At 69.0% G+C, this 55580-nt stretch carries 52 protein-coding genes and 1 tRNA gene (1 of these 53 running past the window's edge); 18 read left to right on the plus strand and 35 right to left on the minus strand.

Features of this window, described 5'->3' with window-relative positions; genetic code table 11:
* From IT40_RS30455 to IT40_RS10975, 5 genes are all read right to left on the minus strand, one after another.
* On the minus strand, positions 1–139 hold a 139-nt coding region (locus IT40_RS30455; RefSeq protein ID WP_157034072.1), incomplete at its 3' end, for a hypothetical protein.
* Between the two features lie 126 nt (positions 140–265).
* Positions 266–931: a D-lyxose/D-mannose family sugar isomerase gene (locus IT40_RS10960; protein WP_036754560.1), complete on the minus strand. Its 666-nt coding sequence runs from the start codon at positions 929–931 to the stop codon at positions 266–268.
* A gap of 10 nt (positions 932–941) precedes the next feature.
* Positions 942–1388: a methyltransferase family protein gene (locus IT40_RS10965; protein WP_036754563.1), complete on the minus strand. Its 447-nt coding sequence runs from the start codon at positions 1386–1388 to the stop codon at positions 942–944.
* A complete protein-coding gene (locus tag IT40_RS10970) occupies positions 1385–3532 on the minus strand; it encodes a malate synthase G (protein WP_036754565.1) in 2148 nt (715 codons plus the stop codon). Before IT40_RS10970 ends, IT40_RS10965 begins: the two co-directional genes overlap by 4 nt.
* Before the next feature lie 171 nt (positions 3533–3703).
* Complete coding sequence (locus tag IT40_RS10975; RefSeq protein WP_036754567.1) at positions 3704–4384, minus strand: hypothetical protein; 681 nt, start codon at positions 4382–4384, stop codon at positions 3704–3706.
* A 149-nt stretch (positions 4385–4533) separates the two neighbouring features.
* Here IT40_RS10975 and pepN point away from each other — a divergent pair, with 149 nt between their 5' ends.
* Positions 4534–7077 (plus strand): aminopeptidase N, encoded by a 2544-nt coding sequence (gene pepN / locus IT40_RS10980; protein WP_036754568.1) that lies wholly within the window; start codon positions 4534–4536, stop codon positions 7075–7077.
* A gap of 71 nt (positions 7078–7148) precedes the next feature.
* Positions 7149–8036 carry a 1-acyl-sn-glycerol-3-phosphate acyltransferase gene (locus IT40_RS10985; protein WP_370362682.1) on the plus strand — a complete coding sequence of 296 codons (888 nt, stop codon included), beginning with the start codon at positions 7149–7151 and terminating at the stop codon, positions 8034–8036.
* A gap of 152 nt (positions 8037–8188) precedes the next feature.
* Here the strand turns inward: IT40_RS10985 and proB are convergent, their stop codons facing one another.
* Positions 8189–9301, minus strand: a complete 1113-nt coding sequence (proB, locus tag IT40_RS10990) for a glutamate 5-kinase (RefSeq protein WP_036754570.1) — start codon at positions 9299–9301, stop codon at positions 8189–8191.
* On the minus strand, positions 9289–10320 hold the full coding sequence (gene obgE / locus IT40_RS10995) for a GTPase ObgE (RefSeq protein ID WP_036754571.1): 1032 nt from the start codon (positions 10318–10320) through the stop codon (positions 9289–9291). The genes proB and obgE overlap by 13 nt, the downstream gene beginning before the upstream one ends.
* Before the next feature lie 123 nt (positions 10321–10443).
* Between obgE and IT40_RS11000 the strand changes: the two genes are divergently transcribed.
* The 4 genes from IT40_RS11000 to eno all read left to right on the plus strand — a co-directional run bounded on the left by IT40_RS11000 (position 10444) and on the right by eno (position 14421).
* Positions 10444–10782, plus strand: coding sequence for a DMT family transporter (locus IT40_RS11000; RefSeq protein ID WP_072463524.1), 339 nt, complete (start codon positions 10444–10446; stop codon positions 10780–10782).
* 63 nt (positions 10783–10845) lie between these two features.
* Positions 10846–12261: a protein adenylyltransferase SelO gene (locus IT40_RS11005; RefSeq protein WP_036754573.1), complete on the plus strand. Its 1416-nt coding sequence runs from the start codon at positions 10846–10848 to the stop codon at positions 12259–12261.
* A gap of 18 nt (positions 12262–12279) precedes the next feature.
* Positions 12280–13077, plus strand: a complete 798-nt coding sequence (locus tag IT40_RS11010) for an endonuclease/exonuclease/phosphatase family protein (RefSeq protein WP_036754585.1) — start codon at positions 12280–12282, stop codon at positions 13075–13077.
* A gap of 66 nt (positions 13078–13143) precedes the next feature.
* Positions 13144–14421 (plus strand): phosphopyruvate hydratase, encoded by a 1278-nt coding sequence (gene eno / locus IT40_RS11015; protein ID WP_036754596.1) that lies wholly within the window; start codon positions 13144–13146, stop codon positions 14419–14421.
* Between the two features lie 50 nt (positions 14422–14471).
* On the opposite strand, the gene IT40_RS11020 is transcribed toward eno, so the two are convergent.
* The 3 genes from IT40_RS11020 to cysS are packed head-to-tail and all read right to left on the minus strand — an operon-like array spanning position 14472 to position 18330.
* On the minus strand, positions 14472–15290 hold the full coding sequence (locus IT40_RS11020) for a squalene/phytoene synthase family protein (protein ID WP_036754599.1): 819 nt from the start codon (positions 15288–15290) through the stop codon (positions 14472–14474).
* The gene (cimA, locus tag IT40_RS11025; protein WP_036754603.1) at positions 15287–16909 is read right to left on the minus strand and encodes a citramalate synthase; all 1623 of its coding nucleotides are present in this window, start codon (positions 16907–16909) and stop codon (positions 15287–15289) included. Before cimA ends, IT40_RS11020 begins: the two co-directional genes overlap by 4 nt.
* A gap of 32 nt (positions 16910–16941) precedes the next feature.
* A complete protein-coding gene (cysS, locus tag IT40_RS11030) occupies positions 16942–18330 on the minus strand; it encodes a cysteine--tRNA ligase (RefSeq protein ID WP_036754607.1) in 1389 nt (462 codons plus the stop codon).
* A 155-nt stretch (positions 18331–18485) separates the two neighbouring features.
* Here cysS and IT40_RS11035 point away from each other — a divergent pair, with 155 nt between their 5' ends.
* Positions 18486–18827: an MmcQ/YjbR family DNA-binding protein gene (locus tag IT40_RS11035; protein ID WP_036754610.1), complete on the plus strand. Its 342-nt coding sequence runs from the start codon at positions 18486–18488 to the stop codon at positions 18825–18827.
* A 97-nt stretch (positions 18828–18924) separates the two neighbouring features.
* On the opposite strand, the gene IT40_RS11040 is transcribed toward IT40_RS11035, so the two are convergent.
* The 7 genes from IT40_RS11040 to IT40_RS11070 all read right to left on the minus strand — a co-directional run bounded on the left by IT40_RS11040 (position 18925) and on the right by IT40_RS11070 (position 24718).
* Entirely contained in the window at positions 18925–19371 is a 447-nt protein-coding gene (locus tag IT40_RS11040) for a pore-forming ESAT-6 family protein (RefSeq protein WP_036754774.1), read from the minus strand.
* Between the two features lie 96 nt (positions 19372–19467).
* Positions 19468–20565 (minus strand): ABC transporter ATP-binding protein, encoded by a 1098-nt coding sequence (locus IT40_RS11045; RefSeq protein WP_116171178.1) that lies wholly within the window; start codon positions 20563–20565, stop codon positions 19468–19470.
* A 65-nt stretch (positions 20566–20630) separates the two neighbouring features.
* Positions 20631–21437, minus strand: a complete 807-nt coding sequence (locus IT40_RS11050) for an ABC transporter permease (protein ID WP_036754613.1) — start codon at positions 21435–21437, stop codon at positions 20631–20633.
* Entirely contained in the window at positions 21434–22303 is an 870-nt protein-coding gene (locus IT40_RS11055; protein ID WP_036754616.1) for an ABC transporter permease, read from the minus strand. The genes IT40_RS11050 and IT40_RS11055 overlap by 4 nt, the downstream gene beginning before the upstream one ends.
* Before the next feature lie 93 nt (positions 22304–22396).
* A complete protein-coding gene (locus IT40_RS11060) occupies positions 22397–22819 on the minus strand; it encodes a secondary thiamine-phosphate synthase enzyme YjbQ (RefSeq protein WP_036754619.1) in 423 nt (140 codons plus the stop codon).
* The gene (locus IT40_RS11065) at positions 22816–23247 is read right to left on the minus strand and encodes a hypothetical protein (RefSeq protein WP_036754622.1); all 432 of its coding nucleotides are present in this window, start codon (positions 23245–23247) and stop codon (positions 22816–22818) included. The genes IT40_RS11060 and IT40_RS11065 overlap by 4 nt, the downstream gene beginning before the upstream one ends.
* A 31-nt stretch (positions 23248–23278) precedes the next feature.
* A complete protein-coding gene (locus IT40_RS11070) occupies positions 23279–24718 on the minus strand; it encodes a DNA recombination protein RmuC (RefSeq protein ID WP_240540432.1) in 1440 nt (479 codons plus the stop codon).
* Positions 24719–24885: 167 nt separating this feature from the next.
* Here IT40_RS11070 and IT40_RS11075 point away from each other — a divergent pair, with 167 nt between their 5' ends.
* Positions 24886–25434: an NADPH-dependent FMN reductase gene (locus tag IT40_RS11075; RefSeq protein ID WP_036754628.1), complete on the plus strand. Its 549-nt coding sequence runs from the start codon at positions 24886–24888 to the stop codon at positions 25432–25434.
* A gap of 57 nt (positions 25435–25491) precedes the next feature.
* Here IT40_RS11075 and rpoD read toward each other — a convergent pair whose 3' ends face one another.
* From rpoD to IT40_RS11090, 3 genes are all read right to left on the minus strand, one after another.
* Positions 25492–27474: an RNA polymerase sigma factor RpoD gene (rpoD, locus tag IT40_RS11080; protein ID WP_036754631.1), complete on the minus strand. Its 1983-nt coding sequence runs from the start codon at positions 27472–27474 to the stop codon at positions 25492–25494.
* A gap of 141 nt (positions 27475–27615) precedes the next feature.
* Positions 27616–29559 (minus strand): DNA primase, encoded by a 1944-nt coding sequence (dnaG, locus tag IT40_RS11085; RefSeq protein ID WP_036754633.1) that lies wholly within the window; start codon positions 29557–29559, stop codon positions 27616–27618.
* A 39-nt stretch (positions 29560–29598) separates the two neighbouring features.
* On the minus strand, positions 29599–30183 hold the full coding sequence (locus IT40_RS11090) for a TetR/AcrR family transcriptional regulator (RefSeq protein WP_036754636.1): 585 nt from the start codon (positions 30181–30183) through the stop codon (positions 29599–29601).
* 80 nt (positions 30184–30263) lie between these two features.
* On the opposite strand from IT40_RS11090, the gene IT40_RS11095 reads away from it, so the two are divergent.
* Positions 30264–30620: a hypothetical protein gene (locus IT40_RS11095; RefSeq protein ID WP_243700213.1), complete on the plus strand. Its 357-nt coding sequence runs from the start codon at positions 30264–30266 to the stop codon at positions 30618–30620.
* A gap of 10 nt (positions 30621–30630) precedes the next feature.
* Positions 30631–31794, plus strand: coding sequence for an alpha-hydroxy acid oxidase (locus IT40_RS11100; protein WP_036754639.1), 1164 nt, complete (start codon positions 30631–30633; stop codon positions 31792–31794).
* Between the two features lie 35 nt (positions 31795–31829).
* On the opposite strand, the gene IT40_RS11105 is transcribed toward IT40_RS11100, so the two are convergent.
* Complete coding sequence (locus tag IT40_RS11105) at positions 31830–32831, minus strand: acyltransferase family protein (protein ID WP_036754642.1); 1002 nt, start codon at positions 32829–32831, stop codon at positions 31830–31832.
* A 183-nt stretch (positions 32832–33014) separates the two neighbouring features.
* On the opposite strand from IT40_RS11105, the gene IT40_RS11110 reads away from it, so the two are divergent.
* The 3 genes from IT40_RS11110 to gluQRS all read left to right on the plus strand — a co-directional run bounded on the left by IT40_RS11110 (position 33015) and on the right by gluQRS (position 35944).
* Positions 33015–33644 carry a 50S ribosomal protein L25/general stress protein Ctc gene (locus IT40_RS11110; RefSeq protein WP_036754782.1) on the plus strand — a complete coding sequence of 210 codons (630 nt, stop codon included), beginning with the start codon at positions 33015–33017 and terminating at the stop codon, positions 33642–33644.
* 117 nt (positions 33645–33761) lie between these two features.
* A complete protein-coding gene (trmFO, locus tag IT40_RS11115) occupies positions 33762–35102 on the plus strand; it encodes a methylenetetrahydrofolate--tRNA-(uracil(54)-C(5))-methyltransferase (FADH(2)-oxidizing) TrmFO (protein WP_036754645.1) in 1341 nt (446 codons plus the stop codon).
* Positions 35081–35944 (plus strand): tRNA glutamyl-Q(34) synthetase GluQRS, encoded by an 864-nt coding sequence (gene gluQRS, locus IT40_RS11120; protein ID WP_036754647.1) that lies wholly within the window; start codon positions 35081–35083, stop codon positions 35942–35944. The genes trmFO and gluQRS overlap by 22 nt, the downstream gene beginning before the upstream one ends.
* Here gluQRS and hisI read toward each other — a convergent pair.
* Positions 35933–36292, minus strand: coding sequence for a phosphoribosyl-AMP cyclohydrolase (gene hisI / locus IT40_RS11125; protein ID WP_036754785.1), 360 nt, complete (start codon positions 36290–36292; stop codon positions 35933–35935). The two genes, gluQRS and hisI, sit on opposite strands and share 12 nt — an antisense overlap.
* 60 nt (positions 36293–36352) lie before the next feature.
* Between hisI and IT40_RS11130 the strand changes: the two genes are divergently transcribed.
* The gene (locus IT40_RS11130) at positions 36353–36787 is read left to right on the plus strand and encodes an iron-sulfur cluster assembly scaffold protein (RefSeq protein WP_036754650.1); all 435 of its coding nucleotides are present in this window, start codon (positions 36353–36355) and stop codon (positions 36785–36787) included.
* Between the two features lie 327 nt (positions 36788–37114).
* Here the strand turns inward: IT40_RS11130 and recG are convergent, their stop codons facing one another.
* The 4 genes from recG to sciP all read right to left on the minus strand — a co-directional run bounded on the left by recG (position 37115) and on the right by sciP (position 42707).
* Complete coding sequence (gene recG, locus IT40_RS11135; protein WP_036754653.1) at positions 37115–39226, minus strand: ATP-dependent DNA helicase RecG; 2112 nt, start codon at positions 39224–39226, stop codon at positions 37115–37117.
* Positions 39202–41499 carry an NAD-dependent DNA ligase LigA gene (gene ligA, locus IT40_RS11140; protein ID WP_084197044.1) on the minus strand — a complete coding sequence of 766 codons (2298 nt, stop codon included), beginning with the start codon at positions 41497–41499 and terminating at the stop codon, positions 39202–39204. Before ligA ends, recG begins: the two co-directional genes overlap by 25 nt.
* Before the next feature lie 123 nt (positions 41500–41622).
* Positions 41623–42339, minus strand: coding sequence for a response regulator transcription factor CtrA (gene ctrA, locus IT40_RS11145; protein WP_036754655.1), 717 nt, complete (start codon positions 42337–42339; stop codon positions 41623–41625).
* 92 nt (positions 42340–42431) lie between these two features.
* On the minus strand, positions 42432–42707 hold the full coding sequence (gene sciP, locus IT40_RS11150) for a CtrA inhibitor SciP (protein WP_036754658.1): 276 nt from the start codon (positions 42705–42707) through the stop codon (positions 42432–42434).
* A gap of 163 nt (positions 42708–42870) precedes the next feature.
* Between sciP and mnmA the strand changes: the two genes are divergently transcribed.
* The gene (gene mnmA, locus IT40_RS11155) at positions 42871–44040 is read left to right on the plus strand and encodes a tRNA 2-thiouridine(34) synthase MnmA (RefSeq protein WP_036754660.1); all 1170 of its coding nucleotides are present in this window, start codon (positions 42871–42873) and stop codon (positions 44038–44040) included.
* A 2-nt stretch (positions 44041–44042) separates the two neighbouring features.
* Here the strand turns inward: mnmA and IT40_RS11160 are convergent, their stop codons facing one another.
* Positions 44043–44450: a SufE family protein gene (locus IT40_RS11160; protein ID WP_036754663.1), complete on the minus strand. Its 408-nt coding sequence runs from the start codon at positions 44448–44450 to the stop codon at positions 44043–44045.
* A gap of 128 nt (positions 44451–44578) precedes the next feature.
* On the opposite strand from IT40_RS11160, the gene IT40_RS11165 reads away from it, so the two are divergent.
* Positions 44579–45094, plus strand: a complete 516-nt coding sequence (locus tag IT40_RS11165) for a hypothetical protein (protein ID WP_036754666.1) — start codon at positions 44579–44581, stop codon at positions 45092–45094.
* 301 nt (positions 45095–45395) lie between these two features.
* On the opposite strand, the gene IT40_RS11170 is transcribed toward IT40_RS11165, so the two are convergent.
* The 6 genes from IT40_RS11170 to IT40_RS11195 form a co-directional block, all read right to left on the minus strand.
* Positions 45396–45941: a GNAT family N-acetyltransferase gene (locus IT40_RS11170; protein ID WP_036754676.1), complete on the minus strand. Its 546-nt coding sequence runs from the start codon at positions 45939–45941 to the stop codon at positions 45396–45398.
* A gap of 110 nt (positions 45942–46051) precedes the next feature.
* The gene (gene rpmA, locus IT40_RS11175; protein WP_036754679.1) at positions 46052–46324 is read right to left on the minus strand and encodes a 50S ribosomal protein L27; all 273 of its coding nucleotides are present in this window, start codon (positions 46322–46324) and stop codon (positions 46052–46054) included.
* 19 nt (positions 46325–46343) lie between these two features.
* Complete coding sequence (rplU, locus tag IT40_RS11180) at positions 46344–46766, minus strand: 50S ribosomal protein L21 (RefSeq protein WP_036754682.1); 423 nt, start codon at positions 46764–46766, stop codon at positions 46344–46346.
* Between the two features lie 191 nt (positions 46767–46957).
* Positions 46958–48019 (minus strand): CaiB/BaiF CoA transferase family protein, encoded by a 1062-nt coding sequence (locus IT40_RS11185; protein ID WP_036754685.1) that lies wholly within the window; start codon positions 48017–48019, stop codon positions 46958–46960.
* 18 nt (positions 48020–48037) lie between these two features.
* Positions 48038–48113: transfer RNA gene (locus IT40_RS11190), tRNA-Val, on the minus strand.
* A 48-nt stretch (positions 48114–48161) separates the two neighbouring features.
* Positions 48162–49028, minus strand: a complete 867-nt coding sequence (locus IT40_RS11195) for an NAD(P)-dependent oxidoreductase (protein WP_036754690.1) — start codon at positions 49026–49028, stop codon at positions 48162–48164.
* A 129-nt stretch (positions 49029–49157) separates the two neighbouring features.
* On the opposite strand from IT40_RS11195, the gene IT40_RS11200 reads away from it, so the two are divergent.
* A complete protein-coding gene (locus IT40_RS11200; RefSeq protein WP_036754693.1) occupies positions 49158–51614 on the plus strand; it encodes a penicillin acylase family protein in 2457 nt (818 codons plus the stop codon).
* Between the two features lie 63 nt (positions 51615–51677).
* Complete coding sequence (locus IT40_RS11205; RefSeq protein ID WP_036754696.1) at positions 51678–52625, plus strand: nucleoside hydrolase; 948 nt, start codon at positions 51678–51680, stop codon at positions 52623–52625.
* A gap of 30 nt (positions 52626–52655) precedes the next feature.
* On the opposite strand, the gene IT40_RS30015 is transcribed toward IT40_RS11205, so the two are convergent.
* The gene (locus tag IT40_RS30015) at positions 52656–53624 is read right to left on the minus strand and encodes an OmpH/Skp family outer membrane protein (protein WP_084197046.1); all 969 of its coding nucleotides are present in this window, start codon (positions 53622–53624) and stop codon (positions 52656–52658) included.
* Positions 53624–55580, minus strand: the 3' portion of a protein-coding gene (gene bamA / locus IT40_RS11215) for an outer membrane protein assembly factor BamA (protein ID WP_036754698.1). It continues 377 nt past the right edge of the window; 1957 of the gene's 2334 nt are visible here — the last part of the coding sequence; its start codon lies beyond the right edge, outside the window — the gene reads right to left on this strand; it ends in the stop codon at positions 53624–53626. Before bamA ends, IT40_RS30015 begins: the two co-directional genes overlap by 1 nt.

Raw genomic sequence — 55580 nt, forward strand, 5'->3', positions numbered from 1 at the left:
CCGAAAACCCCGCACGAACCCCCGCGCCCGTCTCGACATGCACGTCATGCCCCAGCTTGCGCAGATGCCCCGCAGAGGACGGAGTGATGGCGACCCGAGCCTCCCCCTCAAAAATCTCCTTCAATCCGCCGATCTTCACCAGGCCACCTCCCCTGTTAGCGACTTTCAGCGTCCCCCATAGCAGAGCGCAACAATCTTTCACAAGAGAGTGAGGCGCCGCACATTCCACGAATGTGACCCTGCGTCAGAAACACCATCGCGGAGTTCAGTAGTCGCTGACCAGCAGGTGAACCGGGCGCTCGTCCTCGTGGACGGTGGCGAAACGCCCGATGGGCGCGGCGAAGATATTGTCGGTCAGGTCGTCGTTCACGGTCGAGACCTCGCCGATCAGCACCGGCCCGCCCTCGGCCCAGAACTCGTGCCAGTCGCCCGGACGCAGCGTCACGGATTCGCCCGGCGCCAGCCGCAGCACACCGCCCGGCGCGATCTCGCGCGCGATGCCGTCGCAATCGACCCGGCAGGGCGCATTGCGGTCCATGCGGCCCTGCGCGTCCGACCCGCAAAGCCGGATGGCCAGCGTCGCGCCACAGCGGTTGATGATGTCCTCGGTCTTGATGGCATGGCTATGCATCGGGCTGATCTGGTTTTCCTGCGAGATCAGCAGCTTTTCGGCATAGACCATACCCCTGCCCGCCTGCAGCTCGGCAAGCCGGCCGTTCCTGAGCGTGAACAGGAACAGGCCCAGCCGATCGAAATCGCCCTGGCCGTAATCGGTGATGTCCCAGCCCAGCCGGCCGTCGCGAATCGCCGGCGTGGCGCGGGCGCGAAACTCCTCGGGGCTCCAATGGGCGAATGGCGGCAGGTGGAAGCCTGCCTTGCCGATCAGCTCGGCCGCCTCGGCCATGATGCGGTTGATGCGCGAGCGTTCCACGATGCCCTCCCTAGATCCAGCGCCTGACCTGCATCCTATAGCGGTCATAGGCGGGACCGAAAGCGGCGGCGATGACGGCTTCCTCGCGCAGGATGAAGCGGCGCTGCAGGAACAGGGCGAAGGCCGGCACCGTGACCAGCCCCGCCGGCGCGGCCAGCGCCAGCATCAGCCCGGCCAGCAGAATCAGGTCGGCCAGATAGATCGGATTGCGCGAAAAGCGGAACGGGCCGCCCGTCACCAGCGCCTCGGGCCGGCGGCCGGGCATGACGGTGGTGCGCGCCCGCCACATGGTCAGCGCCGCCCAGAGCATCAGCCCCAGCCCCGCCGCGACCAGCACCAGGCCCAGCCCGCGCAGCGCCGGCGGCAGGCCCAGCGGCACCAGCCGACCCAGCGCCGCCCCGGCCGATGCGAACAGCACCAGCCAGACCGGCGGCAGGCCGGCCAGCCGCGCGATCATGCCGCGCGGCTCGTCTGTTCGGCCTTGGCCTGCAGGCGGCGGGCGTGCAGCACCGGCTCGGTATAGCCCGAGGGCTGCATGCGGCCCAAAAAGACCAGGTCGCAGGCCGCCTGGAAGGCCACGCCGTCAAAGCCCGGCGCCATCGGCGCATAGGCCGGGTCGTCCGCGTTCTGGCGGTCCACCACCGCGGCCATCTTGCGGAAGGCGTCCATGACCTGCCGGTCGGTGACGATGCCGTGATGCAGCCAGTTCGCCAGCGACTGGGCCGAGATGCGCAGCGTGGCGCGGTCCTCCATCAGGCCGACGTCGTTGATGTCGGGCACCTTCGAGCAGCCCACGCCCTGGTCGATCCAGCGCACGACATAGCCCAGGATGCCCTGGCAGTTGTTCTCCAGCTCGCGGGCGATCTCGGCCTCGCTGTAGTTGCGGCCGCCGGCCAGCGGGATGGTCAGCAGGTCGTCGAGCCGCAGGGGCCGGCGCGCCGCGGCGATCTGGGCCTGGCGGGCAAAGACGTCGACCTTGTGGTAATGCGTCGCATGCAGGGTCGCGGCGGTCGGGCTGGGCACCCAGGCGGTGTTGGCACCGGCCATGGGATGGGCGATCTTCTGCTCCAGCATCTCGGCCATGCGGTCGGGGATCGCCCACATGCCCTTGCCGATCTGCGCCTTGCCGGCCAGCCCGCAGGCCAGGCCGATGTCGACGTTGCGATCCTCGTAGGCCGAGATCCAGGGCTGCGCCTTCATCTCGCCCTTGGCCAGCATCGCGCCCGCCTCCATCGAGGTGTGGATCTCGTCCCCGGTGCGGTCGAGGAAGCCGGTATTGATGAAGGCCACGCGATGCTTCGCGGCGCGGATGCATTCCTTGAGGTTGGCCGAGGTGCGGCGCTCCTCGTCCATGATGCCCAGCTTGACGGTATGGCGCGGCAGGCCCAGCACATCCTCGACGAAATCGAAGATCTCGCAGGCGAAGGCGACCTCCTCGGGGCCGTGCATCTTGGGCTTGACCACATAGATCGACTGCGTGACCGAGTTCTTCGGCCCCTCGCGGTCCAGGTCGCGCTTGGCGCAAAGCGTCGTGACCATGGCGTCCAGCAGGCCCTCGAAGACCTCGCCGCCGTCGCGGTCCAGCACGGCGGGGGTGGTCATCAGGTGGCCGACATTCCTGACCAGCATCAGGGCGCGGCCCTTGGCGGTGACTTCCGAACCGTCGGGCGCGGTGAAGGTCACGTCGGGATTGAGGCGCCGGGTAAAGGTCTTGCCGCCCTTCTCGACCTCTTCGGCCAGGGTGCCGTCCATCAGGCCCAGCCAGTTGGCATAGGCCAGCGCCTTGTCCTCGCCATCGACGCAGGCGACGGAATCCTCGCAATCCATGATCGCCGACAGCGCCGATTCGATCACGATGTCCGAGATGCCCGCCTTGTCCTGCGCGCCGACCGGGGTCGAGGCGTCGATGACGATGCGGATCAAGAGCCCGTGGTTCTTCAGGAAGATGTCGGTCGGAGTGGCGCCGTCGCCGCGATGGCCGGCGAACTTGGCCGGCTCGCGCAGCGCCGGGACCAGCGCGCCGTCCGTGACCGACAGCGCCTCGATCCCCGCCCAGGAGCCCTCGGCCAAGGGCGCGGCGGTGTCGAGGAAATCGCGGCCCCAGGCGATGACACGGGCGCCGCGGGCGGCGTCATAGCCCTTGCCCTGCGGCAGGTCGCCCAGGGCATCGGTGCCGTAAAGCGCATCATAGAGGCTGCCCCAGCGGGCATTGGCGGCGTTCAGCGCATAGCGCGCATTGGTGATCGGCACCACCAGTTGCGGCCCGGCCACGCTGGAGAATTCCGGGTCGGTCTCGGGCGTCTCGATCTGGAAATCCTCGCCCTCGGGGACCAGGTAGCCGATCTCGGCCAGGAAATCGCGATAGGCGCCGGCGTCCTTGGGTTCGGCGCGATGGGCGATATGCCAGGCGTCGATGGCCGATTGCAGCTCCTCGCGCCGCTCCAGCAGCGCCCGGTTGCGCGGCCCGAAATCGTGGAGCAGGGCCGAAAGCCCCTCCCAGAACCGGCGCGGCTCGACGCCGCTGCCGGGCAGCGCACGCTCGTTGATGAAGGCGGCAAGCGTCTCGTCCACCCGCAATCCTGCCTTTTCCACGCGACCCATCGCACTTCCCCTTGCTTCAATTGTCCGGCTGGCTTTGGTGTGCCGTGGTATGCCAAACGGCGCGGGGTTTCAACCGGCCCGACCTTCAATGATCCCGCAATTCTGCCTTGCGTAAAAATTGAAAGCCGCCGTCCGAGTGACCGGACGGCGGCACGCACCCGCATGGGACGATCAGTTCGCCGGCGGCGTGGTGGTGGTGGTTTCGCCGGCCGGCGGCGTCACCGGGGCCGCCGGCTCTTCGACGGTGATGGCGTCGTCCAGCGCCTCGCCGGCATCCTGCATCGCCTCGCCCGCAGCCTCGGCGGCATTGTCGGCGGCTTCCTGCGCGGCGGTCGCGGCCTCGCCCGCGGCTTCCGCGGCGTCCTGGGCAGCGTCTCCGGCGGCGGCAGCGGCATCATCGGCCGCCTCGCCCATCGCCTCGCCCGCGGCTTCGGCGCCGCTTTCGACGGCGGTGGCAGCGTCGCTCGCGGCCTCGCCGGCGGCATCGGCGGCGTCCTCGGCAGCGGTCGCGGCGTCGTCAGCCGCATCCGAGGCGGCTTCGGCCGGGGTTTCGGTCGTGGTGGCATCCGTCGCGGCCGGCGCGGTCGTGGTTCCCGGCACGTCCGCGGTGGTGTCCGCGGGCTCGGTCGTGGTCACGGCGGCATCCTCGCCGGTGGTTGCGCCTTCGTCGCGGCCCATGAAATACTGCAGCACGAAATAGGCGATGGCCAGGGCCAGCAGGATGCCGATGATCAGCGGCAGCGGCGAGGCGCGCCGCTCGACCGGCTCGACATAGGTCTCGGGCGCCGCGGCCGGGCGCTGGGGATCGGTGCCCTCGGTCCGCTTCGGATCGTTCGGGTCGTAATGGGCCATTCTTGTTCCTCGCTCTTCTGGTTGGCGCTTGCGGCTGGTCGGCCGGGGACGGACCCCGGCTTGCGACCCGGCTATCCTGCGTCTAACACTTGGGTTTCGCACAAGTTCCGCCGTGCCGCCGATTTTTTTCGCCTGCCATGAGGTGCCCCATGACCGTCACGCAATATCTCGCCGATTGGCGCCCCTATCCCTTCGAGATCGCCGAGACGCGGCTGGAATTCGACCTCGCCCCGCGCGCAACGCGGGTGCGCTCGCAGATCGACTTCCGCCGCAAGGGCGCGGGCGACCTGGTGCTGGACGGCGCGGGGCTGAAAACGCTGTCTTTGGCGATCGACGGCAAGCCGCTCGACCCCGCGGGCGCAACGGGCGGGCGGCTGGTGATCCCCGCCGCCGACCTGCCCGACGCCTTCACCTTCGCCGCCGAAGTCGAGATCGACCCCGAGGCCAATACCGCGCTGGAGGGGCTGTATCTGTCCGGCGGCATGTTCTGCACCCAATGCGAGGCCGAAGGCTTTCGCCATATCACCTGGTATCCCGACCGCCCCGACGTGATGGCGCCTTTCCGCGTCACCATCCGCTCGGACAAGCCGGTGCTGCTGTCGAACGGCAACCCGGTCTCGCAGGGGGCGGGTCAGGCCGTCTGGCACGACCCCTGGCCAAAGCCCGCCTATCTCTTCGCGCTGGTCGCGGGCGATCTGGTGGCGGTGCCCGACAGCTTCACCACCATGTCGGGCCGCCAGGTGGCGCTGAACGTCTGGGTGCGGCCGGGCGACCAGGACCGCGCCGGCTATGCCATGGAATCGCTGATCCGCTCGATGAAATGGGACGAAGAGGCTTACGGCCGCGAATACGACCTCGACGTGTTCAACATCGTCGCCGTGGATGATTTCAACATGGGCGCGATGGAGAACAAGGGGTTGAACATCTTCAACTCCAAGCTGGTGCTGGCCAGCGCCGAAACCGCGACGGACGGCGATTACGAGCGCATCGAGGGCGTGATCGGCCATGAATATTTCCACAACTGGACCGGCAACCGCATCACCTGCCGCGACTGGTTCCAGCTGTGCCTGAAAGAGGGGCTGACGGTGTTCCGCGACCAGCAGTTCACCTCGGACATGCGCTCGGCCGCGGTCAAGCGCATCCATGACGTCCAGACCCTGCGCGCGCGCCAGTTCCGCGAGGATGCCGGGCCGCTCGCGCATCCGCCGCGCCCGGACCACTATCAGGAGATCAACAATTTCTACACCGCCACGGTCTATGAAAAGGGCGCCGAGGTCATCGGCATGCTCAAGCGGCTGGTGGGCGATCAGGGCTATCGCCGCGCGCTCGACCTCTATTTCGACCGCCACGACGGCCAGGCCTGCACCATCGAGGACTGGATCAAGGTCTTTCAGGACGCCACCGGCCGCGACCTGGCCCAGTTCAAGCGCTGGTATACCGATGCCGGCACGCCGCGGCTGACGCTTTCCGAGGATTGGCGCGACGGCACGCTCACGCTGGATTTCCGCCAGGAAACCGCGCCGACCCCCGGCCAGCCGGACAAGCCGCCGCGGGTGATTCCCATCGCGCTCGGCCTGATCGGCCCGAATGGCGACGAGGTGCTGCCGACCACGGTGCTGGAGATGACCGAGGCCCGGCAGAGCTTCCGCTTCGGGGACCTGGGCGCGCGGCCGGTGGTTTCGCTCCTGCGCGGCTTTTCGGCGCCGGTGACGGTCTCGCGCGAGATCGCGGCGGACGAACAGGCGCTGCTGCTGGCGCATGACACCGACCCCTATGCCCGCTGGCAGGCCGGCCACGACCTGGCGCTGGACGCGCTGATCGCGCGGTCCACCGGGGCCGAGGGCGGCGCGGAATTCAGCCGCGCCATCGGCGGGCTGCTCGACGATGCCGAGGCCGACCCGGCCTTTGCCGCGCTCTGCCTGTCCCTGCCCGGCGAGGAAGAGATCGCGACCACCATCGCCGCCCGCGGCGAGATCCCGGACCCGGACGCGATCCATGCCGCGCGCGAGGCGCTGGCCCGCGACATCGCCTCGGCGCATGAACCGGCGCTGGCCCGGCTCTACGAGGCGATGACGACCCCCGGCCCCTATCGCCCCGATGCCGAGGGCGCGGGGCGGCGCAGCCTGCGGCTCGCCTGCCTGGGCCTTCTGTCGCGCATCGACGGGGCCGCGCGAGCCGAGGCGCTGTTCGCCGCCGCCTCGAACATGACCGAGCGGCAGGGCGCGCTGGAATGGCTGATCGCGGCCGGCAGGGACGCCGAGGCGCTGGCGGCCTTTGCGCGGGAATTCGCCGGGAACCGCCTGGTCATGGACAAATGGTTCATGGTCCAGCCGCTGCGCGCCGCGCCCGGCCTGGCGGTGGCCCGCGCCCGCGACCTTGCGGCGCGGCCGGATTTCGACTGGAAGAACCCCAACCGCTTCCGCGCCCTGATCGGCGGGCTCGGCGCGAACCACGCCGCCTTCCACGCCGCCGACGGCTCGGGCTACGATTTCGCCGTGGACTGGCTGATGCGGCTCGACCCGGTGAACCCGCAGACCACCGCGCGCATGTGTTCGGCCTTCGAGACCTGGACCCGCTACGACGCCACCCGCCAGGCCCATGCCCGCGCCGCGCTTGGCCAGCTGGCGGCGATGCCGGGCCTGTCGCGCAACACCTCCGAGATGGTTACGCGCATCCTTGCCGGTGGCGCCTGACCATGATCGAACCACTCTTGCGGGCATCTTGCGGGCACGGCAATACTGCCCCCATGGATGCCCGCGAGGACATGAAACGCCGTCTCGATCCGCTGATTGCCGAGCGGGCGCCCTGGCTTTTTTCGGGCCGCCGGCACCATGCGCTGGCGCGGCAGCTGCTGATGCGGCTCCTGCGCTATCCGCGCACCTTGGAGCTGGCGGCGGAATATCGCGACCTGCCCACGGACGAGGTCATGCGTCGCATCGCCGGGCTGATCCTGCGCGACCTGCGGGTCGAGGGGATCGAGCATATCCCGGCCACCGGCCCGGCGCTGATCGTGTCGAACCACCCGACCGGGATCGCCGACGGGATCGTGCTGAACGCGGTGATCGCTGCGGTGCGGGACGATCTTTTCGTCTATGCCAATCACGACATCCTGCGCATCCTGCCGCAATTCGACAGCCTGATCGCCCCGGTGGAATGGCGCGCCGAAAAGCGCAGCCATGCCAAGACCCGCGCCACGATGGACTATACGCGCGAGGCGCTGGGGCGCGGGCGGATCGGTCTGATCTTCCCCTCGGGCCGGCTGGCCAAGCGCCGGGGCCTGAGCCTGCACGAACGGCCCTGGATGGCCAGCGCGGCGATGATCGCACGCAAGTTCGATGCGCCCATCATCCCGCTGCGGATCCGGGCGCGCAATTCGGCACTGTTCTACCTGCTTGACGCGATCCACCCGACGCTGCGCGACGTGACGCTGTTCAACGAGGTGCTGAACAAGGCGGGCCAGCCCTTCCGCGTGACCATCGGCGCCCCGATCCCGGCCGCGTCGCTGCCCGGCCGCAGCGAGGACGGCATCGCGCTCTTGCGCGATACGGTGCTGGGACTGCCCGCGCCGGGCCAGAACGCGGTGCGCATGTCGCAGATCCGCGGGCTGTTCCAGCGCCGCCACGCGCTCGCCAAGCCGCGCCCGATCGAGTGAACGGCGACGCCGGCCTCATGATCGGTGTCGCAGATGGGTATTTATGGAACGAAGAAGCCCGGTGCCGCTTTCCGAAATTCAGCGCGGCACCGGGCTTCTTCGTTCTTCAAATACCCATGCGACCGCGACGCAGAAGCTACGGCCCAAGAAGATCACACCACCATGTCGTCGCGATGGACCAGCGCGGCCCGGCCGGGATAGCCGAGGATGCCCTCGATCTCGTCGCTGCGATGGCCGGCGATGGCGCGCGCCTCGGTCGAGGAATAGCGCACGAGGCCGCAGGCCAGCCGTGCGCCCTTGCCGTCCTGCACCACCACCGGATCGCCCCGGCCGAAGCGGCCCGAGACGGCGGTGACGCCGGCCGGCAGCAGCGACTTGCCCTGCCCCAGCGCCAGCGCGGCGCCGGCATCGACGGTGATCTCGCCCTTGGGCTTCATCGCCGCGATCCAGCGCTTGCGCGCGGCCTGCGGGTCGGTGTCGGGCAGGAACCATGTCACCCGCGCGCCACTCGCCACGGCGGAAAGCGGGTTCAGCACCGAGCCCTCGGCGATGGCCATGGCGCAGCCGCCCGCCACCGCCGTACGCGCCGCCATCAGCTTGGTCTTCATGCCGCCCTTGCTGACGCCCGAGATCGGATCACCGCCCATGGCCTCGATCTCGGGGGTGATCTGCTGGACCACCGGCAGGTGACGCGCGGCTGGGTCGGTCTTGGGATTGGCGGTATAGAGCCCGTCGACGTCGGACAGCAGCAGGAGTTGGTCGGCCCCGCAGGTCACGGCGATCTGCGCCGCCAGCCGGTCGTTGTCGCCGAAGCGGATCTCGTCGGTCGCCACGGTGTCGTTCTCGTTCACGATCGGCACCACGCCGAGGCCCAGGAGCGTCTGCATGGTCGCGCGGCTGTTGAGATAGCGGCGCCGGTCGGTGGTGTCGTCCAGCGTCACCAGCAGCTGCGCGGTCTTGACGCCATGCGGCGCCAGCGCCTCTTCATAGGCGCGCGCGAGCTTGATCTGGCCCACCGCCGCCGCCGCCTGCGACTGCTCGACCCGCAGGGGACCGGCGGGCAGGCCCAGCACCTGCCGCCCCAGCGCGATGGCGCCCGAGGAAACCAGCACCACGTCCGTCCCCCGCCCCCGCGCCCGCGCCACGTCGTCGCAAAGCGCGCGCAGCCATTCGGCGCGCAGCCCCGCGCCGTTCACCAGCAGCGCCGAGCCGATCTTGACCACCAGCCGCTGCGCGCGGCCCAGTTCCGGCGTCACGGCTGCCACGGCTTGTCTTCCTTGTCGGCGGCGGGCTTGCGCGAGGGCGCGATCCGCGACCAGAGTGCGCGCAAGACCTCGGTCACGCCTTCGCGCGACACGCCGGACATCAAGAGCACCGGGCCGCCGATCTCGGCCTCGAGCGCCGCCTTGCGCTCGGCCAGCGTCTCGGGGTCGAGCGCGTCGATCTTGTTCAGCGCCGTCACCCGCGGCTTTTCCGCCAGTGCCGGGGAATAGGCCTGAAGCTCGGTCAGGATGGTGCGGGCGTCCTGCGCCACGTCCTCGGCCGTGCCGTCGACCAGGTGCAGAAGCACGCGCGAGCGCTCGACATGGCCCAAGAACTGGTCGCCCAGGCCCCGACCCTCGGAAGCGCCCTCGATCAGGCCGGGGATGTCGGCGATGACGAATTCATGCCCGTCCACCCCCACGACGCCCAGGTTCGGGTGCAGCGTGGTAAAGGGATAGTCCGCGATCTTGGGCCGCGCGTTCGACACCGCGGCAAGGAAGGTCGATTTCCCGGCATTCGGCAGGCCCACCAGCCCGGCATCGGCGATCAGCTTCAGCCGCAGGCACAGCGTGCGCTCGACCCCCGGCTGGCCGGGGTTGGCGTGGCGCGGCGCGCGGTTGGTCGAGCTTTTGAAATGCAGGTTGCCGAAGCCGCCGTTGCCGCCCCTGGCCAGCAGCACCCGCTGGCCCGGCTCGGTCAGGTCGGCGACCACGGTTTCCTGGTCTTCTTCCAGGATCTCGGTGCCGACCGGCACGCGCAACACGATGTCGTCTCCCGAGGCGCCGGTGCGCTGCGCGCCCATGCCATGCCCGCCCGACTTGGCGAAGAAATGCTGCTGGAAGCGAAAGTCGATCAGCGTGTTCAGCCCCTCGACCGCCTCGGCCCAGACATCGCCGCCATTGCCGCCGTCGCCGCCGTCCGGCCCGCCATATTCGATGAACTTCTCGCGGCGGAAGGATACGCAGCCCGCGCCCCCGCCGCCCGAGCGGACATAGACCTTGGCGAGATCGAGGAATTTCACGGGCGCAATCCTGTCAGCTATGGCAAAGCCGTGGGATACGCGCTTGGCCGTTTTCGTGCAAGTGGCGTGACTTTCCCCCGTCCCGCGAATTAGATGGGCCGGTGACGAACGAGTGGAGACGCCATGCCGGTCCTGACCTATGCCACGCTTTTCACCGCCATCACGCTTGAAGTGGTCGGCACCACCTTCCTGCAGCGCAGCGAGCAGTTCACCCGCCTTGTCCCCACCCTGCTGATGGGCCTGTGCTATGCGGGCTCGTTCTATTTCCTGTCGCTGGCCTTGCGGGCCATGCCGCTGGGCATCGCCTATGCGATCTGGAGCGGGCTGGGGATCGTGCTGGTCTCGCTGATCGGGCTTGTCGTCTTTGGCCAGAGGCTGGATTTCGCGGCGGTGGTAGGGCTTTCCATGATCGTCGCGGGTGTCGTCATCGTGAACCTGTTCTCGGGCAGCGTGACGCATTGAATCGCCTCCACCCTTAACATTCCGGCAATCGGGTCTAGATTAATGTCCGAAGGGAGGGCCGCGATGATCCACTTCGACAACAGCTATGCCCGACTGCCGGAAGGTTTCTTCACCCGCACCCGCCCGACCCCGGTGCGCGACCCGCAGCTTGTGGCGCTGAACCGGCCCCTGGCCGAGCGGCTGGGCTTCGACGCCGACTGGCTTGCCAGCCCCGAGGGCGTGGCCATGCTGGCCGGCAACGCCCTGCCCGAGGGGGCCGAGCCCATCGCCCAGGCCTATGCCGGCCACCAGTTCGGCGGCTTCGTGCCGCAGTTGGGCGACGGGCGCGCGGTCCTGCTGGGCGAGGTGGTGGCGCCGGACGGGGCGCGCTTCGACATCCAGCTGAAGGGTGCCGGGCCGACGCCCTTCTCGCGCCGGGGCGACGGCCGGGCCTGGCTGGGCCCGGTGCTGCGCGAATACCTGGTCAGCGAATTCATGGCCGCATTCGGCATCCCGACCACGCGCGCCCTTGCGGCCGTCACCACCGGCGAGACGGTGATCCGCGAGACGCTGCTGCCCGGCGCGGTGCTGACCCGCGTCGCCGCCAGCCATATCCGCGTCGGCACCTTCGAATTCTACGCCGCCCGCGGCGACCGGCAGCGGCTGCAACTGCTGGCCGACCACGTCATCGCCCGCCACTATCCCGATGCCTCGGGCGCGGCCGACCTGCTGCAGCGCGTGGTCGAGCGGCAGGCCGCGACCATCGCCGGCTGGATGGCGCTTGGCTTCATCCACGGGGTGATGAACACCGACAACATGTCGGTCTCGGGCGAGACCATCGACTACGGCCCCTGCGCCTTCATGGACGGCTACCGCCCCGACAAGGTGTTCAGCTCGATCGACGCCCAGGGCCGCTATGCCTGGAACGAACAGCCCAACATCGCGGTCTGGAACCTGGCGCAATTCGCCAGCTGCCTGGTGCCCCTGATGGGCAACGACGACGCGGCGGTGGCCGAGGCGACGCGCATCGTCCACAGCTTCCCTGGGCTCTACCAGGCGGAATGGCTGAAGCGCTTTGCCGCCAAGCTGGGCATCGCCGACCCTCGCCCCGAGGACCGGGCGCTGATCGAGCGGCTTTTGACGCTGATGGCGGCCGAGGAGGCGGATTTCACCCGCACCTTCGCCGGGCTGGCCGACGGCCGCGCCCGCGACGAATTCGCGGCGCCCCAGCAGTTCGACGCCTGGGCCGAGGGCTGGCAAGCGCGTATCCGCGACCTTGCCGACGCAAGCCAGGTCATGGCGCGCGCCAATCCGCGCCGCATCCCGCGCAACCACCGCATCGAGGAGGTCATCGCCGCCGGGCGCGAGGGCGATTACGCGCCCTTCCACGCGCTCGACGCGGCGCTGCGCGCGCCCTTCCAGGACCGGCCGGAATGGGACGGCTTCGCGCAGGCCCCTGCCCCCGATGAGATCGTCCGTCGCACCTTCTGCGGCACCTGAGCAGCAGCGAAAGGCCCAATGCCGAAAAGCCCCGACCATCCGAGCCCCGACCACCTTCGCCTGGCCAGCTACAACCTGCACAAGTGCCGCGGCATGACCGGCCCGCACGCGCCCGAGCGCAACCTGCGCGTCATCGCCGAACTGGATGCCGACGTGATCGCCCTGCAAGAGGTCGATTTCCGCTTCGGCGCCCGCCCCGAGGCGCTGCCGCGCGCGCTGATCGAAAAGACCACCGGCATGGTCCCCGCCCCCTTCCTGGGCACCGGCGAGAATTCGCTGGGCTGGCACGGCCAGACCATCCTGCTGCGCCCCGAACTGCGCGAGAGGGCCGAGATCCGCCGCCTGCCCCTGCCGGGGATCGAGCCCAGGGGCGCGCTGGTGCTGCGCCTGCCGGGGCTGACGGTGGTGGCGGTGCATCTGGGGCTGATGCGCTCGTCGCGCCGCGCCCAGCTGTCGCGCATCATCGCCCAGGCGCGGCGCATCGGCCACGACCGCATGGCGCTGACCGGCGATTTCAACGAATGGCACGATTCGCGCGGGCTGGAGGCGCTGGAGGCGCTACGCGTCGTCACCCCCGGCCCCAGCTGGCCCGCGCCCTTCCCGCGCCTGCGCTACGACCGCTTCGCCGTCTCGCGCAGCATCGAGGTGCTGGATTGCGGCGTGCTGGACAACGAGATGGCGCGGGCGGCCTCGGACCACCTGCCGATCTGGGCCGACCTCGCCGTCGATGCGCATGAAGAGGTGCCGCGCGGCTACCAGCCGGCGCGCGTCACCTCGCGCATTCCCGGCGAGGATGGGGTGGCCGGGGCGGATTGACGCTTTTCTGCAATTGCGAAGGCGGTTAAACAGCGCCAAAGCTCGTCAGCCAAGGGGGACGCAGACATGACCGCCATCATCGACATATTCGCGCGCGAGATTCTGGACAGCCGGGGCAACCCGACGGTCGAGGTCGATGTGACGCTGGAAGACGGCACCATGGGCCGGGCGGCGGTGCCCTCGGGCGCCTCGACCGGCGCGCATGAGGCGGTCGAGAAGCGCGACGGCGACAAGGCCCGCTACATGGGCAAGGGCGTGCTGGAAGCCGTCGCCGCCGTCAACGGCGAGATCGCCGAGAACCTGATCGGCGAGGACGCGACCGAACAGGTCGCCATCGACCGGATGATGATCGAGCTGGACGGCACCCCGAACAAGGGCCGCCTGGGCGCCAATGCCATCCTGGGCGTCTCGCTGGCGGTGGCCAAGGCCGCGGCCGAGGCCTGCACCCAGCCGCTCTACCGCTATGTCGGCGGCGCCGGCGCCCGCGTGCTGCCGGTGCCGATGATGAACATCATCAACGGCGGCGAACATGCCGACAACCCCATCGACATCCAGGAATTCATGATCATGCCGGTTTCGGCGGAGAACATCCGCGAAGCCGTGCGCATGGGCTCGGAAGTCTTCCACACGCTGAAGAAGGAACTCTCGGCGGCGGGCCTCGCCACCGGCGTCGGCGACGAGGGCGGCTTCGCGCCGAACCTCAGCAGCACCCGCGACGCGCTGGACTTCATCCTCAAGGCCATCGAGAAGGCCGGCTACACCCCCGGCGACGACATCATGCTGGCGCTGGACTGCGCCTCGACCGAGTATTTCAAGGGCGGCAAGTATGAAATGGCCGGCGAGGGCAAGTCGCTGACCCCGGCCGAGAACGTCGCCTATCTCGAGGCGCTGTGCAACGACTACCCGATCCTGTCGATCGAGGACGGCTGTTCCGAGGACGACTGGGAAGGCTGGAAGCTCCTGACCGACACGCTGGGCGGCCGGGTGCAGCTGGTCGGCGACGACCTCTTCGTGACCAACCCGGCGCGCCTGGCCGAGGGCATCGCGCGGGGCTGCGGCAACTCGCTGCTGGTCAAGGTGAACCAGATCGGCACGCTGACCGAGACGCTGGATGCGGTGCGCATGGCCGACCGCGCGCGCTACACCTCGGTCATGTCGCACCGCTCGGGCGAGACCGAGGACGCGACCATCGCCGACCTGGCGGTGGCGACGAACTGCGGCCAGATCAAGACCGGCAGCCTCGCGCGCTCGGACCGGCTGGCGAAATACAACCAGCTGATCCGCATCGAGGAAATGCTGGGCGCTGCGGCGGAATATGCCGGCAAGTCCATCCTGCGCGGCTGATCCGCAGGGCATCGCAACGAAGCAGGGCGGCCCGGCGAGGCCGCCCTTTTTCATATCCACCAGCGATGCGTCAGCGCAAAGGCGCCAAGCGCAAGGCGGCGGCGGAACTCCGAGGGCGCGGCGCCGGCCAGCGCCTCGATCCCCCGCGGCGCCGCCTGCAATGCGGCCCGCACCCCCGCGCCGGCAAACAGCACCGGCGCCAGCCGGCGCGGCACAAGCCGGCGCTGCGCCCTGGCCTCGGCAAGCTTCGCGCGGGCCCTGTCCGCGATCCCGGCCAGCGCCTCGGGCGAGGCGTCCCAAAGGCCCAGCCCCAGCCCCTGCAAGGCCGGCAGCGCGGCCAGCCAATGCGCCAACCCCGCCCCCTCGGCCTGGGCGTCGACGATCTCGGCAACCTCCGGCTTTCTCCGTTTTCCAAATACCCCGCGGGGGTCCGGGGGCGCGAAGCCCCCGGCAGCCTCCCAGCCCAGGGCCTCGGCGGCGAAGCGCGCCAGCGGCACCGCCGTATCCCGCACATAGGCCGCGACGGCTTCGGGCCCGTCCAGCGGCTCGCGCGCCGCATCGCGGCGCCGCGCCTCGGCCAGCACCGCGAAACCGGCGGCGCGCGGCCCCCAGGCCTCGGCCAGCGGCGTCAGCAGCTCATGCGACTGCGCCTTGCCGGCGCCGATGTCCTCCAGCCGCTCGATCCACCATTGCAGCCGCATCTCGGCGATCAGCGGCTCGGTCGAGGCCAAGGGCGCACGCGCCAGTTCCAGGTTCAGCGCATAAAGCGTCAGCAGCCGCGGCCGCGCTTCGGCGGGGGCCAGCAGGCAGATGCCGAAGCGATCGGGATCGTGCTCGCGCAGCGCCTCGGCGCAATCGTCCAGGCTCATGCCGGCACCACCCGGTCGCGGACCAGCTTCCAGCGGATCGCATCGACCAGCGCCTCGAAACTGGCATCGACGATATTGGGCGAGACGCCCACGGTGGACCAGCGATGGCCCTGCCCGTCGGCGCTGTCGATGATGACCCGCGTCGCCGCCTCGGTGCCGCCGCCGGTGATGCGGACGCGGAAATCGACCAGGTGCATGTCGTCGATGGCCGCCTGATAGGGGCCCAGGTCCTTGGCCAGCGCCCGCCACAGCGCGTTGACCGGGCCGCGGTCATGCCCCTCGGCATCCATGCTTTCGCTGACCGACAGCATGCGCTCGCCGCCGATCTGCACCACCACCACGGCTTCCGAGACGGAAATCCGCTTCCCCAGCGCATTCTTGCGCCGCTCGACGGTGACGCGGTAGCGCTCGACGGTGAAGTAATGCTGCATCCGGCCCAGTTCGGCGAGCGCCAGCAGCTCGAAGCTGGCCTGCGCGCCGTCATAGGCATAGCCGGCATCCTCGCGCGCCTTGACCAGGTCCAGGATGCGCGCCAGCGCCGGATCGTCGCGGCCGACCCCGATCCCCGCCTCGGCAAGGCGCGCGCGCAGGTTCGACTGCCCGGCCTGGTTCGACATCGGGATGATGCGCTCGTTGCCGACCGTGGCGGGGTCCACATGCTCGTAGGTCGCCGGGTTCTTCAGGATGGCGCTCGCATGCAACCCGGCCTTGTGGGCAAAGGCCGAAGCGCCGACATAGGGCGCGGGCCGGGCGGGCGGGCGGTTCAGGATCTCGTCCAGCCGGCGCGAGATGCGCGTGAGCCCGGCCAGCCCCTCGGCGGTGACGCCGGTTTCCAGCGCCGAGCGATAGGGCTCCTTCAGCAGCAGGGTCGGGATCAGGCTGGTCAGGCTCGCGTTGCCGCAACGCTCGCCCAGCCCGTTCAGCGTGCCCTGCACCTGCCGCGCCCCGGCATCGACCGCAGCAAGCGTGCAGGCCACGGCATTGCCGGTATCGTCATGGCAATGAATGCCCAGCCGGTCGCCGGGGATGCCGGCCGCGATCACCGCGCGCGTGACCTGCCCCACCCGTTCCGGCAGGGTGCCGCCGTTGGTGTCGCACAGCACGATCCAGCGCGCGCCCGCCTCCAGCGCCGCGCGCAGGCAGGCCAGGGCATAATCCGCGTCCTCGTCATGGCCGTCGAAGAAATGCTCGGCATCGAACAGCGCCTCGCGCCCCTGGGCCACCAGATGCGCGACCGAGGCGCGGATATTGTCGAGGTTCTCCTCGAGCGGGATCCCCAGCGCCTCGCGGACATGGAAGGGATGGGTCTTGCCGACCAGGCAGACAGCCGGGGTGCCGGCATTCATCACCGCCGCCAGCACGTCGTCGTTGTCGGCCGAGCGGCCGGCGCGCTTGGTCATGCCAAAGGCGGTCATGGTGGCGCGGGTCGCCGGGGCCTGGGCGAAGAAATCGCTGTCGGTCGGGTTGGCGCCCGGCCAGCCGCCCTCGATGTAATCGACGCCCAGCCGGTCCAGCATCTGCGCGATCTCGGCCTTTTCGGCGGCAGAGAACTGCACGCCCTGGGTCTGCTGCCCGTCGCGCAGCGTGGTGTCGTAAAGGTAAAGGCGCTGGCGCGTCATCGGGGCGGCCCCTTCGGCTGGCTGGTGTGCGGTTATTCGGGCAGTCCGGCGGCGTCGAAATCCGGGCCGGGCAGAAGCTCGACCCCGGCCGGGCCCATGCGCACCTCGACCCCGGCGGCCAGCAGGCGCTGCTTGAAGCCGTCCACCGCCGAGAAATCCTTGCTGGCCTTGGCCTCGGCACGCAGCGCCGCCATGCGCTCGGCCCAGGGCGACAGGTCGGGGCCCTCGGCGATCCAGCCGCCCAGATCCTCGGTCAGCAGGCCAAGCATGCGGGCGCCGGCCAGCAGGCCCGCGCCGTCGCCCTGCCCCGCCATCTCGTGCAAGGCCGCGATCGCACCCGCGGTATTGAGGTCGTCGGCAAGCGCGGCCAGGACGGCGGGTGCCGGGCTTGGCGCGGGGTCGATCCCCGCGACAAGGCCGCGCCAGCGGCGCAGCACGGCCTCGGCCTCGCGCGCCTTCTCGGCCGTCCAGTCCATCGGCTTGCGGTAATGCGTCGACAGCAGCACGAAGCGGATCACCTCGCCCGGAATGCCCTGGTCCAAGAGGTCGCGGACGGTGAAGAAATTGCCCAGGCTCTTGGACATCTTGCGCCCCTCGACCTGCAGCATCTCGTTATGGAGCCAGACGCGGGCGAAATCGCCACGCGGATGGGCGCAGCAGCTTTGCGCGATCTCGTTCTCGTGATGGGGGAATTGCAGGTCGATGCCGCCGGCATGGATGTCGAAGCTTTCGCCCAGCAATTCGTAGGACATGGCCGAGCATTCGATATGCCAGCCCGGACGGCCGCGGCCCCAGGGGCTGTCCCAGCCCGGCAGTTCCGCATCCGAGGGCTTCCACAGCACGAAATCCATCGGGTCTTCCTTGAAGGGCGCGACCTCGACGCGGGCGCCGGCGATCATGTCGTCGACCGAGCGGCCAGAAAGCTTGCCGTAACCGGCAAAGCTGCGCACGCGGAACAGCACATGCCCGTCCTTGGCATAGGCATGGCCGCCCTGGACCAGCGTCTCGATCATGGCGATCATCTCGCCGATGTAATCGGTGGCGCGCGGCTCGTAATCCGGCCGCGCCGCCCCCAGCGCATCCATGTCGGCGTGATACCAGCCGATGGTCTCATGCGTGCGCTCGCGGATCAGCTCCTCGAGGCTGCCTTCGGCACCGGCCTCCTTGCGGGCCAGGGCGGCGGCGTTGATCTTGTCGTCCACGTCGGTGAAGTTGCGCACATAGGTGACATGGTCCGCGCCATGAACGTGGCGCAGCAGCCGCACCAGCACGTCGATCACCACCACCGGGCGGGCATTGCCCAGATGCGCCCGGTCATAGACCGTCGGCCCGCAGAGATAGAGCCGCACGTTCTGCGGGTCGATGGGCCGGAAAACCTCTTTCCGGCGCGTCCTGGTATTCGTCAGCCTGATCTCGACCATGACTTCCCCTTTGCGGGCGTCGTCAGGTCACCATGAACCGCCCGCCTGAATTTTCAGCCGGTAATGATGCAGCGGGTGGTGGCGGTTCCTGCCTTCATGCGCCCGCCTTAACGCATTGTCTTGCCTATGCCAAGAGAGGCTGCAAAACTTGGGCCATGAGCCGCGAACTGGTCAATGAAATCTGCGCCGCGCAGCCTGGGGCCGAGTGGTCGGATCCCTGGGGCGGCGGCCATGATTGCTGGAAGATCGGCGGCAAGACCTTTGCCGTCACCGGCGCCATCGGCACCCATGTCTCGGTCAAGACCGACAGCGCCGAGACGGCCGAATTCCTGATCGAGACCGGCGTGGCCGAGCGCGCGGCCTATCTGCACCGCAGCTGGGTCGCGCTGCCGCTCGATTCGGCGCCCGACGAGCTGGCGCATCGCATCCGCCATTCCTATCGCCTGGTGCGCGGCGCCCTGCCCAGGAAGGTGCAGGCGGCCCTGCCGCCCCTGTAACCCGCCCCTGCGACGAAAATGGCCGGCCCCGAGAGGGAGCCGGCCAGAGGCGAAGGGCCGAGCGACTGGCCCCGCGCCAAGAACGATCGACAAGGCGTCAGGCCGGAACCTGCGAGGCGAGCTGTTGCAGCAAGCCTTCCATCTGCTTGCAGAGCGCCTCTTCGGTGGTGTTCTGCTCGGTCGCGGCGTCGGCCAGCGTCCGCTCGACGCCCATGGCCGAGACGGTGCCTTCCTTGCCCTTGGCCTCGGCGGCATCGCCCTTGGCGCTGTCGCCCGCCGGGATCATCGCCAGCAGCTTGGTCTGGATCTCGACCGCCTTGCCGTCGATATGGCCCTGCTCCTGGCAATAGGCCAGGACGCCCAGCTGGTTGCGCGCGCTTTCATAGGCGGCGGCGCTGTCCTGGGCCGGCACGGCGGCAGGCGCCTCGGTCGTGGCCGGGGCCTCGGGGGCGGCGGGCGCGGCCGGGGCCGTCTCTTGCGCCAGGGTCACGCCTGCGGTCAGGCCAAGGGCCAGGGCGGGCAGGATTGCGAAACGTGCGATCATCTCGATCTCCGTCTGTTGCGTGTGGGCGGACTGTGGCATGGGGTGGCCGGGGCCGCAAACCGGCTCGGCGGAATGCCGCGGCCGCTTACGCGCCGATCAGCGGAAAAGCACCAGCGAGCCCGGCGACCAGCTCACATTCGCGCGGGTGCCGACATCCTGCACCTCGCGGCCGAAGACGTTGCGCATGGCGATGCGCACCGGCCGCGCCTGGCCGTCGAAACCGGCCGAGCCGTCCAGCCGCACGTCGTAATAGGTCATGTCGCCGTAATAGACGACCTCGTCGATCACCCCCTCGGCCACCCGGTTCGCCCCCTGCGCGCCGGGCGCGACCAGCGACACCGCCTCGGGCCGGAAGCCGATCGAGGGGCCGTCGTCGCCCGGGTCGGCCTGGCTGACATTGGCCAGGGGAATGTCGACGCGGCCCAGCCCCGGCGCCTCGATCTGCACCGCATCGGCGGTCTCGCCCAGCACGCGGGCGGGCAGGAAGTTCATCACCCCGATGAAATTCGCCACCCGGCGGCTGGTCGGGCGGGCATAAAGCGCCTCGGGCCCGTCGAGCTGGGCGATCTGGCCCTCGAACATCACCGCGATGCGGTCGGACATGACCAGCGCCTCTTCCTGGTCGTGGGTGACAAGGACGAAGGTGATGCCGACCTGGCGTTGCAGCTTGATCAGCTCGACCTGCATCTGCTCGCGCATCTTGCGGTCCAGCGCCGAAAGCGGCTCGTCCAGCAGCAGCACCTTGGGCTTCAGGATCAGCGCGCGGGCCAGCGCCACCCGCTGCCGCTGCCCGCCCGACAGCGCATGGCTGGCGCGGCTGCTATAGCCTTTCAGCCCCACCATCTCCAGCGCCTGTTCGACCGCCGCCGCCTTTTCGGCGCGCGAGCGCGGGTCGCGGCGCAGGCCGAAGCCCACGTTCTCGGCCACGGTCAGGTGCGGGAAGATGGCATAGGACTGGAACACCATGTTGGTCGGCCGCCGGTTCGCCGGCACGTCCTGCATGTCCTGCCCGTCGATCAGCACCACGCCCGAGGAAATATCCTCGAACCCGGCGATGGTGCGCAGAAGCGTGGTCTTGCCGCAGCCCGAGGGCCCCAGCAGCGAAAAGAACTCGCCCGAGCGGATGGTCAGGTCGATGCCGCGCAGCGCGTGATAATCGCCGTAATGCTTCTGCACCTGCCGGATCTCGATCATCGGGCGCGCGCCGGCCATGGCGGCGCGATGGGCGGCGGTGCTTTTCGGGCCGGGGTTTTGGGTCGTCACAGGAAGCCTCCGGTATCCTTGGCGCCGGTCTTGGCGATGCCGCGGCGGCGGAAATATTCGGCGATGGTCAAAAGGGCGATCGACAGCAGCACCAGCACCGTCCCCAGCGCCATGATCATCGGGATCTGCTTGGGGAAACGCAGCTGGCTGAAAATATAGGTGGGCAGCGTCGGCTCGTTCCCGGCCAGGAAGAAGGCGATGATGAATTCGTCCAGGCTGATGGTGAAACTCATCAAGAGCGACGAGATGATGCCCGGCATGACCAGCGGCAGGATCACCAGCCGGAAGGCGCTGATCCGCGTCTCGCCCAGGTCATAGGCCGCCTCCTCCAGTGAACGGTCGAGCGAGTTGAAGGCGGTGGACAGGATCACCGTGGCATAGGGCATGCAGATCAGCGTATGGCCCAGGATCACCGTCAGGATGCTCAGCTGCACGCCCAGCGACAAGAGCACCACCAGAAGCGAGATCGAGACGATGATCTCTGGCAGCACCAGCGGCAGCATGATCAGCCCCATGATCGGCCCCTTGCCCGGAAAGGCGAAGCGGGTCGAGGCGCGGGCGGCGAAGACGCCAAGGCAGGTCGCCAGGATCGAGGAACTGACGGCGATGGTCAGCGAATTGGTCAGCGCCCGGCGCAGCGAGGCATTGCCCCACATCTGCGCGAACCATTCCGTGGTGAAGCCCCGCAGCGGAAAGGCGATGATCGTGCCCGAATTGAAGGCGAAGATCGGCAGAAGCAGGATCGGCGCGTAAAGGAACAGCAGGTAGATCAGCGCATAGGCGCGCAGGCCCCCGCCCTTCATTGCCGCACCCTGAGGAAGCGGCGGTTCACGGCGATGAAGGCCAGGCTGATGACCGCGACGATCAGCATCGCCGTCACCGCCAGCGCCGAGCCCATCGGCCGGTTGTCGAGGTCCAGCATCTGCGCCTGGATCATGTTGGCGATCATCGGGATCTTGCCGCCGCCGATCAGCGCCGGGGTGACATAGTCGCCGATGGTCGGGATGAAGACGATCAGCGCCGCCGCCACCACCCCCGGCATGGCCAAGGGCAGGGTGACGCGCCAGAAGGTCATGGCGCGGCTCTCGCCCAGGTCGCGCCCGGCCTCCAGAAGCGAGCGGTCGATCTTTTCCAGCGCGATGAAGATCGGCAGGATGGCGAAGGGCGCATAGGCATGGGCCAGCGTGATGACCATGGCGTTGACGTTGTAGAGGATGAAGGTCAGCGGCTGCTCGATCAGCCCCAGCGTCTTCAGCCCCGAGTTGATGACGCCGTTATAGCCCAGGATCACCTTCCACAGGAAAACCCGGATCAGGTAGCTGGTCCAGAACGGGATGGTGATCAGGAACAGCCACATGGCCTTTTTCTGCGGCGAGACGGCGAAGGACAGGAAATAGGCCACCGGAAAGGCCAGCACCACGGTGGCCAGCGTCACCAGCGCCGCTACCCCCAGCGAACGCAGCATGATGCGGTGAAAGATCGGGTCGGCCCAGACGGTGCGATAGTTCTCCAGCGTGAATTCGCGGATCACCGTCAGGTAGCCGTCCTTGAAGAAGGAATAGGCCAGGATGGTCAGCAAGGGCGCCGCCAGCACCAGCACGGCATAGCCCAGCGGCGGCGCGATCAGGGTCAGCCCCTGAGCCGTCTGAGATCGGTTTCCTGACGCCATGCCCTGCCCTGTGAATCCCTGTCGCTTGGGGTGGCAGGTTTCCATATCCGTGCCGCGAGGAAAAGGGTTTTCCTGCGCTGCGGCAGGCCGGCTTCAAGAGCCCTGGAAATGCGCCGCCACCTCGCGCCGATGCGGCTGGGCGCGATGCTCGACCAGGTAGATGCCCTGCCAGGTGCCCAGTTGCATCCGGCCGCGCGCGACCGGGATCTGCAGGCTGACGGGCAGGATCGCGGCCTTGAGATGCGCGGGCATGTCGTCCGGCCCCTCGGCGCGATGCGTCAGGTAGCGCATCGACGGATGATCGGCCGACGGCGCGATGCGGTCGAGCCAGGCCAGCAGGTCGCGCTGCACGTCCGGGTCGGCGTTCTCCTGCACCAGGAGCGAGCAGGAGGTATGGCGCACGAACAGCGTCACCACGCCCTCCTGCGCGCCGATGCCGCGCAGCCAGGCCGCCACCTCGGCGGTGAAATCATGACAGGCCGGCCCGCGGGTCGGGATGGTGAAGGTGGTGTTCAAAACAGGCGCTCCAGGGCCGACATGCCCAGAACCACAACCCCGCTGAAGGCCAGCGCGACCAAAACCTGCCCGGCAAAGCGGCTCAGCAGGTGCCACCGCCACCAAGCTGCCGAATGCAGGCTGCGATCAGCGCGTTTCAGCCCGTGGTTGAACCCGCTCGCCTCAACGAGAAAAACGAGGCAGGCGGCCAAGAAAACGCTGGTGCCGATCCACATGCAGGCCTCGACCTGCGCGCGATCTGCGCTGCCCGCGGGCATGGCCAGCGACCTTGCATGCAAGGCAATCGCCAGGGTCGCCAAGACCTGCATGACCTTGCCGACAGGCGCCTTGACCAGCAACCGCCAGAACTCGCGATTGTTCAGGTCGACGCGCTCAACCCTGCAGAGCCCCGGCGGCTTGCGCCAAGGCGCCCAATCACTCCCCGCCATGGGTTTCTCCGTTGCACAAATACCCAATGAGCTATTCCGCCGCCTCGCCCGGCGCTTCCAGCGACTCGACGCCGTCATGGTCCAGCACGATCCGCTTTTGCGTGCGCGCGCCCAGGTCGCGCAGCATCTCGGCCTGGCGGATGACGTTGCCCGGCCCGCGGGTCAGCCGGTCCATGGCGGTGGCGTGGCTTTTCTGCGCCCGCTCCAGCGCGCTGCCCACATCCTCGACCGCCGAGACGAAGCCGTGCAGCTTGTCGTAAAGCTGGCCGGCGCGGGCGGCGATGGCCATGGCGTTCGACTCGCGCCGCTCGACCGTCCAGATGTGATCCACCGTGCGCAGGGTCAGCATCAGCGTGGTCGGGGTCGCCAGCCCCACCCGGCTCTCCATCGCGTGCCGCGCCAGGTCGGGATCGACGCGCAGCGCCTCGGAAAAGGCGCCCTCGACGGGGATGAACATCAGCACGTAATCGACCGAGCCCTCGTCCAGCGCCTGGTAGCCCTTGGCGGCAAGCCCGGCGACATGGGCGCGGACCGAGGCGACGTGCCGGCGCAGCGCGGCGTCGCGGGTCGGCATGTCCTCGGCATTCACCGCCTCTTCATAGGCGTTCAGCGAGACCTTGCTGTCGATCACCAGCAGCTTCTTCTGCGGCATCTTCACGATCACGTCCGGCCGCCACAGCTTGCCGTCGGTGTCGCGATGGCTCGACTGCGTGTCGTAATGCGTGCCGGCGATCAGGCCGGAATCCTCGAGGATGCGCTCGAGGATCATCTCGCCCCAGGCGCCGCGCTTCTGGCTGTCGCCTTTCAGCGCGCGGGTCAGCGCCACCGCCTCGCGCGAGATGTCCTCGGAGCGCTTGTGCAGGTATTCGATCTGCTCGCGCAGCCTTGCGCGTTCCTCGTCCGTGGCCTTGTTGCGGGCCTGAAGCTCGGTCTGGAAGCGGTGGACCTGGTCGCGAAACGGGGTCAGCAGGGCCGAAAGCTGCTCGCCATGCGCCTTTTGCATCTCGCTGCCCTGGGATTTCAGCGTCTCGTTGGCCAGCAGGCGGAACTGGCCGGTCATCTCCTCGCGCAATTCGCGCAGGGTGGCGATGTCGCGCTCGGCCGCCTCGCGGTCCTTCTGCGCCGCCAGCCGGGTTTCCGCCAGGTCGCGCTCCAGCCGCGAGACCGCCTGCCTTTCGCGATGCAGCGCATCGCTCAGCCCGTCGCGCTCCTCGACCAGCTCCTGCAGGCGCTGGGTCAGCGATTCCGCCCGCGTCTCCAGCCGGCTGACGGCCAGAAGCTGGTCGCGCAGCCCGGCCGATTCGGCATCGCAGCGCGCCTGCAACTCGGCCTCGCGCCGCCGGGCCAGCACGGCATCCGCCGCTGCCGAACGCCGCGTTCGCCACAGCGCAACAAGGCAAAGCGCCAGCACCGCCAGCGCCGCGACCAACAGCAGCCGCAGATTGCCCGCATCCGCCAGCCATGCCTGCATTTTTTCCGCCTCGCCCATCGGCCCCTGCGCCTTGTCCCAACCGCGGTTTCGCGTCGCTTGCCGGGGACTGTTCACCTTTTTCCCCCAGAATGCAAGCGCAAGGCCCCCTTCCCTCGCGCCGGTTGCATCCCTAGCTTGCCCCTGAAAACCGCAAGAGGAGATCAGGCATGGTCAAGTCCGTCGCCGTCATGGTGGGGTCGCTGCGCAAGGATTCGCTCAACCACAAGCTGATGAAGGCATTGCAGAAACTGGCCGAGGGCCGGTTGCAGTTCCACCTGCTGCATATCGGCGATCTGCCGCATTACAACGACGACCTTTGGGCCGATCCGCCCGAATCGGTGCTGCGGCTCAAGGACCGGATCGAGCATTCCGACGCGGTGCTGGCGATCACGCCGGAATACAACCGCAGCTATCCGGGCGTCATCAAGAACGCGATCGACTGGGCGACGCGCCCCTATGGCCAGAACTCGTGGAAGGGCAAGCCCGCGGCCGTCACCGGCACCTCGCCCGGCGTGATCGGCGCGGCGTTGGCGCAGGCGCGGCTGAAAAACGACCTGGTCCATGTCGGCACGGTGATGATGAGCATGCCCGAGGCCTATATCCAGTGGCACGCCGAGGCCTATGCCGCCGACGGCAGCGTCACCGACGAAAAGACCGCGAAGTTCCTGCAAGCCTATGTCGATGCCTTCGTGGACTGGATCGAAAAGCACGGCTGAGCCCGGAACGACGAAGGCCGCGCCTTGGGGCGCGGCCTTTTTCATTGATCCGGGCGGTTACTGGTCCAGGAAGGACCGCAGCTTGCGCGACCGGCTGGGGTGTTTCAGCTTGCGCAGCGCCTTGGCCTCGATCTGGCGGATGCGTTCGCGGGTGACGCTGAACTGCTGGCCGACCTCTTCCAGCGTGTGGTCGGTGTTCATGCCGATGCCGAAGCGCATGCGCAAAACCCGCTCCTCGCGCGGGGTCAGGCTGGCCAGCACCCGCGTCGTCGTCTCCTTCAGGTTTTCCTGAATGGCCGAGTCGAGCGGCAGGACGGCGTTCTTGTCCTCGATGAAATCGCCAAGCTGGCTGTCCTCCTCGTCCCCGATCGGGGTTTCGAGGCTGATCGGCTCCTTGGCGATCTTCATCACCTTGCGGACCTTTTCCAGCGGCATCTGCAGCTTTTCGGCCAGTTCCTCGGGCGTGGGCTCGCGGCCGATCTCGTGCAGCATCTGCCGCCCCGTGCGCACCAGCTTGTTGATCGTCTCGATCATGTGGACCGGGATGCGGATGGTCCGGGCCTGGTCGGCGATGCTTCGCGTGATCGCCTGGCGGATCCACCAGGTCGCATAGGTCGAGAACTTGTAGCCGCGGCGATACTCGAACTTGTCCACGGCCTTCATCAGGCCGATATTGCCTTCCTGAATGAGATCAAGGAATTGCAGGCCCCTGTTCGTGTATTTCTTGGCGATCGAGATCACCAGCCGCAGGTTCGCCTCGACCATTTCCTTCTTGGCCTGGCGCGATTCCTTTTCGCCGCGCTGGACCTGGCTGACGATGCGGCGGAACTCCTCGATGTCCACGCCGACATGCTGGCCGACCATGGCCATCTCGGCGCGCAGGCTTTCCACCTGGGTGCGGGATTTCTCGAACAGCGCCTGCCAGCCGCGGCCCTTGTGCTGCATCATGCGCTCGACCCAGGTCGGGTCCAGCTCGCTGCCGCGATAGGCGTCGATGAATTCGCGCCGGTTGATGCGCGCGGCATCGGCCAGCTTCACCACGTTGGAATCGATGGTGACGATGCGGCGGTTGATGCCATAGATCTGGTCGACCAGCGCCTCGATGCGGTTGTTGTGCAGGTGCAGCTCGTTCACCAGCGCGACGATGCGCGAACGCAGCTCCTGATAGGCGCTTTCCTGCGCGGCCGAGAAGGTGCCGTCCTCGTTCAGCGTCGCCGACATGCGGTTGTCCTGCATGTGCGACAGCTCTTCGTAGCCGCGGGCGATGGCCTCCAGCGTCTCCAGCACCTTGGGCTTCAGCGAGGCTTCCATCGCGGCCAGCGACAGGTTCTGGCCGTCGTCCTCGTCCTCGTCCTCCTCGCGGCCCATGGGGTTGCCGTCGGCGTCGAACTCTTCCTCCTCGCGCGCGGCACCGTTGCCTGCGGCGGGGCGGGTCTCGGTCGGCAGAACCTCTTCTTCCTCGCCGTCCTCGTCCATCGAGCGGCCGAAGGTGGTCTCGAGGTCGATCACGTCGCGCAGCAGGATGTCCTCGTCCAGAAGCTCCTGGCGCCACATGGTGATGGCCTTGAAGGTCAGCGGGCTTTCGCAAAGCCCGGCGATCATGGTGTTGCGGCCGGCCTCGATGCGCTTGGCGATGGCGATCTCGCCCTCGCGCGACAGCAGCTCGACCGAGCCCATCTCGCGCAGATACATGCGCACCGGGTCGTCGGTGCGGTCCAGCTTTTCCGTCTCGGCGGTGGCGACGGTCAACTCGCGCGAGCCCGAGCCGGTGGTGGTCAGCTCGCCGCCCGGTTCGGCCTCCTCGGCCTCCTCGTCGTTCTCGACCACGCGGATGTCCATTTCCGACAGCATGGACATGACATCCTCGATCTGGTCGGAACTGACCTGTTCGGGCGGCAGGACGGCATTGAGCTGGTCATAGGTGATGAAGCCGCGCTCGCGCCCTTCGGCGATCATGCGCTTGACCGCGGCCTGCGACATGTCCAGCGAAGGATCGTCGTCCTTGGCCTCGGGCTTCTGGTCTTCGTCGTTGGCTGCCATGCTGGCTCCCTTGAAGCGGTGATTCGCGAATCGGCGAATCGGGATCGGCTATCGGCCGGTTCTAGCGCGAATCGCCGGCGATTCAAAGCCTGCGACCCGGCGCCGGCCGGGGTGATTCGGCGCAGGCGATTCGCGCGTCGTTCAGCCGCGCGGCTTGCGCCAGATCTCGTTCTTCAGCGCCGCATCGAGGATGGCCCGATAGGCGTCGCTGTCCTCGCCCAGGTCCGACAGGTCGGCCAGCGAGGGGTGGTCGGCCTGCTGACGGGCACGGGCGGATTGCGCCATGCGCCAGGTCAGGCCCTCGTCGGCCAGGCCCTCGATCTCGGCCTCGGCGCGGGCGATTTCCTCGCGCGCGGCGCGGCGGGCCTCGATCCGGTCCAGGGCATTGGCAAGGATGCCGGCGGCGGCATCGCCGTCATGCGGACGCAGGATCGCCGGGGCCGCCCTCACATGGGGGTCGGCCATGATGCTTTCAAGGGCGCGCTGCCCGGCCTGGGATTGCGTGCCCGACAGCAGGTCGTGGATCAGCGCGGCGCGGTCCGCATCCTGCGGCTCCAGCCGCTCCAGCCGCGATTCGACCGGGGCGATCAGCCCCGGATGGGTGGCGCAGATCGCCAGCACCATGGCCTCGACCAGCGCCTCGGCCTGCTGCCCGTCCATGTCGGGCGAGGACAGCCGCGAGGCGCGCGTGGGCGCCGCGGGCGCGACCGGCTGGAAGCGGGCATTGCGCCCCTGCCCCTGCCAGTCGCGGGGCCAGTCGCGGGCCGGGCGCGCGGCCGCCGGCGCATCGGCGCGGCGGCGGTTGCCGAACAGCTCCCATTTCAGGTTGCGCAGCACGGCGTGGTAATGGTCGCGGGTGTCCTTGTCGGGGATCTTGGCCACCGCTTCGGCAAGCGCCTTGTCCAGCGCCGCCCGGCGCTCGGGGCTGTCGAAGACCCGCCCCTCGGTCTCGCGCCGCCACAGCAGGTCGACCAGCGGCCGCGCCTCGTCCAGCACGGCGCCCATCGCCCCTGCCCCGCGGGCGCGGATCAGGTCGTCCGGGTCCAGCCCCTGCGGCAGGAAGGCAAAGCGCAGCGCCTGCCCCGGCCCGGTCATCGGCAGGGCCAGGTCGATCAGCCGCATCGCCGCGCGCAACCCCGCCTGGTCGCCGTCGAGCGCGATCACCGGCTCGGGCGAGATGCGCCACATCAGCCGCAGCTGGTCCTCGGTGATCGCGGTGCCCAGCGGGGCCACCGCGCCCTCGAAACCCGCCCGGACCAGGGCGATCACGTCCATGTAGCCCTCGGCCACCACCAGCGGCCGGCCCTTGGCCACCGCCGCCCGCGCCGGGCCGATATTGTAGAGGTTGCGCCCCTTGTCGAAGAGCGGCGTCTCGGGACTGTTGAGGTATTTCGCCCGCGCGTTCGGGTCCATCGCCCGGCCGCCGAAGGCGATGCAGCGCCCGCGCCCGTCGCGGATCGGAAAGATGATGCGGCCGCGAAAGCGGTCGAAGGGGGCGCCGCCATCCTCGGGCTTGGCCGCCAGCCCGGCCTCGACGATCAGCGCCTCGGCGATGCCCTTGGCGCGCAGGGCGTTGTAGAGGCCCTGCCGCTGGTCGGGGGCGAAACCGATGCCGAAGGCTTCACAGGCGGCCTCGTCCAACCCGCGCCGGCCCAGATAGGCCCGCGCCGCCTCGGCCGGGCCCATGCCCAGCTGCATGCGAAACCAGCGCACCGCCTGTTCCATGACCTCGACCAACTCGGTGCGGCGGTCGGCGCGCTGCACCTGCCGGGGGTCGCGCTCGGGCATCGGCAGCCCGGCCTCGGCCGCCAGCAACTCGACCGCCTCGATGAAACCCAGCCCCTCGGCCTCGCGCAGGAAGGTCAGCGCATCGCCCTTGGCGTGGCAGCCGAAGCAGTAATAGAAGCCCTTCTGGTCGTCGACATGGAAGGAGGCGGTCTTTTCGCCGTGGAAGGGACAGGGCGCCCACCAGTCGCCCTTGGCCTGATTCGAGCGGCGCAGATCCCAGACCACCTTGCGCCCGATCACGCGCGACAAAGGCACGCGGGCGCGGATCTCGTCAAGGAATTGCGGCGGCAGGCTCATGCCGTCTTATATCGGATCACGCCGGCCGGTTGCAAAGGGTCATGCACCCACCGCGCCGCGCACCAATTCGCGATAGACCGCGACCACCCGTTCCTGGTCCAGCCGGCCGCCCTCGCGATACCAGTTGGTGACGCCGGTCAGCATGGCGATCAGCGCCATGGTGGCCAGCCGCGTGTCGGGCACCGCCATCGCGCCCTCGGCCTCGCCGGCGATCAGGATCGCCTCCAGCGCATCCTCGTAGCGGCGGCGCAGGGCGGCGATCTCGGCGCGGTTCTCGGGCGTCAGGTTGCGCAGCTCCATATAGGACAGGAACACCGCCTCGGGGCGCTCCAGGCTGGTCTGGATGTGAAAGCGCAGGAACGCCTCGAGCCGGTCGAGCGCGGGCCGCGCCGGATCGTCGCGCCAGGCGGCCAGCAGCTCTTCCATATGCACCCGCAGCAGGTCGGCCAGCAGCGCCTGCTTGTCGGCAGTATAGCTGTAGAGCGTGCCGACCTGCACGCCGACCTCGGCCGCGATCTGGCGCATCGAGACCGCGGCATAGCCGTGGCGCGCAAACAGCCTGCGCGCGGCGTCGCGGACCAGCGGTCCGGTAATCTCTGCCTTCGAGCCCTGGGTTCTTGCCATGCCGCCTTCTAGGCGGCCAGCCGCGCCAAGAAAAGAGCACATCTTGCCCTCGCCACCCCGGCAGGCCTATGGTCCGGCACATGAATTTTCAGGGGAACGGCATGGGGCGGATCTGGGGCGCGCTGGCGCTGGCAAGCCTTGCCGCATGCGGCGACATGGTGGGCGACTATCCCGAGCTGATGCCGACCGACCGGCTGCTGGCCGAGCCGGCCCTGCCCGGCCATGCCACCGATGCCGGCCGCGACCCCGCGGCGGCGGGCAACGCGCTGGATGCGCGCGGCCGCTCCCTTGCCGCCCGCGCCGGCGCCGCGCCCGCCGCGGGCGACGCCGCATTGCAGCGCCGCGCCGAGGCCCTGCGCGCCCGCGCCAAGGCGCTGTCGCAGCAATCCCCGGCCGAGGACTGCCCCGAGGGCAGCGCCGATTGCCCGCCGAACTGAGGAGAAGCCCATGCCGGTCATCACCTGCATCGACGACCTGAAGGCGATCTATCGCCGACGCGTGCCGCGCATGTTCTACGACTATTGCGAAAGCGGCAGCTATACCGAGGGCACCTTCCGCGACAATTGCAGCGATTTCCAGCGCATCAAGCTGCGCCAGCGCGTCGCGGTGGACATGACCGGGCGCACCACCGAAAGCACGATGGCCGGGCAAAGGGTCGCCATGCCGGTGGCGCTGGCCCCGGTCGGCATGACCGGCATGCAATGCGCCGATGGCGAGATCAAGGCGGCGCGGGCGGCGAAAGCCTTTGGCGTGCCCTTCACGCTTTCGACCATGTCGATCTGCTCGATCGAGGACGTGGCCCAGGCGACCCAGGCGCCGTTCTGGTTCCAGCTTTACGTCATGCGCGACCAGGAGTTCCTGGAAGCGATCATCGAGCGGGCCCGGCGCGCCAATTGCTCGGCGCTGGTGCTGACGCTGGACCTGCAGATCCTGGGCCAGCGCCACAAGGATCTGAAGAACGGGCTGTCCGCCCCGCCGCGGCTGACCCTGCCGGTGCTGCTGGACCTGGCGACGAAATGGCGCTGGGGCATCGAGATGCTGCAGACCAGGCGCCGCTTCTTCGGCAATATCGTCGGCCATGCCAAGGGGGTGGGCGATCCCTCGTCGCTGGTCGCCTGGACGGCCGAGCAGTTCGACCCGCAGCTCGACTGGGGCAAGATCGCCCGCATCCGCGACCTCTGGGGCGGCAAGCTGATCCTCAAGGGCATCAACGACCCCGAGGACGCCCGCATCGCCGCGGATTTCGGCGCCGATGCGATCATCGTCAGCAACCACGGCGGCCGGCAGCTGGACGGCGCGGTCAGTTCCATCCGCATGCTGCCCGAGATCGTCAAGGCGGTGGGCGACCGGGTCGAGATCCATCTCGACAGCGGCATCCGCTCGGGCCAGGACGTGCTGAAGGCGTTGGCCATGGGGGCGCATGCCACCCATATCGGCCGCGCCTTCATCTATGGGCTGGGCGCCATGGGCGAGGCCGGCGTGACCCGCGCGCTGGAGGTGATCCAGAAGGAGCTGGACATCACCATGGCGCTCTGCGGCGAGCGGGACGTCAAGAACCTCGGCCGCCACAACCTGCTGGTGCCGCAGGACTTCCTGCAGCCCTGGGGCTAGGGTGCCGGGCTAGAATGTCGGGCTAGACTGTCAGGCTAGGGCGCGGGATCGGGCCGGGGCCGTTCGCCCCGCCCACGCTTCCTGTCCTTGCCGAAGCCGGGGATCGGCAGCCGGCCCAGCAGCAGCGCGGCCAGCGTCGGCAGGCCGAGCGCGAACAGCATCAGCTCGCCCAGATGCTCGAAACCCAGCGAGCGGGCCAGATGCAGCGCCATCACATGCATGAAATAGATCATGGCCGAGATCGGATCGAGCCGGATCGGCGGCTGCGGCATGGCCGTGCCCAGCACCGCCACGAACAGGGCCGGCGCCGCGACGTAAGAGCTGATCGGGATGTCCAGCATCACCTGGTCGCTGCGCCAGGCCTGCACCAGCCAGGACTCGGCCATCAGCAGCCCGGCCCCGGCGGCGGTGGCGGCCAGCACCAGCCAGCGCGGCGGCAGCCCCGCCATCCCCAGCCGCGCCATGCGCCGGCCGCAGAGATAGCCGATGGCCACGAAGGGAAAGCACATGAAGAGGCCGTTCGAGAATTTCTTGACGCCGATAGGCGCGATCCCCGACAGGGCGACATATTGCAGCACCAGCCCGGTCGCGGCGCAGACCGCCGCGGCCGCCAGCAGGATGCGGTATTCGTAGGCCGGCGCCAGCGCGCGGGCCATGCCGCGCAGCAGCAGGATCACCGCCCCGGCGACCAGGATGCCGGCCATGAACCACAGGTGGAAATAGCCCCAGGCCAGGGTCTTGAGCAGCGAGACCAGCCCATGCACCTCGTTCAGCCAGAAGGGCAGATAGACCGCCATCCAGAACAGGTAGAGCGCCGCCACGCGGGCCAGCCATTTGTTGCCCTTGTCGCGCGCCACCGCAGAATAGAGGAAATAGCCCGCCACGATGCAGAAGGCCGGCACCATGACCCGCATCAGACCGTTGCCGATCATGAACAGCCTGGGCGTCATATGCGACTGCAGCCAGTAGGTATGGGCAAAGGCAACCAGGACCGCCAATCCCAGCTTGAGATAGTCCAGCGAATGAATACGATGCAACGCGAAAACCCCGGCCCCGTGTGCTGCAATGCTCTGCAACCGCGAGGGCCATCTGACAAGCTTTTTTCCCCTCGCATGCAAGTGTTTTTTCGCTTCACATCCATCTGACGTCGCGCTATAGGCCCGCATTCGGCCATGCACCCTTGGAGGATGGCCGCGAACCGTCAACAAAGGAATACCATCATGGCCAAAGAGATCCCGGATCTGGTGGCCGAGGCACGCGCGGGGACAGGCAAGGGGGCCGCCCGCCAAGCTCGCCGCGAAGGCAAGGTGCCCGGCATCGTTTATGGCGACGGCAAGGAGCCGCAGCCGATCCAAATCGAGTTCAACTCGCTGCTGACCAAGCTGCGCGCCGGTCGCTTCATGTCCACGCTGTGGAACCTGAAGATCGACGGCCAGGACGACGTGCGCGTCGTCTGCCGCGGCGTCCAGCGCGACGTGGTCAAGGACCTGCCGACGCATATCGACTTCATGCGCCTGCACCGCAACACCCGCGTGAACCTGTTCATCCACGTGAACTTCGAAAACCAGGAAGCCGCCCCCGGCCTCAAGCGCGGCGGCACGCTGGTCGTGGTGCGCCCCGAGGTCGAACTGGTCGTGACCGCCTCGGACATCCCCGAGCAGATCACCGTGGATCTGACCGGCAAGCAGATCGGCGATACCATCCACATCAACGACGTGGTGCTGCCCGCCGGCGTGAAGCCGACCATCGACCGCAATTTCGTCATCGCCAACATCGCGGCGCCCTCGGGCCTGCGTTCGGCCGACAACGAGGAAGCCGCCGCTGCCGAAGGCGAGGCCACCGAGGCCTGATCGCAGGCCCAGGCAAGGCGAATCACATCGGGCGGCACCCCTGCGGGCGCCGCCCTTTCTCTTGCCGTCATGGCCCGCGGTTGCTAGGAGATCGCGCCTGACGCGAAGGGGAAAACCATGGAACCGATCCATATCATCGGCGCCGGCCTTGCCGGGTCCGAGGCCGCCTGGCAGATCGCCCGCGCCGGCGTGCCGGTGGTGCTGCACGAGATGCGGCCCCAGGTCGCGACCTTCGCCCACCGCACCGGCGATTGCGCCGAGATGGTCTGCTCGAACAGCTTCCGCTCGGACGACGACCGCATGAACGCCGTGGGCCAGCTGCATTGGGAGATGCGGGCGGCGGGCGGGCTGATCATGGCCATGGCCGACCGCCACCGCCTGCCGGCCGGCGGCGCGCTGGCCGTGGACCGCGACGCCTTCTCGCAGGCGGTGACGCAGGCGCTGCAGGCCGAGCCGCTGGTCAGCTTCCAGCCCGGCGAGATCCGCACCCTGCCCTCCGAGGGGCGCTGGATCGTCGCCACCGGCCCGCTGACCTCGGACGCGCTCGGCCAATCGATCCGCGACCTGACCGGCGAGGGCTCGCTGGCCTTCTTCGACGCCATCGCCCCCATCGTCCATGCCGAGAGCATCGACATGTCGATCTGCTGGCGCCAAAGCCGCTACGACAAGGGCGAGACCGAGGAAGAGCGCACCGCCTATATCAACTGCCCGATGACGCGCGCGGATTACGAGGGTTTCATCGACGCCCTGCTGGCGGCCGACAAGACCGAGTTCCACGAGGGGGAAACGGCCGGCTATTTCGACGGCTGCCTGCCGATCGAGGTCATGGCCGAGCGCGGCCGCGAGACCCTGCGCCACGGCCCGATGAAGCCGGTCGGCCTGACCAATGCGCATAACCCGGCGGAAAAGCCCCATGCCGTGGTACAGCTGCGCCGCGACAACGCGCTGGGGACGCTCTACAATATCGTCGGCTTCCAAACCAAGATGAAATATGGCGCGCAAGTGGATGTTTTCCGGCGCATTCCCGGATTGCAGGACGCGAGTTTCGCCCGTCTGGGCGGCATCCACCGCAACAGTTTCCTGAATTCGCCGCGGCTGATCGACGACCGGCTGCGGCTGCGCGCGCGTCCGAACCTGCGCTTTGCCGGCCAGGTGACGGGGGTCGAGGGCTATGTCGAAAGCGCCGCCATGGGCCTGCTCGCCGGGCGCATGGCCGCGGCCGAGGCGCTGGGGCGCGACCTGCCGCCGCCGCCCGCCACCAGTTCGATGGGCGCGCTGGTCAACCACATCACCGGCGGCGCGGATGCCAGGACCTTCCAGCCGATGAACGTGAATTTCGGCCTCTACCCGCCGCTGGACGCCATGCGCGGCGGCCGCAAGGGGCGCAAGGATCGCTACCCGGCCTATACCGACCGGGCAAAAGCCGATTTCAATGAATGGCTTGCGGGGCAGAGTTGAACCGGACGCGGTTCGCCCCCTCGCCGACCGGCCCCCTGCATCTGGGCCATGCCTTCGCGGCGCTGACCGCCGCGCGGCTGGCCGATCCCGGCCAGTTCCTGCTGCGGATCGAGGACATCGACCAATCCCGCTGCCGCCCGGAATACGAGGCGCTGATCGCGCAGGATCTGCACTGGCTGGGCCTCGACTGGCCGCAGCCGGTCATGCGCCAGTCCGAACGTCTGCCCGCCTATCAGGCGGCGCTCGACCGGCTGGCGGCGCTTGGCCTGACCTATCCCTGCCGCTGCCGCCGCGCCGACATCCGCGCGGCGCTTTCCGCCCCGCAAGAGGGCGCGGCGCAGGCCATCGGCCCGGACGGCCCGGTCTATCCCGGCACCTGCCGCCACCGCCCCATGGCGGATGCCGGGCCGGATGACGCCATCCGCCTGGACGCCGCCCGCGCGTTCCGGCACCTCGGCCTCGACGAGATCGCCTTCCTGGACGAGAATGTCGCCCCCGGCCTGCCGCACCGGCTGTCGGCGCAGGATTTCATCGCCGGCATCGGCGATGTGGTTCTGGCGCGGCGCGGCATGGGCACCAGTTATCACCTTTCGGTGGTGGTGGACGATGCCGCCCAAGGCATCACCCTGGTCACGCGCGGAAAAGATCTTCTGGATTCAACATGGATCCATGTGCTTCTTCAGAATCTGCTGGAACTTCCGACGCCGCGCTATCACCACCACCGGCTGATCCGCGACGACCAGGGCAAGCGGCTGGCCAAGCGCGACGACGCCCGCGCGCTGAAGCTGTTCCGCGACGAAGGCACCAGCGCCGACGAGATCCGCCGCCGGCTAGGCTTCTGACGGCTCCATGATGACGACCTCCGCCCCCTCGCGGATGGCGGTGTAAAAGCAGCTGCGCCGGTTGGTGTGGCAGGCCGGCCCATGCTGGTCCACCAGCAGCAGCAGGCAGTCGCGGTCGCAATCCACCCGCAACTCCACCAGCTTCTGCACATGGCCCGAACTCTGGCCCTTGACCCAGAAGCCCTGGCGCGAGCGCGACCAATAGGTGACGCGTCCCGTCTCCAGCGTCCGCTGCACGGCCTCGGCATTCATCCAGGCCATCATCAGCACCTCGCCGCTCCGATGATCCTGCGCGATGGCGGGAATCAGGCCCTTCGCGTCATATTTCAGGCTGGCGGGGTCGAACATCGGCTTTCCTTTCGGCTGCACCGTCCCTATCTAGACCGGGCGGCAGCAAGGGAAAAGACCATGTCCGACAGCGACCTGATGCAGCTCTATTCCCGGCGCATCCTGGCGCTGGCCTCGGACATCCCGCATCTGGGCAAGCTTGACCATGCGACGGGCAGCGCCCATCGCCGTTCGCCGCAATGCGGCTCGTCGGTGACGGCACATGTGGCGATCCAGGACGGCCGCATCGCCGATTTCGCGCAAGAGGTGCGGGCCTGCGCCCTGGGCCAGGCCTCGGCCGGGGTGCTGGGCCGCACCGCGCTCGGCCGCACGCGGGCCGAGATCGCGCAGGCCCGCAACGAATTGCAGGCCATGCTGAAATCCGGCGGCCCCGCCCCCGCCGCCCCCTTCGAGGAACTCGAAGCGCTGCTGCCCGCCCGCGAATTCCCGAACCGCCACGCCTCGATCCTGCTGGCCTGGGAGGCGCTTCTGGGCGCCATCGACGCCTCGGCCTGACCGGCTTCTTCGTTCCCCAAATACTCCCGCCGGAGGCGATAAAAAAAGAAAGCCGGCCCGCAGAGGACCGGCAGTTGCGCGCAGGATCGTCCGGGGAAAGGGACCGGCCCCAGGCGAAGGGCCGTCGATTGCGCGGGGCAGTAGGGATCAGGCTGCCAGGATCGAAGGCAGCGAAAACAGGATGATCGCCGTCACCGAGATCGCGACGGTGCCGAGCAGGTCAGAGAGGGATTCGCGGGTCATGAGGTCTCTCCACGGTTCGTTTATGGTTTGTTCTCATGAGTCGGGAACAAAGTAAAGAACTTTTTAAGAACATCCTGCGAACATCTATCCGGCAGCGATCAGGCGGATCGCGCGGTCCTGTTCCATCAGCCACAGAAGCAGCCGCACGGCCTGGCCGCGCTCGCTCTCCATCGCAGGGTCGCGCTCCAGGAAGCTCTGCGCATCCTTGCGCGCCAGGGCCATCAGCCCGGCCTGGCGTTCCAGGTCGGCGATGCGGAATCGCGGCAGGCCGGATTGCGCGGTGCCGATCACGTCGCCGGCGCCGCGCATGGCCAGGTCTTCCTCGGCGATGCGGAAACCGTCCTCGGTCTCGCGCAGGATCGTCAGCCGCCGCCGCCCGGTTTCCGACAGCGGCTCGTGATACATCAGCAGGCAGCTCGACGCGCCCGAACCGCGCCCGACCCGGCCGCGCAGCTGGTGCAATTGCGCCAGGCCGAAGCTTTCGGCGCGCTCGATCACCATGATCGTCGCCTCGGGCACGTCCACGCCGACCTCGATCACCGTGGTCGCGACCAGGATGCGCGCCCGCCCGGCGGCGAAATCGGCCATGGCGGCATCGCGTTCCTCGGCCGGCATCTGGCCATGCACCATCCGCACCTGCGCGCCGAATCGCGCCCGCAGCTCCTGGAAGCGCGCCTCGGCCGCGGTCAGGTCCACCGCCTCGCTTTCCTCGACCAGCGGGCAGACCCAATAGGCCCGCGCCCCACCCTCGAGCGCGCGGGCCAGATGCGCCACCACCTCGGCCATGCGCGCGTCCGAGATCACCGTGGTGCGGATCGGCTGCCGCCCCGCGGGCTTTTCGTCCAGCACCGACAGGTCCATGTCGCCGAATTGCGCCAGCGCCAGCGAACGCGGGATCGGCGTCGCCGTCATCACCAGCATGTCGGGCGGCTGGTGCCCGCCCTTGGCGCCCAGTTCCATGCGCTGGTTGACGCCGAAGCGATGCTGCTCGTCGACGATGGCCAGCCGCAGGTCGTGGAACTCGACCGATTTCTGGATCACCGCATGGGTGCCGACCAGGATGTCGATGCGGCCCTCGGCCAGGTCGGCCAGGATATTGGCGCGCGCATCGCCCTTGTCGCGGCCGGTCAGCGCCTCGAGCCGGATGCCGGCCAGCCGCGCGAGCGGCTCCAGCGCGCGGAAATGCTGGCGCGCCAGGATCTCGGTCGGGGCCATCAGCACGCCCTGCCCGCCCGCCTCGACCGCGACCAGCAGCGCAAGGAAGGCGACCAGCGTCTTGCCGGCGCCGACATCGCCTTGCAGCAGCCGGTTCATCCGCCGCGGCGCGGCCATGTCGCCGGCGATCTCCTCGACCGCGCGGGCCTGCGCCCCGGTCGGCGGCCAGGGCAGCCCGGCCAGCACCTTGGCGCGCAGATGGCCGTCGCCCTGCGTGGACAGCCCCGCCTGCCGCCGCCGGTCGCGCCGCAACAGCGCCAGCGTCATCTGATGCGCGAACAGCTCGTCATAGGCCAGCCGCGCGCGCGCCGGATCGGTCGGCGACAGGCCCGCCGGCCCCTGGGGCGCATGGGCGCGGGCCAGCGCCTCGGCCCAGGCCGGCCAGCCTTCGCGCGCCAGGACCGAGGCGTCGATCCACTCGCCCGCCTGCGGCAGCCGCGCCATCGCGGCCCCCACCGCCTTTTGCACCACCCCCTGGGTCAGCCGGCCCGAGAGCGGATAGACCGGCTCGAATTCCGGCGGCGGGGCCACACCCTCGGCGCCGATATGGTCGGGATGCACCATCTGCGCCACGCCGTCGAACAGCTCGACCTTGCCGGACACCAGCCGCCGCGCGCCCAGGGGCAGCTGGCTTTCGATCCAGTCCTTGCGCGGATGGAAGAAGACCAGCAGCAGGTCGGCGCTGCCGTCCGAGCAAAGCACCCGCCAGGGCCGGCCCTTGGCCGTGGGCGGGCTGTGGCGCTGCACGGCGACGGCCACGGTGACGATCTCGGGCGGGCGGGCCTCGGTCAGCCGGGCGATCGGGCGGCGGCGGATGCCGGAATGCGGCAGGGTCAGGACCAGGTCGCGCAGCCGGGTCACGCCCATCTGGGCAAAGGATTCGGCCGCGCGCGGGCCGACGCCGGGCAGGGTCTCGACGCCCGCGAACAGCGGGAACAGCGCCGGGGGCCGGCCCGTCACCCCTGGGCGATCGCCAGCCATTCGTCCTCGTCGATGACCTTGATGCCAAGCTCGGCCGCCTTCTTCGCCTTCGACCCCGCGCCCGGCCCGGCGATCAGCAGGTCGGTCTTGGCCGAGACCGAGCCCGCGACATGGGCGCCAAGCGCCTCGGCCCGCGCCTTGGCCTCGGCCCGCGTCATCTTTTCCAGCGTGCCGGTAAAGACCAGCGTCTTGCCGGTGATGGCGCTGTCGGTGGCGCGCGCCTCGGGCGGCAGCACGGTCAGATGCGCGACCAGCCGGTCGATCGCCGCCCGCTCGCGCTCATTGGCAAAGGCGTCCGACAGCGACATGGCCAGCACCGGGCCGATGCCGTCGGCGGCGATCAGCCCGGCCCAGGCATTCGCCGCATCGGCCGGCAGGTCGGCCTGCGCCAAGGCGGCGGCGCGCGCCTCCGCGGGGCGGGCGCGACGCCCCTCGGCCTGCGCCGCCTCGCGCTCGGCCTGGACCGCCTCCTCGGCGGCGCGATGGGCGATGGCGGCCGGGCGCGCGGTGTCGAGCGCCGCCTCCAGCGCCTGCCAGCTGCCGTAATGGCGGGCCAGATCCTGCGCCGCGACCTCGCCGACATGGCGGATGCCGAGCGCGAACAAGAGCCGCGCCAGCGGGATCTCGCGGCGCTTCTCGATGGCCTGGAACAGGCTCGCGGCGCTTTTCTCGCCCCAGCCCTCGCGGTTCTTCAGCTGCCGGGGCTGGCCGGGGCCATAGCGGTCCTCCAGGGTAAAGATGTCAGCCGGCTCGGCGATCCAGCCATCGCGGAACAGCTCCTCGACCAGCTTGGCGCCCAGCCCCTCGATGTCGAAGGCGGCGCGCGAGACGAAATGGCGCAGCTTCTCCACCGCCTGGGCCGGGCAGATCAGCCCGCCGGTGCAGCGGCGGACCGAATCGCCCTCTTCCCGGATCGCGGGCGAGCCGCATTCCGGGCAGGTGGCCGGAAAGGCATAGGGCGCGGCCTCGGGCGGGCGCTTGGCCAGGTCCACGTCCGCGACCTTGGGGATCACGTCGCCGGCGCGATAGACCTCGACCCAGTCGCCGATGCGGATGTCCTTGCCGCCGCGGATCTCGCTGCCGTCGGCGCCGCGGCCGGCGATGTAATCCTCGTTATGCAGGGTGGCGTTCGAGACGACGACACCGCCCACCGTCACCGGATGCAGCCGCGCCACCGGGCTCAGTGCGCCGGTGCGGCCGACCTGGATGTCGATGGCTTCCAGCCGGGTCCAGGCGCGCTCGGCCGGGAACTTGTGCGCGAGCGCCCATCGCGGCGTGGTCGAGCGCATGCCCAGCCGCGCTTGATAGCCAAGGTCGTTCACCTTGTAGACCACGCCGTCGATGTCATAGCCCAAGGTCGCGCGCATCTGCTCGATCTCGGCCCAGGCGGCCAGCATGTCCTGGACCGAGGCGCAGATCCGGGTCAGCGGATTGGTCTGGAAGCCGAAATCCTGCATCCGCCGCACCGCCTCCATCTGCGTGCGGGCAAAGGGCGCGCTGACCTCGCCCCAGGCATAGGCAAAGAAGCGCAGGGGCCGCGATGCCGTCACCGCGGGGTCGAGCTGGCGCAGCGAGCCCGCCGCCGCATTGCGCGGGTTGGCAAAGACCCGGCCGCTGTCGGACTGGTTCAGCTTTTCGAAATCGACATGCGACATGTAGACTTCGCCGCGGATCTCCAGCACGTCGGGCCAGTCGTCGCCGGCAAGCTGGCCGGGAATGTCGGCGATGGTGCGGGCGTTGGCGGTCACGTTCTCGCCCACCGCCCCGTCGCCGCGGGTCGCGGCCTGGACCAGCCACCCGCCTTCGTAGCGCAGCGACAGCGACAACCCGTCGATCTTGGGCTCGGCGGTGATCTCCAGCGCCGCGCCGGGGGCGAGGTTCAGGAATGAGCGCACCCGCTGCACGAAGGCTTCGACATCGCCCTGGGTAAAGCCGTTCTCCAGCGACAGCATCGGCAGGCGATGCGGGATCTTGGCAAAGCGCGTATCGGCCGCGGCGCCGACCTGCTCGGTCGGGCTGCCGGGATGGGCCAGATGGGGAAAGCGCACCTCGATCTCTTCCAGCCGGCGCTTGCAGGCGTCGTATTCGGCATCGCTGATGAAGGGCGCATCTTCTTGGTAATAGGCCAGGTTCGCCCGCGCCACCTCGTCGCTCAGCCGGGCGTGCTCGGCCTCGGCGGCCTCGGCGTCCAGGCTGGAGACGGGCGGCAGGGCCGCAGCCGGCGCTGCCGGCTCCCCCGCCGGAACCGCCCGATCCTCGTCATCTCCGGCCATCTGCCCTCCGCCTTCTGTCGGCCTTGCGGGCCGTGATCTGCGCAGCAGGTGATACCGGGGCGAAGGCCGGGTTGTCCAGCGCCCGGCCCCACGGTCTTCCGCGACCCCGAAGCCCCGCCGGGCTCAGGCGCGCAGGGCCATGCGTTCGGGGTTCTGCGTCTCGGAGGCCGGGTCGCGCAGGACATAGCCCCTGCCCCAGACCGTCTCGATATGGCTTTCGCCGTTCATCGCCGCCGCCAGCTTCTTGCGCAGCTTGCAGACGAAGACGTCGATGATCTTCAGCTCGGGCTCGTCCATGCCGCCGTAAAGATGGTTCAGGAACATCTCCTTGGTCAGCGTCGTGCCCTTGCGCAGGCTCAGAAGCTCCAGGATCTGGTATTCCTTGCCGGTCAGGTTGACCGCGCGCCCGCCCACCTCGACCGAGCGCGCGTCCAGGTTCACCACCATCTCGCCGGTGCGGATCACCGACTGGCTATGGCCCTTGGAACGGCGGATGATGGCCTGGATGCGGGCGACCAGCTCCTCGCGGTTGAAGGGCTTGGTCATGTAGTCGTCGGCACCGAAGCCAAAGCCGCGCAGCTTGCTTTCGGTGTCGTCCGAGCCGGTCAGGATCAGGATCGGCGTGTCGATGCGGGACATGCGGATCTGGCGCAGGACCTCCATGCCGTGCATGTCCGGCAGGTCCAGGTCCAGCAGGATCAGGTCGTAGTCATAGAGCTTGGCAAGGTCGATGCCCTCCTCGCCCATGTCGGTGCGATAAACATTATAACTCGCGTTCGTCAGCATCAGCTCGATGCTGCGCGCCGTGGTCGGATCATCCTCGACCAGAAGGATTCGCATGTCATTTCCCCTTGCTAACCAGGCTACTGGCAAAACCTCTCAGCAAAAGGTTAATATCACGTTACCGGCTTATTCATCAAATTTGTCTCAACTCACGGTTGCCGAAATTTCTGCAGATGCGTGATTTTCAGCGCATTGCGGCCATGCTGGCGAAAGGCGCTGGCCCAGGCGTCGAACTCTTCCTCGGTCAGGCCATAGCGGCGAATCGCCTCGTCCCGCGACAAGAGGCCGTAATGCACCGCATCGACCACCGCCGCCTTGCGGCTGGCCACCCAGCGGGTCTGCGGCTGGGGCAGATCGGCCTGGGTCAGGATGCTGCCATCGGGCAGGATCACGGTGCGCAGACCGGGAGTTTTCTTCAAAAACATCGGCAAGTCCCTGTTCTCTCTGCCTCCTTGTGTCGCAAACTTCTTAAGCCCCGGTGAAGTGGCGCAGGGTTTTTCCGGGCCCGGCCCTTGAGAATTGCCGGTTTTTACCTATAAATGTCATGAACTGCGGGCCAGAGCAGCGCGCCCGCGCAAAGGACGATCCATGACAGCGCCAAGCCCCTCTCTGCGCCATGACGCGCCAGATTCGACCGTGAATTCGCTGGGCTTTGCCAAGCCGCCGGCGCAGACGCGCGTGGTCGTGGCCATGTCGGGCGGCGTCGACAGCTCGGTCGTGGCCGCGATGCTGGCCGCGCAGGGCTATGACGTGATCGGCGTGACCCTGCAGCTTTACGACCATGGCGCAGCGCTGGCGAAAAAGGGCGCCTGCTGCGCCGGGCAGGACATCCACGACGCCCGCCGCGTGGCCGAGCGCATCGGTTTTCCGCATTACGTGCTGGATTACGAGAACAGGTTCCGCGAATCGGTGATCGAGGAATTCGCCGATGCCTACCTGGCCGGTGCGACGCCGGTGCCCTGCATCCGCTGCAACGAGCGGGTGAAGTTCCGCGACCTGCTGGAGACCGCGCGCGAGCTTGATGCCGATTGCATGGCGACCGGGCATTACATCCGCCGCTTCGACGGCCCGCGCGGGGCCGAGCTGCACATGGCGGCCGACCCGGCCCGCGACCAGAGCTATTTCCTGTTCTCGACCACGCAGGAGCAGCTGGATTTCCTGCGCTTCCCGCTGGGCGGGCTGGCCAGCAAGGCCGAGACGCGGGCGCTGGCGGCGCAATACGGGCTTTCGGTCGCCGACAAGCCCGACAGCCAGGACATCTGCTTCGTGCCCGATGGCGACTATGCCGGCGTGATCGAAAAGCTGCGCCCCGGCGCCGCCGATCCGGGCGAGATCGTGGACATGGACGGCAACATCCTGGGCACGCATCGCGGCGTGATCCATTACACCATCGGCCAGCGCCGCGGCCTGGGCATCGGCGGCCTGGGCGATCCGCTTTACGTGGTGCGGCTGGAGCCCGAGACGCGGCGCGTCGTCGTCGGCCCCAAGCAGGCGCTGGCGACCCGGATCGTGCCGGTGACCGAGGTGAACTGGCTGGGCGACGAGCCCTTCGCCGGCGAGATCCCGATCACCGCCCGCATCCGCTCGACCCGGCCGCCGCGGCCCGCCATCCTGCGCGCGACCGGCGAGCGGCGCGCCGAGATCGAACTGCTGGCCCCGGAAGAAGGCGTCAGCCCCGGCCAGGCCTGCGTCTTTTACGCGACCGAAGGGACGCGCGTGCTGGGCGGCGGCTGGATCTCGCACCGCCGCGGCGGCTGAGTTCAGGCCGCCGCAGCCAGCAGGCGGATGCGCTCGACCATGGCGCGCAGCCCGTTCGAGCGCTGCGCCGAAAGATGCTCCTCCAGCCCCAACCGGCCAAGCTCGGCGCTGGCGTCGATCGCCGCCACCTCGCCGACAGGCACGCCGGAATAAAGCGCATGCAGGATGGCGATCAGCCCGCGCACGATCAGCGCATCGCTGTCGCCCTGGAAGTCGAAGCGGCCAGCCTCGATCCGGGGCATGATCCAGACCTGGCTGGCGCAACCCTCGACCTTGGTGGCGGGCACCTGCAACGAGGCATCCATCGGCGCCATCGCCTTGCCCAGTTCGATGACATGGCGGTAGCGCTCCTCCCAATCCTCCAGGAAATCGAAGGTCTCGGCGATTTCTTCAAAGGCGGGCGTGGCCATCGGGGCATCCTCTCGCATCGGGCGGCACTGGCATAGCGCGACGGGGCGGCAAGGTCAAAGAGGCTTTCGCGCCCGCCCGACTTGGCCTATCACTGCGCCAAAGACTTGGGAAAACGGGGGCAGCCTTCATGCGGTCGGGAACCTTGGGCATTCTTGCCTGTGCGATGCTGGTGCTGGGCGGTTGCGGCCGCATGGGGGACAGCAGCCTGAACCCGTTTCGCTGGTTCGGCGGCGGCAGCGGCGCGCCCCGCCAGCAGACGCTGGAGCCCGAAGGCGGCTATCCGACCGCGATCGAGGACGGCCGCCTGCCGCTCGCACAGGTCACCAGCGCAAAATGGGAGCCACTCTACGAAGGGCGGATGCTGGTCGTGACCGGGCTTGCCGCCAGCAAGGGCTGGTGGGATGTGGCGCTGGTCACCGAGGTGCCGATGCCCAGGGGACGCATCCGCCCCGATCAGGACGGCGTGCTGCGCCTGCGGCTGGTGGGCAAGCCGCCCCTGCCCGACACCTTCGCCGCCGCCAATCCGCCGCAGCCTGCCAGCGATACGGTGACGGTGGCGCTGACGCTTCCCAACGCCGCCCTGGCGGACCTGCGCGAGGTGGTGATCGCCGGCGCCGGCAACGCCATCACGCTGCGCCGCTGACGCCGGGCCCAGGCCCGATTCGGCAGCGCGAAAGGCTGCAGGCAAACCGCGGCCGGCACGGTTGCGCCATGGGTATTTGAGGAACGAAGAAGACGTGGGCGGCGCCAGGATCTTCTTCGTTCCTCAAATACCCATGGGCGACATTGCCGCATCGCCCTGTCCGTCATCTTGATCGCCAGGCCGGAGTAGCGGGGACGAGGCGCAGATTCGGCCGAATGCAGGCAGGACGGCCGCCGTGGCAGGAAAAAGGCCCGCATGCGTCATGCGGGCCTTTTCGCGGAATGCCGGCGGGTGCGGCCGATCAGGCCATCTTGCGCAGATAGGTCCAGGTCGGCACGCGGGCGGCGCGCGCCACGGACCAGCTTTCCGCATCGCCGAGATATTCGAAGCCGCAATTGGTCAGCACCCGCGCCGAGCCGGGATTGTCCTGGAACGCCTCGGCAAACAGCGTGCGCGAGCCGTGCGGATTGGCCTCGACCAGGGCCGAGACCGCCTCGGTCGCGAAGCCGGTGTTCCAGAACCCCGCCCCGATCCAGAAGCCGAGTTCGGACTGTTCCTTGTCGATCCGCGTCAACGAGACCACGCCCAGCACCTCGGCCAGCTTGTTGGCCGAGCCGTCGATGGCCCAGACATCCTCGTCCCGGTCAGCCGCCATCGCCCGGCGGACATAGGCTTCGGAGGCGCCAGGCGGCAAGGGATGCGGGATCGAACGGGTTCCCTCGGCCACGCGCCGATCGGCGGTGTAATGCGCGATGAGCCCGGCATCCGATGCCCGCAGCGGGCGCAGGACGAAGCGCTCGGTCACGATCTCGATCTGCCGCGCATCCGAGGAAATCAATTCGTTCATGTCACTATTCTCCCCCAATTACTCGCAATCATATGGGTGCGGCCCCTGAAAACGCGAAGGGGACCGGCCCTGCCGATCCCCCTATTTAGCACCCGAGTGTTGAAATCGGCTTACTCGGCGGCCTCGAGATTGGCGGGAAGCACGGAAATATAGGTGCGGCCCTTGAGGCCCTTCTTGAAGGCCACGTGGCCGTCGGTCAGGGCGAACAGGGTGTGGTCACGGCCCATGCCGACGTTCTGGCCCGGCCACCAGGTGGTGCCGCGCTGACGCACGATGATGTTGCCGGCGACGGCCTGCTGGCCGCCGAAGAGCTTCACGCCGAGACGACGACCGGCCGAGTCGCGGCCGTTGCGGGACGAACCGCCTGCTTTCTTATGTGCCATGGCTCAGTCTCCTTCTGCCTCAGTTGGCGTCTTCGGCCGAAACTTCGGCTTCCGACTTCTTGGCTTTTGCCGGCTTGGCGGCCGGCTCGAGTTTGGTGCGCGCGCCGACGGCGGCTTTCACATCGGTCTTGTCGCCGCCTTTTTCAAGCAGCTCGGTGATGCGGACCAGCGTCAGTTGCTGGCGGTGGCCGCGGGTGCGCTGCGACGAATGCTTGCGGCGGCGCTTGACATAGGTGATGACCTTGTCGGCCTTGATGGTGTCGATCACCTCGGCCTGCACGGCGGCGCCGGCAACCAGCGGCGCGCCCACGGTCGCGCCGATCATCAGCACGTCGTTGAATTGGACCTTGTCGCCGGCTTCGGCGTTCAGTTTTTCGACGCGCAGCACGTCACCGGCCTGAACCCGGTATTGCTTGCCGCCCGTCTTGAGAACTGCGAACATTCCGTCTTTCCTTGCTCTGCCGCGTCCTTCGGCCCCTGCCTTGCAGGTGTTGCCGGGGCCAGGCCCCGCCTTCGGACAGCGCACCCATTGTCTCGGGTGAGGTTCAAAATATGATGCCGGCAACGGACATGTGCCCGGCCGGTCGCGGGTATATCGCGGATTCGGCCGGGCAAGTCAACCGAAATGGCGGCTCAGCGCCACAGATCGCGCGCCTCCTCCACCGCAAGCCGCCGCCCCTCGCGCAGCGCACCCAGCCCGGCCGACATGAGCGGCGCCGGGCGCGGATCGGTGCCGCTATAGGCGCCGCGGGCGCGGTTGTGCGGATGGCGCGGCGCCTCGTCCAATGACAGCACCGGGGCCGCGCAGGCATCGGTCCCCTCCAGCACGGTCGCCCAGTCGTCGCGGCTGCGGGTGGCGATCCGCGCGGCCAGGATCGCGCGCAGCGCGGCCCAGTTCGCCGGGTCGGCGCGGTCGGGCAGGTCGGCCTCGGACAGGCCCAGTTGCCGGACCAGTTCCGCCCAGAACTGCGGCTCGATGGCGGCGATGGCCAGGAAGCCGCCGCAGGCGCAGGGATAGCAGCTGTAATAGGGCGCGCCGCCGTCCAGCAGATTGGCCTGCCGCTGGTCCCGCCACAGCCCGTTGGCGCGCAGCCCCGAGATCATCGCCATCAGATGCGCCACCCCGTCGGTGATCGCGGCATCGACCACCTGGCCACGGCCGGTCTCGCGCGCAGCAAGGATCGCCGCCAGCATGCCCGAGACCAGATACATCGAGCCGGCGGCGAAATCGCCGACCAGGTTCAGCGGCGGCACCGGATGATCCGCGGGGCCGATGGCGGAAAGCGCGCCGGTGATCGCCAGATAGGTCAGGTCGTGGCCGGCGGAATGGGCCAGCGGGCCCGTCTGGCCCCAGCCGGTCATGCGGCCATAGACCAGGCGCGGGTTTTCCGCGAAATCCTCGGGGCCGAGGCCCAGCCGCTCCATCACGCCGGGGCGCATGCCCTCGATCAGCGCATCGGCGCGCAGGATCAGGTCGCGGGCGATCCCGCGGCCCTCGGGCGATTTCAGGTCCAGTTCCAGCCAATCGCGGCCGCGGTCGAGCACGTCGCGGTCGAGCGGAAATATCTGCGGCGCGCCGGGCCGGGCGATGCGCACCACCTGCGCGCCGTGGTCGGCAAGCCACATGGCGGCGAATGGCGTGGGGCCGATGCCGGCAATCTCGATGATGCGCAGGCTGGACAGGGCGCCGGTCATTCGCGGCCTCCGGGGGACTGGTGGGCGGTGAGGGACTCGAACCCCCGACATTCTCGGTGTAAACGAGACGCTCTACCAACTGAGCTAACCGCCCCCCTGCCGGCTGATAGCGCGATCCCGGCGTCCTTGGCAAGCACGGGCGTCACCGGCGCAGCCGCGCGATCAGCGACGAGGTGTCCCAGCGCCCGCCGCCCATGGCCTGCACCTCCTTGTAGAACTGGTCGACCAGCGCCGTCACCGGCAGGCTTGCCCCGGTCTCGTCGGCGGTGGCCAGGCAGATGCCCAGATCCTTGCGCATCCAGTCCACCGCAAAGCCGAAGTCGAAGCGGTTCTCGGCCATGGTCCGGTGGCGGTTCGCCATCTGCCAGCTGCCGGCGGCGCCCTGGCTGATCACCTCGACGACCTCGGGGATCGACAGCCCCGCCTTTTCGGCGAAATGCAGCGATTCCGACAGGCCCTGCACCAGCCCGGCAATGGCGATCTGGTTGCACATCTTGGTCAGCTGCCCCGCGCCCGAGGGGCCCATGAGCTTGCAGATCTTGGCATAGGCGGCGATCACCGGCTCGGCGCGGTCGTAATCGGCCTGCGCGCCGCCGCACATCACCGAAAGCTGGCCGCCCTCGGCCCCCGCCTGCCCGCCCGAGACCGGCGCATCGACGAAGCCCAGCCCGGCCTCGGCGGCGACCGCGGACAGCTCGCGCGTGACCGCGGCCGAGACCGTGGTGTGATCGACGAAGACCGCGCCCCGGCCCATGCCGGCAAAGGCGCCCGCCTCGCCCAGGCAGACCTGGCGCAGGTCGTCGTCATTGCCGACGCAGGCCATGACGAATTCGGCGCCCCCGGCCGCCTCGCGTGCGGTGGCGGCCAGGCGGCCCTTGTGGCGCGCGGCCCAGGCCTCGGCCTTGGCGGGGCTGCGGTTCCAGACCGTCACCTCATGCCCGGCCGCGGCCAGGTGGCCCGCCATCGGAAAGCCCATCACCCCAAGTCCCAGAAATGCCACCCGCGCCATCAGATTCTCCCTTTCGTGTCGAAAAGGCGCGTTGATCCGGCCCGCGCCCTGCCCTATTCACCCCGATGAATTTCATCACCCGGCGCGGGGGTCAACCTCTCGTGCCCAAGCTCGGGACCGTGCCTTTTCATGGTGACACTTTTCCGCTGGCTTGTGCGCCTGACGGTCGGGCTGATCCTGCTGACCCTGGCGCTGGTGACGCTGGCCTGGTATTTCGCCATCCGCTCCTTGCCCAATTACGACGGCAGCTATGCGGTCCAGGGCATCTCGGCCCCGGTCGAGATCGTGCGCACGACCGAGGACGTGCCGCATATCTTCGGCCAAAGCGACCGCGACGTATTCTTCGCGCTCGGGCTTGCCCATGCCCAGGACCGGCTGTTCCAGATGACCGTGCTGCGCCGTGCGGCCCAGGGCCGGCTGGCCGAGATCTATGGCATGGGCGCGCTGCCCGCCGACGACCTGGCGCGCCGGCTGGGGCTTTACCGCAATGCCCGCGCCTCGCTCGAGGCCCAGGACCCCGAGGTGCTGGAGGCGCTGCAAGCCTATGCCGCGGGCATCAACGCCTGGATCGAGCAGGTCAACCTGGGCGCGCGCGGGCGCGGGGCGCCGGAGTTCTTCCTTTATCCCGACGACATCGCCTATTGGGAGCCGGCGGATTCGCTGGCGATCCTGAAGCTGCTGGCGGCCTCGTCCAGCGTGCAGCTGCGCCGCGAGGTGCTGCGCGCGCGGCTGTCTCTGGCCGCGCCCGAACGCGGGCAGGATCTGGTCGCCATGCCGGGCGAGCCGCCGCTGCCCGGCTATGCCGCGCTTTTTCCGGGCGCCCGCTTTGCCGCCCCGGAACGCGGTGCCGGGCCGCGGGACTGGACGGCGACGCTGGCCGGCTATCTGGCGCCGGCGGCTGGGGCCTCGGCCAACGGCTTTGCCGCCGCGGCCGGCCGCACGGCGGCGGGAGGGGCGCTGCTGGCCAATGACCCGCAATTCGCCCTGACCGCGCCGGGCCTGTGGTATCTGGCACGGATCGAGCTTGGCTCGGGCGGGGTGATCGGCGGCACCATCCCCGGCATTCCCGCGGTGCTGTCGGGTCGCAATACCGGCCTGGCCTGGGGCATCACCCCGGCCTGGATCGACGACCAGGACCTGTATATCGAGGAGGTCCAGCCCGGCGATCCCAACCGCTATCGCGGCGCGCAGGGTTGGACCGAGTTCGCGACCCGGCGCGAGACCCTGCGCATCCGCGGCGCCGAGCCGCAGACCATCACCCTGCGCGAGACCGAGAACGGCCCGGTCATCCCCGCCGCGCATCTGGACCTTGCCAGCATCCTGCCGGCCGGCCATGTCGCGGCGCTGTCCTGGACCGGCGGCCATGGCGAGGACCGCAGCATGTCGGCGCTGATCGGCCTGATGCGGGCGCAGGACCGCCAGGCGGCGACACAGGCGCTGCGCGGCATGGTCGCGCCGGCCCTGACGGTGACGCTGGCCGATGCGCGGGGCGTGGGCCAGGTGCTGGCCGGCGCCCTGCCGCAGCGCCCCGCCGGGCACCAGACGGCGGGACGCATGCCCGCGCCAGGCTGGGTCGTGCAGAACCGCTGGCAGGGGCTCGACCCCGCACCGTCCGAACTGGCCGAGCTGAGCCCCGAAAGCGGCATCGTCGCCGCGACCGGCGCGGCCGAGCCGGGCTGGGCCGGGCTGGGCCACGACCGGGCCGACGGCTACCGGCTGGGCCGGCTGCGCCACCTGATCGAATCGCGCGAGGTGCATTCGCGCGACAGCTTCATCGCCGCGCAGACCGACATCGTCAGCCCGGTGGCCCGCGGCCTGCTGCCGCTGGTCGGGGCCGAGCTGTGGTTCACCGGCGAACCCGCGGCCCAGGGCACGCCCGAGCGGCTGCGCCAGGACGCGCTGGCGCTGCTGGCCAATTGGGACGGCGCGATGAGCGAGCATCTGCCCGAGCCGCTGATCTATGCCGCCTGGATGCGGGCCTTGCAGGATCGGCTGGTGCGCGACGACCTCGGCCCGCTGGCGCAGGACCTGACCGAGCTGTTCCCCGTTTTCATCGACCGGGTGTTTCGCGACGCCGGCGGCGCCTCGGAATGGTGCGACATCCGCCAGTCCGCCCCTGTCGAGACCTGCACCCAGATCGCCCGGCAGGCGCTGGACGCGGCGCTGCTGGACCTGGTAGCGCGCTTCGGCCCCGACCTTGCCAGTTGGCGCTGGGGCGACTTGCACCGCGCCCGCCATGTCCACCCGGCGCTGGGGGACATGCGGGGCATCTCCTATATCGTGAACCTGATCCAGCCGACCTCGGGCGGCGAGGCGACGATCGCCCATGCCGGCTTCCTGGGCCGGGGCCGCAATCCCTGGCTGAACGTGACCGGGGCCGCCTATCGCGGCGTCTATGACCTGGCCGACCCCGACAGCTCGGTCTTCGTCATCTCGACCGGGCAATCGGGCCATCCCTTCTCGCGCCATTACGACGACATGGCCGAGCTGTGGCGGCGCGGCGAATACGTGGTCATGTCGCTGGACCCGGCGCTGGCGCGGGCGGCGGCGGCGGGCATCACCCACCTGCAACCGGCCGGCGATTAGGGGGCTTGCATCCCGCGCCCGGCCGGGCTTCCCTGCGGGCCGGGACGCAGCGAAGGACAGCCCATGGCGCGCAAGATCATCATCGACACCGACCCCGGCCAGGACGATGCCGTGGCGATCCTGCTGGCCCTGGCCAGCCCCGAGATCGAGGTGCTGGGCCTCGGCGTGGTCGCCGGCAACGTGCCGCTGCACCATACCCAGCGCAATGCCCGGATGGTCTGCGAACTGGCTGGCCGCCCGGATCTGCCGGTCCATGCCGGCTGCGACGCGCCGCTGCACCGCAAGCTGATCACGGCCGAGCATGTGCATGGCAAGACCGGGCTCGACGGCGTCACCCTGCCCGAGCCGACCATGCCGCTCGCCCCCGGCCATGCCGTCGATTTCCTGATCGAGACCCTGCGCCGCGAAAAGCCGGGCAGCGTGACGCTGGTGCCGATCGGCCCCCTGACCAATATCGCCACCGCCTTCCTGCGCGCGCCCGACATCATCCCGCGGGTGCAGGAAATCGTGCTGATGGGCGGCGCCTATTTCGAGGTGGGCAACATCACCCCCACCGCCGAGTTCAACATCCATGTCGATCCCGAGGCGGCGAAGATCGTCTTTGCCAGCGGCGCGCCGCTGACGGTGATGCCGCTCGACGTGACGCATCGCGCCCTGACCAGCCGCGCCTGGGTCGAGGGCATGCGCGCCATGGGCCGCGTCGGCCAGGCCGTCGCCAGCTGGACCGATTTCTTCGAACGCTACGACCGCGAGAAATACGGCAGCCAGGGCGCGCCGCTACACGACCCCTGCACCATCGCCTGGCTGCTGAAGCCCGAGCTGTTCACCGGCCGCTATATCAATGTCGAGATCGAGACCCAGGGCGAATACACCCTGGGCATGACCGTCGCCGACTGGTGGCGGGTCAGCGGCCGGACGCCCAACGCCACCTTCATCCGCGAGGTCGAGGCCGATGCCTTCTTCGCGCTGCTGACGGAACGGATCGGCGATCTGGACCGCAGGGTCGGATAGCAGCCACACCTGCCGCGGGCAGGTGGGGGTTTATTCCTCCGCCCCGCCGGGCCTGGGGTCGGGTGCCGCGGGGGGCTCGGAGGCCGCATCGTCCCGCGTCGCATCGTCTCCCGGCACCGACAGATCCTGTCCCGAGCCATCCTGCGCCGCATCGTTCTCCGTCTGCACCGGCGCATCCGCCTTGGGCGGGTCGGCCAGCGGGCCCGCGCCGTCCCCCGGCTGGGGGTCGGGTTCGGGTGCCGCCGGGGATTCGGGGGCCGCATCATCCCGTGCCGCATCGTCACCCGGCGCCCGCGCGTCCTGCCCGTCCTGTCCCGAGCCATCCTGCGGCGCGCCGTTCCCCCTCTGCACCGGCGCATCCGCCTTGGGTGGGTCGGCCAGCGGGCCCGCGCCGATCTCGCGGTCGATGCGCTCGATCAGCACCTCGGTGACGTCGATGGATTGCGAGGCGACGAAGATCGCGCGCTGGTCCAGCACCACCACCGCGCCCCGCTCGCGCATCACCGCCGCCAGGACAGGCAGCACGGCGCGGAAGAAGGCCTGGCGCTCTTCCTCGGCCTCGGCCTGCAAGGCGCGGGGGGCGGCGTCGCGGGCGCGGCGCACCTCGACCACGCGCTTGTCGAACTCGTCGGCCCGCTTGCGGAACTCGTCGGGCGGCAGGGTCTGGCGCAGCGCCGTCAGCTCCTGCTCCTCGGCGGCGAACTGCTCGACCAGCCGCTCGTTCTCGGCCGCGATCTCGCTTCCGCGCCGCTCCAACTCGGCCTGCACGCGCTGGCCCCAGCGCGAATGCAGATACAGCGCATCCTGGTCCAGCGTCAGGACCGGCAGCACCGCCTGGCCGTTCGGGGGCGGCGTCTCGACCACGATGGGCGCCGCCTCGGGCGTGGGCGTCCCGGCCTGCCCGGAAGGCTGCTCGGGCACGGGCTGGGCGGGCGCGCGCCCAGGCACCGCCAGCAGCGCGGCCAGGGCCAGCGCCGCGATGCCGCGTCCCCCTGCCATCAGAACCGGGTCGAAATCGTCAGGTCGAAGGACTGCTCTTCGTCGTAATCCTCTTTCTTGAGGGCCTTGGCGAAGTTGAAGCGCAGCGGCCCGATCGGCGTGGTCCAGAAGATCGAGGCGCCGACCGCGGCGCGGACCTTCATGCCGTCGTCGACCTCGACCCCGTTGGTGCCGCTGGTCCGGTCCAGCCCCCAGACCGAGCCGGCATCGGCGAAAAGCCCGCCGGTGATGCCGTATTCCTCGGGCAGGCCCAGAGGGAACTGCAGCTCGGTGCGCAGCGCCCAGAAATAATTGCCGCCAAGCGCATCCTCGTTCGGCGCCGCCAGGTCACGCGGACCCAGGCCGTTCGGCTCGAAGCCGCGGATCTTGCCGTTGCCGGTAAAGCGGTTCAGGAAACGGCTGTCCTCGTCGTCCAGCATATGCACGGCGCCGGTCTCGAACTCGGCCAGCATGGTCACGTTCTCGCGCCAGGCGCGGCTTTCGACGCCGGCGTAAAGCGTGCTGGTGACGGATTTCACGTCGCCGCCCAGGCCGGCGAAATCCTGGCCGGCGCGCAGCCGGTAGCTGGTCACCGGGTCCAGCCCGGCGATGCGGCTGTCATAGCTGTAGGTATAGCCAAGCGCCGAGGTGAAATAGCCACCCTGCTCGTCATAAAGGATCTGCGACGAACCGACGAAGTTGCCTTCGGAATCCTCATGAGGCTCTTCGACGTCGAACAGCGTATCCTTGCTGAGCTTGTAGCGCAGTTCAAGCCGGCCGTTCTCGGAAACCGGGAATTCGATTCCGGTCAAGAAACCCACGGTGCGGGTGTTGTAGTCGGAGTTCAGCCGGTCGGTTGTGTTGTACCAGGCCTGCACCCGCGCCCGCAGGTCGCGGCCCAGGAAATAGGGCTCGACGAAGGTCAGGCCCGAGCTTTGCGTATCCGTGCCGGTCGAAAAGGCCAGGTCCACCTGTTGCCCGCGGCCCAGGAAGTTCTTTTCCGAAAGCGAGATATTGAAGCCGACGCCGGTCGAAACGCCATAGCTGACGCCGAAGTTCAGGCTGCCGGTCGGCTGCTCCTCGACGTTCACGTCGACGATCACCTGCTCGGGCGTCGAGCCCTGGCGGCTTTCGGCCTGCACATCGGCGAAATAACCCAGCGCGCGCAGCCGCTCGGCCGAGTTGCGGATCTCGCGCGGGTTGAAGGGGTCGCCCTCGACGGTGGCGAACTGGCGCCGGATCACCTCGTCCAGGGTGGTGGTGTTGCCCTCGATGTCGATGCGCTCGACGAAGACGCGCGGGCCGCGGGTCAGGGCAAAGGTCAGGTCCAGGGTCTGGCTGCGCTCGTTGCGGGTGACGCGCGGCTCGATACTGACGAAGTCCAGCCCCTTGCGCAGCGCCAGCGCCTCCATCCGGCGGATGGTGGTGTCGATATCGGTCGGGTTGTAGACCGCGCCGCGCTTGACCCGGTTCTGGGCGGCGAATTCCGCCGCATCGACGCCGGGGATCTCGCTGACGGTGTTGATGGTGCCGAAGGTATAGCGCGGGCCTTCGTGGATCTGGAAGGTGATGTAGAAGGCGTCGCGTTCCCGCGCCAGTTCCGGCGCCACCGCCTGCACGCGAAAATCGGCATAGCCGCGCGAGCGGTAGAAATCGGTCAGCAGCTTTTCGTCCAGCGGCACCCGCTCGGGGGCGAAGGTGTCGCGGCGGATGAAGGTGCGCAGGATGCCGGCCTGCTTGGTTTGCAGCACGTTGCGCAGCCGGCGGTCGGAAAAGGCGCGGTTGCCGACGAAGCCGATGCGCTCGATCTCGGTCACGTCGCCTTCGCGGATCTCGAAGACCAGGTCGACCTGGTTGCTGCCGCGGCGGATGATGCGCGGATCGACGCGGGCGGCCAGGCGCCCCTGCGAGGCATAGACCTGGCTGATCGCGGCGGCATCGGCCTCGGCCTGGGCGGGCGAATAGACCCGGCGCGAC

This window comes from Paracoccus versutus, from assembly GCF_000763885.1.
Classification (GTDB): Bacteria; Pseudomonadota; Alphaproteobacteria; order Rhodobacterales; family Rhodobacteraceae; genus Paracoccus; species Paracoccus versutus.

What these genes read in the sequence shown, in the direction of transcription:
- IT40_RS10965 (WP_036754563.1), bottom strand. Translation starts at nt 1,388, where the DNA reads ATGATCGCGCGGCTGGCCGGCCTGCCGCCGGTCTGGCTGGTGCTGTTC.
- IT40_RS10970 (WP_036754565.1), bottom strand. Translation starts at nt 3,532, where the DNA reads ATGGGTCGCGTGGAAAAGGCAGGATTGCGGGTGGACGAGACGCTTGCC.
- IT40_RS10975 (WP_036754567.1), bottom strand. Translation starts at nt 4,384, where the DNA reads ATGGCCCATTACGACCCGAACGATCCGAAGCGGACCGAGGGCACCGAT.
- pepN (WP_036754568.1), top strand. Translation starts at nt 4,534, where the DNA reads ATGACCGTCACGCAATATCTCGCCGATTGGCGCCCCTATCCCTTCGAG.
- IT40_RS10985 (WP_370362682.1), top strand. Translation starts at nt 7,149, where the DNA reads ATGAAACGCCGTCTCGATCCGCTGATTGCCGAGCGGGCGCCCTGGCTT.
- IT40_RS11000 (WP_072463524.1), top strand. Translation starts at nt 10,444, where the DNA reads ATGCCGGTCCTGACCTATGCCACGCTTTTCACCGCCATCACGCTTGAA.
- IT40_RS11005 (WP_036754573.1), top strand. Translation starts at nt 10,846, where the DNA reads ATGATCCACTTCGACAACAGCTATGCCCGACTGCCGGAAGGTTTCTTC.
- IT40_RS11010 (WP_036754585.1), top strand. Translation starts at nt 12,280, where the DNA reads ATGCCGAAAAGCCCCGACCATCCGAGCCCCGACCACCTTCGCCTGGCC.
- eno (WP_036754596.1), top strand. Translation starts at nt 13,144, where the DNA reads ATGACCGCCATCATCGACATATTCGCGCGCGAGATTCTGGACAGCCGG.
- IT40_RS11020 (WP_036754599.1), bottom strand. Translation starts at nt 15,290, where the DNA reads ATGAGCCTGGACGATTGCGCCGAGGCGCTGCGCGAGCACGATCCCGAT.
- cimA (WP_036754603.1), bottom strand. Translation starts at nt 16,909, where the DNA reads ATGACGCGCCAGCGCCTTTACCTTTACGACACCACGCTGCGCGACGGG.
- cysS (WP_036754607.1), bottom strand. Translation starts at nt 18,330, where the DNA reads ATGGTCGAGATCAGGCTGACGAATACCAGGACGCGCCGGAAAGAGGTT.
- IT40_RS11035 (WP_036754610.1), top strand. Translation starts at nt 18,486, where the DNA reads ATGAGCCGCGAACTGGTCAATGAAATCTGCGCCGCGCAGCCTGGGGCC.
- IT40_RS11040 (WP_036754774.1), bottom strand. Translation starts at nt 19,371, where the DNA reads ATGATCGCACGTTTCGCAATCCTGCCCGCCCTGGCCCTTGGCCTGACC.
- IT40_RS11045 (WP_116171178.1), bottom strand. Translation starts at nt 20,565, where the DNA reads ATGATCGAGATCCGGCAGGTGCAGAAGCATTACGGCGATTATCACGCG.
- IT40_RS11050 (WP_036754613.1), bottom strand. Translation starts at nt 21,437, where the DNA reads ATGAAGGGCGGGGGCCTGCGCGCCTATGCGCTGATCTACCTGCTGTTC.
- IT40_RS11055 (WP_036754616.1), bottom strand. Translation starts at nt 22,303, where the DNA reads ATGGCGTCAGGAAACCGATCTCAGACGGCTCAGGGGCTGACCCTGATC.
- IT40_RS11065 (WP_036754622.1), bottom strand. Translation starts at nt 23,247, where the DNA reads ATGGCGGGGAGTGATTGGGCGCCTTGGCGCAAGCCGCCGGGGCTCTGC.
- IT40_RS11070 (WP_240540432.1), bottom strand. Translation starts at nt 24,718, where the DNA reads ATGCAGGCATGGCTGGCGGATGCGGGCAATCTGCGGCTGCTGTTGGTC.
- IT40_RS11075 (WP_036754628.1), top strand. Translation starts at nt 24,886, where the DNA reads ATGGTCAAGTCCGTCGCCGTCATGGTGGGGTCGCTGCGCAAGGATTCG.
- rpoD (WP_036754631.1), bottom strand. Translation starts at nt 27,474, where the DNA reads ATGGCAGCCAACGACGAAGACCAGAAGCCCGAGGCCAAGGACGACGAT.
- dnaG (WP_036754633.1), bottom strand. Translation starts at nt 29,559, where the DNA reads ATGAGCCTGCCGCCGCAATTCCTTGACGAGATCCGCGCCCGCGTGCCT.
- IT40_RS11090 (WP_036754636.1), bottom strand. Translation starts at nt 30,183, where the DNA reads ATGGCAAGAACCCAGGGCTCGAAGGCAGAGATTACCGGACCGCTGGTC.
- IT40_RS11095 (WP_243700213.1), top strand. Translation starts at nt 30,264, where the DNA reads ATGAATTTTCAGGGGAACGGCATGGGGCGGATCTGGGGCGCGCTGGCG.
- IT40_RS11100 (WP_036754639.1), top strand. Translation starts at nt 30,631, where the DNA reads ATGCCGGTCATCACCTGCATCGACGACCTGAAGGCGATCTATCGCCGA.
- IT40_RS11110 (WP_036754782.1), top strand. Translation starts at nt 33,015, where the DNA reads ATGGCCAAAGAGATCCCGGATCTGGTGGCCGAGGCACGCGCGGGGACA.
- trmFO (WP_036754645.1), top strand. Translation starts at nt 33,762, where the DNA reads ATGGAACCGATCCATATCATCGGCGCCGGCCTTGCCGGGTCCGAGGCC.
- gluQRS (WP_036754647.1), top strand. Translation starts at nt 35,081, where the DNA reads ATGGCTTGCGGGGCAGAGTTGAACCGGACGCGGTTCGCCCCCTCGCCG.
- hisI (WP_036754785.1), bottom strand. Translation starts at nt 36,292, where the DNA reads ATGTTCGACCCCGCCAGCCTGAAATATGACGCGAAGGGCCTGATTCCC.
- IT40_RS11130 (WP_036754650.1), top strand. Translation starts at nt 36,353, where the DNA reads ATGTCCGACAGCGACCTGATGCAGCTCTATTCCCGGCGCATCCTGGCG.
- recG (WP_036754653.1), bottom strand. Translation starts at nt 39,226, where the DNA reads ATGGCTGGCGATCGCCCAGGGGTGACGGGCCGGCCCCCGGCGCTGTTC.
- ligA (WP_084197044.1), bottom strand. Translation starts at nt 41,499, where the DNA reads ATGGCCGGAGATGACGAGGATCGGGCGGTTCCGGCGGGGGAGCCGGCA.
- ctrA (WP_036754655.1), bottom strand. Translation starts at nt 42,339, where the DNA reads ATGCGAATCCTTCTGGTCGAGGATGATCCGACCACGGCGCGCAGCATC.
- sciP (WP_036754658.1), bottom strand. Translation starts at nt 42,707, where the DNA reads ATGTTTTTGAAGAAAACTCCCGGTCTGCGCACCGTGATCCTGCCCGAT.
- mnmA (WP_036754660.1), top strand. Translation starts at nt 42,871, where the DNA reads ATGACAGCGCCAAGCCCCTCTCTGCGCCATGACGCGCCAGATTCGACC.
- IT40_RS11160 (WP_036754663.1), bottom strand. Translation starts at nt 44,450, where the DNA reads ATGGCCACGCCCGCCTTTGAAGAAATCGCCGAGACCTTCGATTTCCTG.
- IT40_RS11165 (WP_036754666.1), top strand. Translation starts at nt 44,579, where the DNA reads ATGCGGTCGGGAACCTTGGGCATTCTTGCCTGTGCGATGCTGGTGCTG.
- IT40_RS11170 (WP_036754676.1), bottom strand. Translation starts at nt 45,941, where the DNA reads ATGAACGAATTGATTTCCTCGGATGCGCGGCAGATCGAGATCGTGACC.
- rpmA (WP_036754679.1), bottom strand. Translation starts at nt 46,324, where the DNA reads ATGGCACATAAGAAAGCAGGCGGTTCGTCCCGCAACGGCCGCGACTCG.
- rplU (WP_036754682.1), bottom strand. Translation starts at nt 46,766, where the DNA reads ATGTTCGCAGTTCTCAAGACGGGCGGCAAGCAATACCGGGTTCAGGCC.
- IT40_RS11185 (WP_036754685.1), bottom strand. Translation starts at nt 48,019, where the DNA reads ATGACCGGCGCCCTGTCCAGCCTGCGCATCATCGAGATTGCCGGCATC.
- IT40_RS11195 (WP_036754690.1), bottom strand. Translation starts at nt 49,028, where the DNA reads ATGGCGCGGGTGGCATTTCTGGGACTTGGGGTGATGGGCTTTCCGATG.
- IT40_RS11200 (WP_036754693.1), top strand. Translation starts at nt 49,158, where the DNA reads ATGGTGACACTTTTCCGCTGGCTTGTGCGCCTGACGGTCGGGCTGATC.
- IT40_RS11205 (WP_036754696.1), top strand. Translation starts at nt 51,678, where the DNA reads ATGGCGCGCAAGATCATCATCGACACCGACCCCGGCCAGGACGATGCC.
- IT40_RS30015 (WP_084197046.1), bottom strand. Translation starts at nt 53,624, where the DNA reads ATGGCAGGGGGACGCGGCATCGCGGCGCTGGCCCTGGCCGCGCTGCTG.